The sequence below is a fragment of the Vibrio sp. RC2502 genome, assembly GCF_054850435.1.
The window spans coordinates 1,902,306-1,959,976 of sequence record NZ_CM141453.1 but is presented as its reverse complement, the minus strand read 5'-3'; the positions used below and the strand labels follow the sequence as shown (position 1 = coordinate 1,959,976).

Annotated in this window: 53 protein-coding genes (2 of these 53 cut by a window edge); 34 read left to right on the top strand and 19 right to left on the bottom strand. The window is 44.4% G+C overall.

The window, feature by feature from the left end; translation table 11 throughout:
• The 9 genes from ACYJZR_RS09230 to pheT all read left to right on the top strand — a co-directional run.
• On the top strand, positions 1-222 hold the 3' portion of the coding sequence (locus ACYJZR_RS09230) for a heavy metal-binding domain-containing protein (protein ID WP_005462608.1). 96 nt of this gene lie to the left of the window's left edge; only the last 222 of its 318 coding nucleotides appear in the window; the start codon falls outside the window, past its left edge; its stop codon occupies positions 220-222.
• 474 nt (positions 223-696) lie between these two features.
• Positions 697-1,506, top strand: a complete 810-nt coding sequence (locus ACYJZR_RS09225; protein WP_005462617.1) for a helix-turn-helix domain-containing protein — start codon at positions 697-699, stop codon at positions 1,504-1,506.
• A 323-nt stretch (positions 1,507-1,829) separates the two neighbouring features.
• Positions 1,830-2,618 (top strand): TetR/AcrR family transcriptional regulator, encoded by a 789-nt coding sequence (locus ACYJZR_RS09220; RefSeq protein ID WP_005462636.1) that lies wholly within the window; start codon positions 1,830-1,832, stop codon positions 2,616-2,618.
• 200 nt (positions 2,619-2,818) lie between these two features.
• Entirely contained in the window at positions 2,819-5,197 is a 2,379-nt protein-coding gene (locus tag ACYJZR_RS09215) for an efflux RND transporter permease subunit (protein ID WP_406964957.1), read from the top strand.
• A gap of 24 nt (positions 5,198-5,221) precedes the next feature.
• Positions 5,222-6,013, top strand: a complete 792-nt coding sequence (locus ACYJZR_RS09210; RefSeq protein WP_025525225.1) for an outer membrane lipoprotein-sorting protein — start codon at positions 5,222-5,224, stop codon at positions 6,011-6,013.
• 15 nt (positions 6,014-6,028) lie between these two features.
• Positions 6,029-7,201 carry a hypothetical protein gene (locus tag ACYJZR_RS09205; RefSeq protein WP_031858515.1) on the top strand — a complete coding sequence of 391 codons (1,173 nt, stop codon included), beginning with the start codon at positions 6,029-6,031 and terminating at the stop codon, positions 7,199-7,201.
• 174 nt (positions 7,202-7,375) lie between these two features.
• Entirely contained in the window at positions 7,376-8,521 is a 1,146-nt protein-coding gene (locus ACYJZR_RS09200) for a GGDEF domain-containing protein (RefSeq protein WP_023623955.1), read from the top strand.
• Positions 8,522-8,806: 285 nt separating this feature from the next.
• Positions 8,807-9,790, top strand: coding sequence for a phenylalanine--tRNA ligase subunit alpha (gene pheS / locus ACYJZR_RS09195; RefSeq protein WP_015296599.1), 984 nt, complete (start codon positions 8,807-8,809; stop codon positions 9,788-9,790).
• A gap of 18 nt (positions 9,791-9,808) precedes the next feature.
• Complete coding sequence (gene pheT, locus ACYJZR_RS09190; protein WP_406964959.1) at positions 9,809-12,214, top strand: phenylalanine--tRNA ligase subunit beta; 2,406 nt, start codon at positions 9,809-9,811, stop codon at positions 12,212-12,214.
• A 182-nt stretch (positions 12,215-12,396) separates the two neighbouring features.
• On the opposite strand, the gene ACYJZR_RS09185 is transcribed toward pheT, so the two are convergent.
• A complete protein-coding gene (locus tag ACYJZR_RS09185; RefSeq protein ID WP_025789224.1) occupies positions 12,397-13,275 on the bottom strand; it encodes an AEC family transporter in 879 nt (292 codons plus the stop codon).
• Positions 13,276-13,821: 546 nt separating this feature from the next.
• Between ACYJZR_RS09185 and ihfA the strand changes: the two genes are divergently transcribed.
• On the top strand, positions 13,822-14,118 hold the full coding sequence (gene ihfA, locus ACYJZR_RS09180; protein ID WP_005462650.1) for an integration host factor subunit alpha: 297 nt from the start codon (positions 13,822-13,824) through the stop codon (positions 14,116-14,118).
• Positions 14,119-14,239: 121 nt separating this feature from the next.
• On the opposite strand, the gene ACYJZR_RS09175 is transcribed toward ihfA, so the two are convergent.
• The gene (locus ACYJZR_RS09175; protein WP_025559096.1) at positions 14,240-15,013 is read right to left on the bottom strand and encodes a nucleotidyltransferase family protein; all 774 of its coding nucleotides are present in this window, start codon (positions 15,011-15,013) and stop codon (positions 14,240-14,242) included.
• Positions 15,014-15,330: 317 nt separating this feature from the next.
• On the opposite strand from ACYJZR_RS09175, the gene ACYJZR_RS09170 reads away from it, so the two are divergent.
• On the top strand, positions 15,331-15,981 hold the full coding sequence (locus ACYJZR_RS09170; RefSeq protein WP_005480776.1) for a thiopurine S-methyltransferase: 651 nt from the start codon (positions 15,331-15,333) through the stop codon (positions 15,979-15,981).
• Positions 15,982-16,083: 102 nt separating this feature from the next.
• Here the strand turns inward: ACYJZR_RS09170 and purT are convergent, their stop codons facing one another.
• The 7 genes from purT to ACYJZR_RS09135 form a co-directional block, all read right to left on the bottom strand.
• Positions 16,084-17,259: a formate-dependent phosphoribosylglycinamide formyltransferase gene (purT, locus tag ACYJZR_RS09165; RefSeq protein ID WP_140099466.1), complete on the bottom strand. Its 1,176-nt coding sequence runs from the start codon at positions 17,257-17,259 to the stop codon at positions 16,084-16,086.
• A 147-nt stretch (positions 17,260-17,406) separates the two neighbouring features.
• The gene (gene cdd / locus ACYJZR_RS09160; protein WP_015296604.1) at positions 17,407-18,294 is read right to left on the bottom strand and encodes a cytidine deaminase; all 888 of its coding nucleotides are present in this window, start codon (positions 18,292-18,294) and stop codon (positions 17,407-17,409) included.
• Positions 18,295-18,658: 364 nt separating this feature from the next.
• On the bottom strand, positions 18,659-19,336 hold the full coding sequence (locus ACYJZR_RS09155) for an LrgB family protein (protein ID WP_005454891.1): 678 nt from the start codon (positions 19,334-19,336) through the stop codon (positions 18,659-18,661).
• Position 19,337: 1 nt separating this feature from the next.
• On the bottom strand, positions 19,338-19,712 hold the full coding sequence (locus ACYJZR_RS09150; protein WP_005455074.1) for a CidA/LrgA family protein: 375 nt from the start codon (positions 19,710-19,712) through the stop codon (positions 19,338-19,340).
• Between the two features lie 55 nt (positions 19,713-19,767).
• Positions 19,768-21,189, bottom strand: a complete 1,422-nt coding sequence (gene sbcB / locus ACYJZR_RS09145) for an exodeoxyribonuclease I (protein WP_021449193.1) — start codon at positions 21,187-21,189, stop codon at positions 19,768-19,770.
• A 155-nt stretch (positions 21,190-21,344) separates the two neighbouring features.
• Positions 21,345-22,718, bottom strand: a complete 1,374-nt coding sequence (locus ACYJZR_RS09140; RefSeq protein WP_024701129.1) for an L-cystine transporter — start codon at positions 22,716-22,718, stop codon at positions 21,345-21,347.
• A gap of 192 nt (positions 22,719-22,910) precedes the next feature.
• A complete protein-coding gene (locus ACYJZR_RS09135) occupies positions 22,911-23,606 on the bottom strand; it encodes an NAD(P)H-binding protein (protein WP_218753734.1) in 696 nt (231 codons plus the stop codon).
• A 683-nt stretch (positions 23,607-24,289) separates the two neighbouring features.
• Between ACYJZR_RS09135 and cobT the strand changes: the two genes are divergently transcribed.
• The 8 genes from cobT to btuD all read left to right on the top strand — a co-directional run bounded on the left by cobT (position 24,290) and on the right by btuD (position 32,522).
• Positions 24,290-25,333 (top strand): nicotinate-nucleotide--dimethylbenzimidazole phosphoribosyltransferase, encoded by a 1,044-nt coding sequence (gene cobT / locus ACYJZR_RS09130; RefSeq protein WP_218753732.1) that lies wholly within the window; start codon positions 24,290-24,292, stop codon positions 25,331-25,333.
• A 44-nt stretch (positions 25,334-25,377) separates the two neighbouring features.
• Positions 25,378-26,130: an adenosylcobinamide-GDP ribazoletransferase gene (locus ACYJZR_RS09125; RefSeq protein WP_406965139.1), complete on the top strand. Its 753-nt coding sequence runs from the start codon at positions 25,378-25,380 to the stop codon at positions 26,128-26,130.
• Positions 26,127-26,660, top strand: a complete 534-nt coding sequence (cobU, locus tag ACYJZR_RS09120; RefSeq protein ID WP_218753730.1) for a bifunctional adenosylcobinamide kinase/adenosylcobinamide-phosphate guanylyltransferase — start codon at positions 26,127-26,129, stop codon at positions 26,658-26,660. Before ACYJZR_RS09125 ends, cobU begins: the two co-directional genes overlap by 4 nt.
• Before the next feature lie 12 nt (positions 26,661-26,672).
• Positions 26,673-27,287, top strand: a complete 615-nt coding sequence (gene cobC / locus ACYJZR_RS09115; RefSeq protein ID WP_140270891.1) for an alpha-ribazole phosphatase — start codon at positions 26,673-26,675, stop codon at positions 27,285-27,287.
• 144 nt (positions 27,288-27,431) lie between these two features.
• Entirely contained in the window at positions 27,432-29,231 is a 1,800-nt protein-coding gene (locus ACYJZR_RS09110) for a M3 family oligoendopeptidase (protein ID WP_461715816.1), read from the top strand.
• Between the two features lie 430 nt (positions 29,232-29,661).
• A complete protein-coding gene (locus ACYJZR_RS09105; RefSeq protein WP_140270893.1) occupies positions 29,662-30,690 on the top strand; it encodes a succinylglutamate desuccinylase in 1,029 nt (342 codons plus the stop codon).
• An 82-nt stretch (positions 30,691-30,772) separates the two neighbouring features.
• Positions 30,773-31,768, top strand: coding sequence for a vitamin B12 ABC transporter permease BtuC (gene btuC / locus ACYJZR_RS09100; protein ID WP_025612296.1), 996 nt, complete (start codon positions 30,773-30,775; stop codon positions 31,766-31,768).
• A complete protein-coding gene (gene btuD / locus ACYJZR_RS09095) occupies positions 31,755-32,522 on the top strand; it encodes a vitamin B12 ABC transporter ATP-binding protein BtuD (protein WP_029822879.1) in 768 nt (255 codons plus the stop codon). Before btuC ends, btuD begins: the two co-directional genes overlap by 14 nt.
• A 78-nt stretch (positions 32,523-32,600) precedes the next feature.
• Here btuD and ACYJZR_RS09090 read toward each other — a convergent pair whose 3' ends face one another.
• The 3 genes from ACYJZR_RS09090 to ACYJZR_RS09080 form a co-directional block, all read right to left on the bottom strand.
• Positions 32,601-33,176 carry a nucleoside triphosphate pyrophosphohydrolase family protein gene (locus tag ACYJZR_RS09090; protein WP_406964969.1) on the bottom strand — a complete coding sequence of 192 codons (576 nt, stop codon included), beginning with the start codon at positions 33,174-33,176 and terminating at the stop codon, positions 32,601-32,603.
• Positions 33,177-33,289: 113 nt separating this feature from the next.
• The gene (locus tag ACYJZR_RS09085) at positions 33,290-33,871 is read right to left on the bottom strand and encodes a DUF1415 domain-containing protein (RefSeq protein ID WP_025540300.1); all 582 of its coding nucleotides are present in this window, start codon (positions 33,869-33,871) and stop codon (positions 33,290-33,292) included.
• 50 nt (positions 33,872-33,921) lie between these two features.
• A complete protein-coding gene (locus ACYJZR_RS09080) occupies positions 33,922-35,145 on the bottom strand; it encodes an MFS transporter (protein ID WP_083135775.1) in 1,224 nt (407 codons plus the stop codon).
• Positions 35,146-35,251: 106 nt separating this feature from the next.
• Here ACYJZR_RS09080 and ACYJZR_RS09075 point away from each other — a divergent pair, with 106 nt between their 5' ends.
• Complete coding sequence (locus ACYJZR_RS09075; protein WP_029855844.1) at positions 35,252-36,121, top strand: LysR family transcriptional regulator; 870 nt, start codon at positions 35,252-35,254, stop codon at positions 36,119-36,121.
• A 54-nt stretch (positions 36,122-36,175) separates the two neighbouring features.
• Here the strand turns inward: ACYJZR_RS09075 and ACYJZR_RS09070 are convergent, their stop codons facing one another.
• A complete protein-coding gene (locus tag ACYJZR_RS09070; protein ID WP_005454961.1) occupies positions 36,176-36,406 on the bottom strand; it encodes a glutaredoxin family protein in 231 nt (76 codons plus the stop codon).
• 305 nt (positions 36,407-36,711) lie between these two features.
• Between ACYJZR_RS09070 and ACYJZR_RS09065 the strand changes: the two genes are divergently transcribed.
• The 7 genes from ACYJZR_RS09065 to rlmF all read left to right on the top strand — a co-directional run bounded on the left by ACYJZR_RS09065 (position 36,712) and on the right by rlmF (position 43,706).
• Positions 36,712-38,202, top strand: coding sequence for an MATE family efflux transporter (locus ACYJZR_RS09065; RefSeq protein ID WP_069538225.1), 1,491 nt, complete (start codon positions 36,712-36,714; stop codon positions 38,200-38,202).
• Positions 38,203-38,206: 4 nt separating this feature from the next.
• Positions 38,207-39,346 (top strand): polysaccharide pyruvyl transferase family protein, encoded by a 1,140-nt coding sequence (locus ACYJZR_RS09060; RefSeq protein ID WP_406964973.1) that lies wholly within the window; start codon positions 38,207-38,209, stop codon positions 39,344-39,346.
• A gap of 9 nt (positions 39,347-39,355) precedes the next feature.
• Complete coding sequence (locus tag ACYJZR_RS09055) at positions 39,356-40,072, top strand: IspD/TarI family cytidylyltransferase (protein WP_005454982.1); 717 nt, start codon at positions 39,356-39,358, stop codon at positions 40,070-40,072.
• Positions 40,065-41,111 (top strand): NAD-dependent epimerase/dehydratase family protein, encoded by a 1,047-nt coding sequence (locus ACYJZR_RS09050; RefSeq protein ID WP_075983934.1) that lies wholly within the window; start codon positions 40,065-40,067, stop codon positions 41,109-41,111. The genes ACYJZR_RS09055 and ACYJZR_RS09050 overlap by 8 nt, the downstream gene beginning before the upstream one ends.
• A gap of 6 nt (positions 41,112-41,117) precedes the next feature.
• Positions 41,118-41,927: a LicD family protein gene (locus ACYJZR_RS09045; RefSeq protein ID WP_005455037.1), complete on the top strand. Its 810-nt coding sequence runs from the start codon at positions 41,118-41,120 to the stop codon at positions 41,925-41,927.
• 149 nt (positions 41,928-42,076) lie between these two features.
• Positions 42,077-42,592: a M48 metallopeptidase family protein gene (locus ACYJZR_RS09040; protein WP_406964977.1), complete on the top strand. Its 516-nt coding sequence runs from the start codon at positions 42,077-42,079 to the stop codon at positions 42,590-42,592.
• The gene (rlmF, locus tag ACYJZR_RS09035; protein ID WP_140242913.1) at positions 42,579-43,706 is read left to right on the top strand and encodes a 23S rRNA (adenine(1618)-N(6))-methyltransferase RlmF; all 1,128 of its coding nucleotides are present in this window, start codon (positions 42,579-42,581) and stop codon (positions 43,704-43,706) included. The genes ACYJZR_RS09040 and rlmF overlap by 14 nt, the downstream gene beginning before the upstream one ends.
• A gap of 68 nt (positions 43,707-43,774) precedes the next feature.
• Here rlmF and ACYJZR_RS09030 read toward each other — a convergent pair whose 3' ends face one another.
• The 6 genes from ACYJZR_RS09030 to ACYJZR_RS09005 form a co-directional block, all read right to left on the bottom strand.
• Positions 43,775-44,095 (bottom strand): hypothetical protein, encoded by a 321-nt coding sequence (locus ACYJZR_RS09030; protein WP_461715815.1) that lies wholly within the window; start codon positions 44,093-44,095, stop codon positions 43,775-43,777.
• 73 nt (positions 44,096-44,168) lie between these two features.
• Entirely contained in the window at positions 44,169-45,752 is a 1,584-nt protein-coding gene (locus tag ACYJZR_RS09025) for a S41 family peptidase (protein WP_140271134.1), read from the bottom strand.
• A 294-nt stretch (positions 45,753-46,046) separates the two neighbouring features.
• Positions 46,047-46,811, bottom strand: a complete 765-nt coding sequence (locus tag ACYJZR_RS09020) for a hypothetical protein (protein WP_021822822.1) — start codon at positions 46,809-46,811, stop codon at positions 46,047-46,049.
• 24 nt (positions 46,812-46,835) lie between these two features.
• Entirely contained in the window at positions 46,836-47,510 is a 675-nt protein-coding gene (locus ACYJZR_RS09015; protein ID WP_025521730.1) for a GntR family transcriptional regulator, read from the bottom strand.
• A 167-nt stretch (positions 47,511-47,677) separates the two neighbouring features.
• Positions 47,678-49,204, bottom strand: a complete 1,527-nt coding sequence (locus ACYJZR_RS09010) for an aldehyde dehydrogenase (NADP(+)) (RefSeq protein ID WP_406964981.1) — start codon at positions 49,202-49,204, stop codon at positions 47,678-47,680.
• A gap of 18 nt (positions 49,205-49,222) precedes the next feature.
• A complete protein-coding gene (locus ACYJZR_RS09005) occupies positions 49,223-50,224 on the bottom strand; it encodes a 4-hydroxyproline epimerase (RefSeq protein WP_020903878.1) in 1,002 nt (333 codons plus the stop codon).
• A 110-nt stretch (positions 50,225-50,334) separates the two neighbouring features.
• On the opposite strand from ACYJZR_RS09005, the gene ACYJZR_RS09000 reads away from it, so the two are divergent.
• From ACYJZR_RS09000 to ACYJZR_RS08970, 7 genes are all read left to right on the top strand, one after another.
• Positions 50,335-51,591, top strand: coding sequence for an NAD(P)/FAD-dependent oxidoreductase (locus ACYJZR_RS09000; RefSeq protein ID WP_406964983.1), 1,257 nt, complete (start codon positions 50,335-50,337; stop codon positions 51,589-51,591).
• A gap of 122 nt (positions 51,592-51,713) precedes the next feature.
• The gene (locus tag ACYJZR_RS08995; protein WP_005486727.1) at positions 51,714-52,787 is read left to right on the top strand and encodes a polyamine ABC transporter substrate-binding protein; all 1,074 of its coding nucleotides are present in this window, start codon (positions 51,714-51,716) and stop codon (positions 52,785-52,787) included.
• Between the two features lie 80 nt (positions 52,788-52,867).
• Complete coding sequence (gene lhpI / locus ACYJZR_RS08990) at positions 52,868-53,842, top strand: bifunctional Delta(1)-pyrroline-2-carboxylate/Delta(1)-piperideine-2-carboxylate reductase (protein WP_005454854.1); 975 nt, start codon at positions 52,868-52,870, stop codon at positions 53,840-53,842.
• Between the two features lie 56 nt (positions 53,843-53,898).
• Entirely contained in the window at positions 53,899-54,813 is a 915-nt protein-coding gene (locus ACYJZR_RS08985) for a dihydrodipicolinate synthase family protein (protein ID WP_005454899.1), read from the top strand.
• A gap of 72 nt (positions 54,814-54,885) precedes the next feature.
• Positions 54,886-56,007 carry an ABC transporter ATP-binding protein gene (locus ACYJZR_RS08980; RefSeq protein ID WP_062853018.1) on the top strand — a complete coding sequence of 374 codons (1,122 nt, stop codon included), beginning with the start codon at positions 54,886-54,888 and terminating at the stop codon, positions 56,005-56,007.
• On the top strand, positions 56,004-57,284 hold the full coding sequence (locus ACYJZR_RS08975; protein WP_129146974.1) for an ABC transporter permease: 1,281 nt from the start codon (positions 56,004-56,006) through the stop codon (positions 57,282-57,284). Before ACYJZR_RS08980 ends, ACYJZR_RS08975 begins: the two co-directional genes overlap by 4 nt.
• Positions 57,285-57,286: 2 nt before the next feature.
• A protein-coding gene (locus ACYJZR_RS08970; RefSeq protein WP_005455010.1) for an ABC transporter permease crosses the window boundary here: on the top strand, positions 57,287-57,671 show its 5' end (the start). Its footprint extends 464 nt past the window's final position; 385 of the gene's 849 nt are visible here — the first part of the coding sequence; it begins with the start codon at positions 57,287-57,289; its stop codon lies beyond the right edge, outside the window.

Here is a 57,671-nt window from a genome sequence, read left to right as displayed (position 1 = left end):
AGAGACCTAATGGCTGGTCTAAAAAGCATTGTTGGTGGAGAGATCCGCGGATACACCGAAATGATGACCGAAGCACGTGACATTGCTATTCAACGTATGGTCGAGCAAGCGAACCAGAAAGGCGCTGATGCGATTGTAGGAATTCGCTTTACTACAAGCTCAATTGTCGATGGTTCATCTGAAATCCTTGCTTTTGGTACCGCTGTAAAGCTCGTGGAATAGAATTGCTTTTGATTGGCGAGGCAACATCGGTTCTTCGCCTTCTTTAGACTCTCCCTTAAGTGGTTTGAGTAAGCCATGGCTTCACTCCAAAATGTTAAAAAACTCAAATTCTAATCCTAGGGTTTTATTGGTATATTTTTTATGAATGTGAATTTTTATTCATTTTATTGGCTGGCTTTAAGTAGGGTAAATATTCTAAAACTAGTTATGTGATCTGGTGTTATCTTCTTGTTTTAATTATCTAAGCCATACAAATTGCGATCAGGTAAACTGATTTTATTTCTTTTATTATTAAATGACTTAGATATATAACTAAGTCCAATGTCTTTTGAGTTATGTCATTTGCGTGTTGAATGATGTTGTTGGTATATTAATTCAAGAATTTATTATAAAAATATGAACTTATAGCTTGCTAATAAGCTCTAAATTGTTACAAATACTATAAAGCTGTAACATTGCCAAAAGGAATAGTAGATGAGAGATCTGACTCCCGAATATTTGCTAGCCGCTCTACGACAAGCGATTAAAACAAAGGGGCTAACATATCGAGAGCTATCTGAAAAAATGGGCATGCCATTGTCCACTTTTAAGAGACATTTAACCAGTACCAACCTCGCGTTAGATAAACTGCTTGAATACTGTCGTGCGATTGACTGTACATTGGATGAATTGCAAAAGTTAGCCAATCAGTTGCAAGGTGAAGATGAAGATTATTTTAGTCGAACACAAGATGAAGTGTTTTTTCAGTTCCCACATCTTTACGATTTTTATCGTGAACTGAGGATGTTGCGCGGAAAAGATGGATACACAATTTTAAAGAAGAAATACGACTTATCAGAGCAAAGCATGTCTGATTATCTGGGTGCACTAGAGTTGCTAGACCTTGTTTACGTAGATGAAAACAAAAGTATTACGTTGCACGGCCCGCTGTACTACAGCTACGCAGAAAACTCGAAGTTAAACGATAAGTACACCGAGATAATCAAAGAGCAAACAACGACACATGATAAATGCGTTCGTGTTGCTTTGGCGCGAATGAAAATTACGGAAGAACAGTTGCTGGAGCTTGAAGATCAAGTAGCGAAAACGGTGATTGATTTTCACTCGAAGAATGTTGTCGCTGAAAACTTTAATGTTTCCGACTTCACAAACGTAGTTCTACTTGCTGGGCCACATCAACCAGTGACATTCTCTGATGGAATTGTAGAAACAGAATCTCGTTTTATTGACGATATTCGCTACGCAATTGCAGCAGCAGGGGATAAACCAAGCCTTTCAATTTAATCCATTCACTTATCTCTCAGAGCCAATGGCTTGCATCTTAGGTATTGGGAAATATCGAGTTTGTAAGCTCTTGGCTTAACGTCTATCTCTCGCCTAAATCTTCAGCACATCAGTTTGTCTAGCCTTTGTTTTTGCATTTTAATGATAAAACTATAGATTTTTGTAATTTTTCGTTATGGATAAATTCATACTTGTAATGTTTGTTTTTTGATCTATTATGACGAAGTGTCAATTATGACGGTTCGTCAAAAATGGTGACGTTCCTGTTTTACATAATCGTGTTACAATTATCAGGAGTGTGTGGGTATACGGATCAAAGGATTATGTTTAACTTTCGCTGTAAAAAGGATGGTAAGCGAGACGGGTGTCGTGTCTCGTCCGGGCTAACCAAAAAGCAACAAGCGATTGCGGATAGAGAAGTTGAGCTTATTCAACTGGCTAAGTCACTCGTCCAAGAGCAGGGGTTTGCGAACCTCACTATGGATAAGCTGACCTCGGCTAGCTCTTATTCTAAGGGCACCATCTACAATCATTTTTGCAGCAAAGAAGACGTAATACTTGCGCTTTGTATCCATTCGTTAAAAAGCGAAGCGATATTTTTCGAGCGCACGGCAAACTTCGATGGCAATACTCGAGAGAAAATTATTGCGATGCATGTAGGCTATCGTATTTACGCTCGAATGGAGCCAGTGCTGTCGACTTGCGCGATTGTAGCTAAAACGCCTTGGGTGTTGGAAAAAGCATCACCTGAACGTTTGAATGAGCTGAATCGGCTAGAAGAAGAAGTGATTTCCGGTGCAGATGCGTTGGTCAATAATGCCGTAGAGTGCGGAGATCTAAAGTTTTCTCCTGCTATAGGTGCGGATGCTATTGTGTTTGCTAACTGGTCTATCGCATTTGGTTCTAACGCGCTTGCGCAAAACGCATCGAATAGTCGCTGTATACAACGAATCCAAGACCCATTTTCTGTGTTGCACAATGCGAATATGTTATTAGACGGCTTAGGTTGGGCGCCACTTTCTACAGAGTGGGACTATCGGAAAACCTGGCGTCGAGTAGAACAGGAACTCTTTAGCGAAGAGATTGCTTACTTAGAAACAGTGAACCGCTAAATCGGTTACAGAAGCCAATCCAAACGATGATTGGCTTTTTTATCACACTAAAGTGACGAATCGTCAATATTTGACTTAAAAGATGATGCTTAAGGTGAAGAACCTAGAGAGGCATTTGAAAAGTTACGTAAAAACTAGAAAACAGCGCTGGCTGATTTTTTAGTTTTTAAATTTGACGAAACGTCACAAAGGAGAGTGTGATGCCACACCATAAAGCTCAGCAACACCAAGGAATTGGTTTGGGGAAGATACCCACCAAATACAGTTTGCTCGTTCTACTAGCAACTATTTTCTTGATTATTGTCGCTACAATAGGAGGTAAAAACCTGTATTTCAGAGGAGATTACGACATTTTCTTTGATGGTACTAACAAGCAACTGCTTGCGTTTGATGAAATCCAAACCACGTTCGCAAAAACGGACAACCTTGCCATCGTCATCGCGCCTGAAGATGGCGACATTTTTACCCCGCAGACCTTGTCTCTTATCCAGAAAATAACAGTCGACGCTTGGCAAGTCCCATACTCGAGCCGTGTTGACTCTATCGCTAACTATCAACACACAGAAGCCTTTGAAGATGATCTGTTGGTTGAAGATCTTCTATACAGTGAATACGAACTGACCCCAGAACGAATTTCCAAGGTCAAAAGCATTGCACTCAGTGAACCTGTTTTAAAAAGCGCATTGGTGTCAGAGAAAGGCGATGTCACCGTGGTGAATATTACCGTCCAGTTGCCCGAGATGGATAAGACCGCAGAAGTGGAGGAGGTGGTGTCGAGTATCAATGCCATGATTGACCGCTACCAACGCGCGTATCCTGACGTGACTTTTCATAAAGCGGGCATTATTGCTATGAACTACGCTTTTATGACTGCCGCGCAAGATGACAGCTCGACATTAGTGCCAACCATGCTCGTTGTGATTTTGGTCTTTTTGACTATCATGCTGTGTTCCATTCTAAGTGTGATAGCGACGCTGATTGTCATCATTGGTTCTGTGATGGCGACCATGGGCATTTCCGGTTGGGCTGGAATGTTCTTAAGCACTGCGACGGTAAACGTTCCAACGTTGATCATGACGCTTGCGGTTGCTGACTGTGTTCATGTGATTGCGACCATGCGTCAATCAATGAAAAACGGGTTCACGAAAGCGCAGTCAATCGAGCGCAGTATCGCTTTAAATTTCGTGCCTATTCTGATTACATCCGTAACAACCGCGATTGGCTTCTCGATGATGAACATGTCCGATTCTCCTGTCCTGCGAGACTTCGGTAACTTGTCTGCTTTAGGTGTTATGGTCGCCTGTCTTCTTTCCGTTACCTTGTTGCCGGCGTTGCTCAAGTTGCTGCCTATCCACGTAAAAATGGAAACGTCACAAGACCAAAAACATGTCATGGATCGCTTAGGTGACTTTGTGGTTTCGCAACGAAGAGCCTTGTTGCCACTTTCGGTTGTTGTCATTGTCGTGTGCGCGAGTCTTATCCCACTTAACAAGGTGAATGACGAATCGGTAGAGTATTTTGGTCAACGTAACGAGTTTCGTCAGGCTGCTGATTTTATGGAAGAGCGAATCAGCGGTATGACCAACATCAGCATTGCGATTAAAACCAACGAGTCTCAAGGTATTGCCGCTCCTGATTTTCTTAACACGATAGGTGAGTTTTCTAGTTGGCTACGAGACCAACCTGAAACAGACCATGTGGCGACATTGGCAGATGTTTATAAGCGTCTCAACAAGAACATGCATGGTGATGATGAGGCGTATTACTCGCTCCCTCAAGAGCGAGAGCTCGCAGCACAATATCTACTGCTTTACGAAATGTCTTTACCGTACGGCTTAGACCTCAATAATCAAATTAACGTCGATAAGTCCTCGATCAAAATGGTGTTGACCGTGGCAAACCTCGGCAGTGTGGAACTGGTCGATTTAGAAAACAGAATCTATCAATGGTTTACAGAGCATGCGCCTCAGTATCAAGTGGTTGCATCAAGCCCGTCATTAATGTTCGCCCATATTGGAGAGACGAATATGGCGAGCATGCTGTCCACTTTACCGATCACGCTTGTTTTAATTTCTGCCTTGCTGATTTTTGCACTTCGCTCCGTGAGATTAGGGCTAATTAGTTTGATGCCCAATATTGCGCCAGCGGTCATTGGCTTTGGTTTGTGGGCACTGATATCGGGTGAAATCAACCTCGGCTTATCCGTTGTTGTGACATTGACGCTGGGGATTGTGGTCGATGATGCCGTTCACTTCCTTTCCAAATATCAAAGAGCGCGCCGCGAGGGGCAAACAGCAGAGCAAGCCGTTCGTTACGCGTTTCATACCGTTGGTCGCGCACTGTGGATCACTACGGTGGTTTTAGTGGCAGGTTTTTCTGTATTGGCAATGTCTAGCTTCAGGCTGAATGCGGATATGGGGCAGCTCAGCGCCATTGTTATCTTCATTGCTTTGGTTGTGGACTTCTTATTCCTCCCAACCTTACTAATGCTATTCGATAAAAAAGCGTACTTACAAGAAAGTCCGTCTGATAACGCGCGCTTGAAAGCGTCGTCCACCATCACGGCAACTCAGTCATAACTCAGAATTAAAAGGAATTGAACCATGAAAAAAATGAACCACGTATTGCAAGTTTTGATGTTGTCGGCTTCGCTAGTTGCATCGCCATTCACTTATGCGAATGAAGAAAAAGGGCTAGAAATTGCTCAGGAGCGAAAAGCAAGAGATGAAGGTTGGGGCGACTCTATCGCAACCATGGAGATGATTTTAAAGAACGCACAAGGTGAAAGCAGTACGCGCCTTATGCGATTGAAATCTCTCGAAGTTGAAGGGGATGGCGACAAAGGGCTGACCATTTTTGACCAGCCTCGGGATGTCACGGGCACGGCTTTTCTCAACCATTCTCATACCATTGGTGCGGATGACCAATGGTTGTATTTACCTGCCTTAAAGCGAGTAAAGCGAATTTCGTCACGTAATAAGTCGGGCCCGTTTATGGGAAGCGAGTTTGCGTATGAAGATTTGAGTTCATTTGAAATCGAAAAATACCGCTTTAACCACCTCAAGGATGATAAGTTTAACGGGCAAGACGTATTCGTTCTAGAGCAAATTCCAACGGACAAGAACTCCGGTTATACCAAGCAGGTAGTATGGCTTGACAAGGCGCATTATCGCCCTCTCAAAGTCGAGTTTTACGACCGAAAAGGCGCGTTATTGAAAACTCTAACTTTCGCTAATTATAAGCAGTACCTCGATAAATATTGGCGTGCACATACCATGGCAATGACGAATCACCAAACTGGCAAAAGTACAGAATTGAACACTAGCGATTTGCGCTTTCAAACAGGGTTGGAAGAGAACGACTTCAACAAAAACGTGCTCAAGCGAGTTAAATAAGGGAGTGGTATGAATATGGGCAAAGGAGTCAACCAACTTGGCGGATTACTCGCGATGTTGGTAACGCCCTCGCTGTTCGCATTTGAGCTTGCGGGGCAATTGAATGTTGAGCATCGACAATTTCTCTCTCAAGGGCTGCAAGGGCAGAGTAAAGGCCAAAGCTCTGTTGTAGTTCAGCCTGAACTTTACTGGGACTTCCAAAGCGGAGAGAGTAGCTTCACCTTCACACCGTTTTTTCGAGTCGATAGCCTCGATGATGAAAGAACCCACGGTGACATTAGAGAAGCGCTTTTTCTCACGTATTGGGATGATTACGAGCTTAGAGTTGGGATCAGTAAAGTGTTTTGGGGCGTCACCGAGTCCGCGCATCTGGTTGATGTTGTGAACCAAACAGATGCCGTGGAAGCGGTTGATGGCGAAGATAAACTGGGTCAGCCAATGGTACATTTTACGGCGATTAAAGATTGGGGCGCTTTTCATGCCATGGTACTTCCTTATTTTCGGGAGCGTACTTTTGCTGGTCAAGACGGACGTTTACGTACGGAGCCTGTTATTTCTGACAACGCTATTTATGAATCGAGTAGGGAAGAGAAACACATTGATGTGGCATTTCGATATTCCAAAATGCTGGGTGATTGGGATATTGGTTTGAGCTATTTGTATGGGACCAATCGAGATCCCTATTTTCGATTCGAGCAAGGTGAACTCAAACCATATTATGCGCTGATGAGTCATTTCGGTATTGATGTTCAAGGCATTGTCGGAGATTGGTTATGGAAGCTTGAAAGTGTATATCGAGATAGTTATGACCATCATGTTGGCGTGGTGACGGGTTTCGAATATACCATCGTCGGCGCTTTTGATACGGTTTGGGATGTCGGCCTTATTGGAGAGTACCTCTATGATAGTCGGGGAAATAACGCACAGAACATCGGTCAAAATGATGTGTTTGCAGGTGTCCGCTTTGCCTTAAATGATGAGGATGGAACTGAAATTCTCACTGGGATTACACAAGATTTGGATAACTCAGATGTTTATAACGCAAAGTTAGAAGCCTCTAGCAGAATATCGAACCATCTGAAGTGGCAAGTTGATGCGTGGTTATTTAAAAATGATACGCCGACAGACTTACTTTATTTTGCTCGAGACGACGATTTTATTGAGCTCTCTATACAGTATTATTTTTAGATTTGCTGAATTGCTTAGCGAAAATAATCCATCATGGAGATCTTTGTCATTATTTTGACTACTCAGTGAGGCGTTAGAAAACTTTTATCGTTACTATTCCCTATATTTATTGTGGTATTTCAGGTTGCGGCATGGTGACTTGATATAGACTCGTTGATATTGGGAGTAGTAACGTTGAATTCATTTCGTTGGGACATCTATTTTGAAACAGGAATCGAAGATGTTGACGATCAACACCAGTATCTCGTTGAGTTTATTAATAAGTACGGCAAACTTTTGACGCGAAACACGATTTCTATAGCGGATATTCAGAGCGCGTTATTTGAACTCTCTCGTTACGCCGAATTTCACTTCAAAGAAGAGGAAAATTTAATGAGAGAAGTGGGGATTCATCACGAGCATCTCCAAAAGCATATTCAAGTACATCGCACTTTTATGGGCGATATTGTCAGCATGCAAAGTTTTATTAACGAAGATAATCGGCAATCAGCAGAGCAGTTGTTGGATTTTCTCATTCATTGGTTGGCGTACCACATTCTTGGCATCGATCAAAATATGGCGAAACAGATCAAAGCCATCGAACGAGGCGTTTCTCCTTTAGAAGCTTATCGCGAACAAGAGCAACAAGCTAACGCGTCTACCGAGCCATTACTAGAAGCACTCAATGCGCTGTTTTCTCAAGTGTCCGAACGTAATCGTGATCTCTTAAAACTCAATTTGGAATTAGAAGAAAAAGTAGAAGCAAGAACGAACCAGTTGTTAACGGCAAATAAGCAGCTGGAAGCGCTGTCATTAACGGACTCATTAACTCAACTTCCTAATCGACGCAGTGCAATCAAAACGTTGAAAAAGCTTTGGGATGACACGGAGCACAAAACACTGCCTTTGGTTTGTATCATGATTGATGCGGATTATTTTAAACAAGTCAATGATACGTGTGGGCATGAGGCCGGGGACTTGGTGTTAATCGAGCTTGCACAGGCACTTAAATATCATTTTCGTAGCGATGATATCGTGTGCAGATTGGGAGGTGATGAGTTCTTTGTTATTTGTCCAGACACAGGATTGGACGGCGGGTTATATGTTGCGGAAATGGTAAGAAAACAGGTGTCTCAAATGCTCGTTCCAACGTGTTATGAACCGTGGAGAGGGAGCATCAGTGTTGGTGTTGCAGAACGAACAGAAAACATGAGTACGTACACCGATTTGATTCGCGCAGCCGATGAATCCGTTTATTTAGCGAAGCAAGAAGGTAAAAATAAAGTTCGGGCTGTTCAAAAGTACGTAACGCAAGAGCCGGTTTCTGTCCGACAAAACTAATCAGTTCAGAATGATTTGAATGGTGAGATTCTGCTACCAAGTTAATGCATTTTCCCCTTCTATGTTTGTAAACTTATTTATGAAACTGGTGCTTGTTACACAAGCGCTCGCACACTGTTAAGTTCGATAACAGTGCTTTTTTTACGTTTTTGTGTTCTTTTTATTCAATAACCTCTTCTTTTCATAATTCAATTTGGCATTGGTGTCTGGTTTGGCTACTATGTACAGCTATCAAAAAACCAATCACTCCCTTATGGACACTACCAACAGGTAGATGAGGAAACGATGCAACATCTAGAAGAGATCATTGCTAGCGCGAGCACTGCAATTGAAGCTGCCGAATCGCTAGTCGCACTTGATGAAGTGCGTGTTCAGTATCTGGGTAAAAAAGGTGAGCTAACTGCTCAACTTCAAAGCCTAGGTAAACTACCACCAGAAGAGCGCCGTGAAGCTGGTCAAGAGATCAACAAAGCGAAAGGCGTAGTTCAGCAAGCTATCGCAGCTCGTAAAGACGCACTACAACGTGCAGAGCTTGAAGCGAAACTAGCAGAAGAAACAATCGACGTAACACTGCCAGGTCGTCGTATTGAAAACGGTGGTTTACACCCAGTAACTCGTACTGTAGAGCGTATTGAGAAGTTCTTTGGTGAACTTGGTTTTAACACCGAAGCTGGCCCAGAGATCGAAGATGCATTCCACAACTTCGATGCGCTAAACATCGCCGCTGATCACCCAGCGCGTACTGACCACGATACTTTCTTCTTCAATCCAGATTTGATGCTTCGTACTCATACGTCAGGCGTACAGATCCGTACGATGGAAAATGGTAAACCACCATTCCGTTTCATCGCACCGGGCCGTGTATACCGTAACGACTACGACCAAACTCATACCCCAATGTTCCACCAAGTGGAAGGTATGCTGGTTGATGAGAACGTAAACTTCGCTCAGCTGAAAGGCATTCTGCACGATTTCCTATGCAACTTCTTCGAAGAAGAAGTAGAAGTACGTTTCCGTCCATCTTACTTCCCATTCACTGAGCCTTCAGCAGAAGTAGATGTGAAAGGCAAAAACGGTAAATGGTTAGAAGTACTAGGCTGCGGTATGGTTCACCCGAACGTACTGCGTAGCGTAGGCATCGATCCTGAAAAATACTCTGGTTTCGCATTCGGTATGGGTGTTGAGCGTCTAACAATGCTTCGTTACGGCGTGAACGACCTACGTGCGTTCTTCGAGAACGACCTTCGTTTCCTAAAACAGTTCAAGTAATCCAGAGGGTTCATCAACATGAAATTCAGCGAATCATGGCTTCGTGAGTGGGTAAACCCTGCGGTTACTACTGACGAGCTAACTCACCAAATTACAATGGCCGGCCTAGAGGTAGACGACGTTCTTCCTGTTGCTGGTTCTTTTACTGGCGTTAAAGTCGGTCACGTTGTTGAATGTGGTCAACACCCAGATGCAGACAAACTGCGCGTAACTAAAGTTGATGTTGGCGAAGAAGAGCTTCTAGACATCGTTTGTGGCGCGCACAACTGTCGCCAAGGTCTGAAAGTAGCAGTAGCAACAGTTGGTGCTGTTCTTCCTGGTGATTTCAAAATCAAAAAAGCGAAACTACGTGGCCAACCATCTCACGGCATGCTTTGTTCATTCACGGAACTAGGCATCGACGTTGAGTCAGACGGCATCATGGAGCTAGCAGAAGACGCAGTAATCGGTACCGATTTCCGTGAATTCCTAGGTCTAGACGACGTAACTGTAGACGTTGACCTAACAGCAAACCGCGCTGACTGTTTCAGCATTCGTGGCCTAGCTCGTGAAGTCGGCGTACTTAACCGCGCTGACGTGACTGAGCCATCAGTAGAAGCAGTAGCGACTTCAATCGAAGACAAAGTGTCTATCGAAGTGAAAGCACCTGCTGCATGTCCCCGTTACCTAGGTCGTGTGGTTAAGAACGTAAACGTTCAAGCTGAAACGCCACTATGGATGCAAGAGAAATTGCGTCGTTGTGGTATCCGCTCTATCGACCCTGTAGTAGACATCACTAACTACGTGCTTCTAGAGCAAGGCCAACCAATGCACGCGTTCGATCTAGCGCAGATCGAAGGTGGCATCGTCGTTCGTATGGCGGAGCAAGGTGAGAAGCTAACACTTCTTGATGGCAGCGAAGCAGAACTAAACGCAGATACATTAGTTGTAGCTGACCACAGCAAAGCACTTGCAATCGCAGGTATCTTTGGTGGTGAAGAGTCTGGTGTAACAACTGAGACTAAAGACGTTCTACTTGAGTGTGCATTCTTCGCGCCTGACCACATCCGTGGTCGTGCACGTAGCTACGGTCTGCACACTGATTCTTCAATGCGTTTCGAGCGTGGTGTGGATTACGCACTACAAGTGAGCGCAATGGAGCGTGCAACTCAGCTTCTAGTTGAGATCTGTGGTGGTGAAGTAGCACCTGTTGTTGCAGTAGAGTCTGAAGCAGACCTACCTAAGCCAAACAAAGTTGCTCTACGTCGTACTAAACTAGACAACCTACTAGGTCACCACATCGCTGATGCTGACGTAGTAGAAATCCTAGAGCGCCTAGGTTTGACTGTTGAAGCTTCTGAAGAAGGTTGGGTGGCAGTAGCGCCAACATGGCGTTTCGATATCGCTATCGAGCAAGACCTGATTGAAGAAGTTGGCCGTATCTACGGTTACGACAACATTCCTAACCAAAACCCAGCAGCAGCACTTAAGATGCACAACCACGTTGAAGCGGATCTTCCACTGAAACGCGTTCGTGATCTTCTTGTTGACCGTGGTTATCACGAAGCAATCACATACAGCTTCGTTGAGCCTGAGCAGCAAAAGCTAGTAGTACCTGGTGTTGAGCCTCTAGTACTTCCAAACCCAATTTCTGCAGACATGTCAGCAATGCGTCTTGGTCTTATCCAAGGTCTACTGAACACGGTTGTTCACAACCAGAAGCGTCAACAGCCACGCGTTCGTCTATTCGAATACGGCCTACGTTTTATCCCATGTGAATCTGCAGAAAACGGCATGCGCCAAGAGCCTATGCTAGCGGGTGTTATCGCTGGTACTCGCGGTGAAGAACATTGGGATATCGAAACTAACACTGTTGATTTCTTCGACCTTAAAGGCGACTTAGAAGCAGTTCTAGAACTGTCTGCTAACGAAAAAGCGTACTCTTTCGCAGCACTGTCACCTGAAAGCAAAAAAGCTAACCCAGCTCTTCACCCAGGTCAATCTGCGGCAATCATCGTAGATGGCAAAGAAGTGGGCGTGATCGGTACTGTTCACCCTGAGCTTGAGCGTAAGTTCGGTCTAAACGGTCGCACTATCGTATTCGAAATCGAATGGTCTGCAATCAACAGCAAAGTGATCCCAGAAGCGGTAGCGCTTTCTAAGTTCCCTTCAAACCGTCGTGATATCGCGGTAGTCGTGGACGAAGCTGTTGCATCTGGTGACATCGTTAACGCTTGTCTAGAGCAAGGTGGCGAGTTCCTTAAAGATGCGAAGCTGTTCGACGTTTACGTAGGTAAAGGCGTTGAAGAAGGTAAGAAGAGCTTAGCTATCGCTCTGACTCTACAGTCACTTGAGCGTACGCTTGAAGATGCAGACATCGCTGGTGCGGTTGATGCTATCGTTGCTCACGTATCTGAGAAGTTTGGTGCAGCTCTGCGCGACTAATTAACGCAGCGTAACAAACTGTTTAAGATACTGAAAACCCTGCCAAGTTGGCAGGGTTTTTTTATGCCTATTCCACTCATGCAACCATAGATTATGAAACAAGATTACATAGAAAGATTGTGTCGAAAATCCAAACCTTCAGGTTTGCCTACCAACAGCAACGATGGACTTTCAAGGTTCACTTACGCCAACGACAGCGTGTAACTTAGGAGCAATGGCAACGTCAATACGCTAAAGAAGTTCCCAAACAACACCATGGATGCCACTGTCATCGGTTCGATATTCAGTCGCTCTGCAAATAGATAATTCATGACCGCCGGAGGTAGCATGGTGAACAGCACCATCATTTGTAGTTGCATGGTTGGTAAAGGAATAAACCAATAAATGATTGCAAACGCGATTGCGCCAGTCGTTAACGATTGAACGGTACACAAAACGCCAACTTTTAATCCATCCAGTCTTAGATGGCACATTTGTGAACCAAGAGAAAGCAGCATTACCGGAACAGCGGCTTGCCCTAGTAGTGCTGTTGCTTCATACAACGGTGTCCACGCGCCAATACCTGATAAGTTCAAACATAATGCGAGTGACGCTGATAAGAAAATTGGCATCTTCATGATTTGCTTCAATGGATTCCCGTTACTTAACAACATCACACCTACGCTGATATGTAAGCAAGCTGATACTACAAACAGCAGTACAGCAGAAGAAAGGGCAACTTCGCCAAATGTATAAGTGAACAACGGTATCGCAAGGTTCCCGCTATTTCGAAACATATGAGGTGGAGCCCAAGCTTTAAATGTTAGCCCAGTGATTTTACAAATCGGAATCATGAGTAACCCCGGAGTTAAAACCGCAATGATGGCGGCTAAGAGCAGGGGACCTTGTTCAGAGTCGAGCGGCATGCTCACTAATGAGGAAAACACTAGGGCTGGCGTGAATACATCGATATTAATTCGATTGATGGGGCGAAAATCAGGTTTGATATGGCGTCCGACTAGATAGCCCACACCGACAAGAGCGAACACAGGAAAAAGAATATTAATGATCTGATTAATCATGGTCGCCTTAGTGTATATGAGGTAGATGTGCGCTTAGTTGGTTAATCAACTAAGTGGTAATCACAGTATCAAACCTTTATGCATTGCGTCATGGTGAAACAATGAGAACCGTGGATTAAATCAAGCTTTCTCAAAGCACATTAGCTATATGGAGTGGTCGTACCTTTGAACTAATTGTTACGTATCAAGTTACATACAAATCACTGAAATACCGACAAGTTTTATGTCATGTGTCTGTAAAATAGCCAATCTCTGATATTTTTATTAAATAGTGATTAATGTCGTTTTGTTATTATTGTTTAGTCATATTGACTGGATATTTTTTGTAATTAAGCATTCACTAAACAAAAAATATTGAAATGTCGCTATTTAACAATAATTTATACATCGGCATTCCTTTTATTCGCAAAGAAAAAAGTTGGCGAAAATCATAAGCTTGTCATACACTTCCTGATGTAACCCCGATATGTTGTTGAATTGGTAGGGTAAAACTGCTCTGGCGCTACACTAGGTAGCATTGTTTAACATAGCTTTGAGGAAAGTTTTATGGCGCTCACAAAAGCCGAATTGGCAGAAAACCTGTTTGATAAATTAGGATTTAGTAAACGGGACGCCAAGGAAACGGTGGAAGTGTTCTTTGAAGAGATTCGTAAGGCACTGGAAAGTGGCGAACAGGTAAAACTGTCAGGTTTTGGTAACTTTGATCTTCGTGACAAGAATGAACGACCTGGTCGTAACCCGAAAACCGGTGAAGATATTCCAATTACTGCTCGACGTGTAGTTACGTTTCGCCCGGGCCAGAAGTTAAAAGCTCGTGTAGAAAATCTAAAAAAAGAACAGTAAAACCAATCAAATAGATCACGCTTAGTCGTGGTCTTTTGTTATGTATGAAATTTGATGTTTTCATACAAACGAAAACCACCGCATTGCGGTGGTTTTGTTGTTTCTCAAGCTGCGTTTTTGTTTATGCCGCTTCTAAATGCGTCGTTAAGTAAGGCTGCCATGCTTGTTGGTATAAGTTTTTCGCTTGGCTACGCATATTCTTAATGGAAGCCATTTCAATCTCGCTTAGATTTCGCTTTTCCATTGATGCTTGACGTTCAAGCTTTTGAATTTGCTCATACAGGTTGTGTTCAGGACCATTTTTTACATCCGCAATCGCTTTTAAGTGCAGCTGTACTTCTGCAATCAAATTCGTTTTTGGCAAACGGACTAACAAGTTAAGATCACGGTAGCCAGAAGGGCCAGGTTTCTTAAAGCGGTTTTTGACTTTAACGATAGTTGTTTCGCGCTCTAGCGTTTCGTAAATAGAGACCAAACTTGCCACATCTTCCGCCACAATAGTCGCACGAGCTAAGTCAGTAATGCGTTCTACTTGGCCATCCAGTTCATGTGCGATTTTTTCTTCGGCGCGATGTTTAGATTTTACGCCAGCGAAATATGGCTGAGCATCGTTGAGTAGGGCGGTACTTTTACAAATGGTTTCAAGCTCGAATTGGGCTTGATGCGCTTTGCTGTAAAGAATATCGAAATCTGAATAAGGCTGGGTTGGACGAGAGTCGATGGATTGGATTCCATACAAGCCGCTAAGGCTGTGTTTAAATAGTTTAGAACAAACCTCGTTTTGACTAGGGGAACGATTTTGTTCATTACTTGGGGCATTAGGAAGTGCGGCGAATGCCGGCGCACGGCTTAGTACCAAAAGCATCAATGCTGTAGTACGTAGAAATAAGCTCATTCACTCTCCTTAACTTGCTTGCACTTAGAAAATGGGAACGTAAAAGTCGCTAAGACTGGGCAAATTAGGTACTAACTTATTTATGGGGACTTTCCGAAAGATCCCAAGGCTAAAAATTAACCTTTTGGAGGAATCGTGCGTTAGATCACCATTTCTCTTTTCTTTATTCTGCTTAGAGAATAAAGAGTTTGTTCTCCAAGGAACGATGACATCCTATCATCGCCGTATTAACCAAAGATGAACGGCATAGACAAATTTAAAAAAATCATTAGTCTTACCCCACAAAACGAAAATCAGCCAACAAGTAGAAAGTAAGAATGAGAGATCAAGAATTTTGGCACAGTAAGTGGGCCAGTAATCAAATCGGTTTTCATTTGGAAGATGTGAACCCTCTATTGCCAGCGTACTGGCACCATGCGAATCCGAAACGTGAAGACAAAGTCTTGGTTCCTTTGTGTGGTAAGTCTGAAGATCTCGTTTGGTTAGCAACGAAACATGATTCTGTGGAAGGGGTTGAGCTGAGCCAAATAGCGGTGCGTTCTTTCTTTGCTGAACACTTTTATACACCAACTGTGACCCCAATTAGTGGTATGCACGAGTTGTATCAGTTTGATGAACTGTCGATTTATACTGGTGATTTCTTTACTGCTCCGGTTTCTCAAGCCGATATCGTTTATGATCGCGCTGCGTTGGTGGCTTTGCCGCAAGATATGCGAGAAGAGTACGTAGCGCGCTTGAAGCAGCTTTTGAATCCGGGCGGTCGTATTTTGCTTGTGACATTGAACTATCCGCAAGAGGAAATGGCAGGTCCTCCATTTAGTGTGCCATTGGAAGAAATTCAACAGTTGTTTGCAGGCTACAAGGTAACATGCTTAAACGTCGATCAAGCTGATGAACATCATCCAAAGATCGCGAAGAAGGGTTTAAGCCGCTTCTCTGAAGAAGTGTACTTAATTGAAGCTCAGTAAGACGATTTCCGTACTAGTGAGTTTATGAATAGAACTCGCAAATAAAAGAAAAGCGCAGCGATATAAAGCTGCGCTTTTTTTTGATTGTTGAGAACTCAAAGATTAGTAAACGATTTTTACTTTCTTTGCGTTTTCGACCGCGTCTTGAACCGACTCTTCAATAGTTTTACGGCGAGTTAACACGACACCCAAACGACGACGACCATCGATTTCTGGTTTGCCAAATAAGCGCACTTGAGTTTGAGGTTGCGCTAAAGCCTTCGCAAGGTTGTCGAAACGAATGTCCGTTGATGTGCCTTGACCTAGGATCACCGCTGATGCAGAAGGGCCATACTGAACGATTTTGTTAATCGGCATTCCAGTAAATGCGCGAACATGAAGAGCAAACTCGGACATTTCTTGAGAAATCATCGTAACCATGCCAGTGTCATGCGGGCGAGGAGAGACTTCATTGAAAATAACCTTATCACCTTTAACAAAGAGCTCTACGCCGAAAATACCGTACCCACCTAAAGCGTTTACGACTTTCTCAGCCGTGTACTCTGCTGCTTTGATTGCATTTTCCGACATTGCTTGTGGCTGCCATGATTCACGGTAATCACCATCTTCTTGACGGTGACCAATTGGCGCGCAGAAGTGAACACCGTCCACTGCTCTAACGGTCAACAAAGTAATCTCGTAATCAAAATCGATAAAGCCTTCAACGATGACTCGACCTGCGCCAGTTCGGCCGCCTTCTTGTGCGTAGTCCCATGCTTTTTCAATATCGTCTTCCGTTTTGATGACACTCTGTCCCTTGCCAGATGAACTCATGACAGGTTTGACCACACATGGGATACCTACGTGTTCTACTGCGGCTTTAAAGTCATCGTAGTTGTCTGCAAATCGGTAAGGGGACGTGGACAGGTCTAGCTCTTCTGCGGCTAGGCGACGAATACCTTCACGGTTCATTGTGAGCTTGGTCGCTTTCGCCGTTGGCACAACATTCAGGCCTTTCTCTTCAAGCTCGACAAGTGTATCGGTCGCGATAGCTTCTATTTCTGGAACAACGTAAGCTGGCTGCTCTTTGTTTATGATCTCTTCTAGTGCCTTACCATCCAACATATCAAGCACGTAGCTACGATGAGCGACTTGCATCGCAGGTGCGTCGGCATAACGGTCACAAGCAATCACTTCTAGACCTAGTCGTTGGCATTCAATTGCCACTTCTTTACCAAGCTCACCAGAGCCTAATAGTAATACACGGGTAGCATTTGCGCTGGTTGCAGTACCGAACATAGTGTTCCCTTACAAAATAAAGTGATGAGACAGAAATTGCAGGGGATCATACTGATTTTTCATTGCGAAGCAAACGTTTGCTTGTGGTTTTTTGCCAATAAAAAAGCTCTACATGTTGTAGAGCTTTTAATGACATATTAGTGAATTTTATACGTTAACAAAACTGACTGGAATATCTGGGTTTAGCGCTTCTAACGTAGACTGTGTGTCTGCTAGGTGACTGATTTTCCCCTTAGAGTTTTCCACTAGAGCGGCAGCCTTAATGCTGTCGAAGGTTTCGCCTGCCAACAACACTTGAATCAGTGCTACTTGTAGCGGTGGAAGGCTTGGGTTAAATGCGGCGTTTTCTGCATAAGCACCTTTAAACACACGACCGTTCGCGAGCTCTAATGCTAAACCACTGAGGTTATTGGTGTACGGCGCATGGCTCATGTTCATCGCTTCGACGGCTTGTTGAATCAATGCGTCTTCATCATCACACACAAATTGGTGTTTTACTTCGGCCATCAAACCAGACTCAATACCAAGGTCTGCTGGACCAAAAGCTTCTGGTAAGTATTCATGTAATGACTTTTCGTCGCGCTCAGGTAGCTGAACTTTCAACTCTTTAGCTGTCGACAGTTCGTTCATGAATTGGCGGCAGTGACCACAAGGGCTAAAGTTGATCGTGATGTCTTTGACACCGTGTTCGCCTTTCATCCAAGCGTGGCTAATTGCAGATTGTTCTGCGTGAACAGTTTGGCCTAACTGAACACCAAAGAACTCCATGTTTGCACCAAAGTACAGACGGCCAGACAAGCCTCGAACAATTGCACCAACATAGAACTCAGAAATAGGAGCGTAAGAATATGCAGCGGCAAAAGGAAGTAGAGCAACACGCAGCTCTTTATCTGATAGGCTGGTAGCTGAAAGCAATTGCTCAAACTGCTGCGCTGAAAGAGTAGCATCAAAATCGTCGGCTAGGACTATAGGAGCAAGTTGTTTTGAAAGTGCTTCAGGAGCGCTTGCTAGCGCCTGTTCAATGCGACTTTTCATGTTGAATCCTTGTTATTGCATGGACAGTTATTCTATGCAAAGGAGAGAAATGTTCCGTGCTTTAGATCACGTTAAATAATGCAATTGATATTTCTGTTACATAATTAGAGTGAGCTCACACATGTATTCGATTGCAATCGTGTTGAGCGTTAACTTCGTCTCATAAATAACTATATCAATGGATATTCATATACCCAAGTAATGAAAATATGCTAGCAGCGAAAGATAGCGTTTAGTTATGAATCTTGTTAGAGCACGTTAGATGGGAAGTGTGCTTTGTAGCGAAAAGCGTTTTCAACGGCGCACTACGATGAGAAAAGGAAAGTGACGGCCTGTCGGAAGGAGGACAGACCGTCACAATGACTTATTGATATAGCCAGACTGCTAAACCAAAAAAGCTCGGAGCGAGAATGGAGGTGATGATGCCGCATAGCACCAACGCTAACGATGAAAACGCTGCGTCGCCAGGTTGTTTCTCTGCGCAAGTCGCAGTACCAAGCGCGTGCGATACTGTGCCCATCGTCAAACCACGAGCAATTGGATGCTTAATGCCGATTAGGTTGTAGATTGGGTACGCCAAAATAGCGCCAAGAAGACCTACGATCAGTACTAAGATTGCAGCGACTGCCGCTTCGCCACCAAGGTGGCTTGAGATTTCCATTGCAATCGGAGTGGTCACTGACTTACCTACTAGGCTCGCGATTAAACTGATGTCAGCTTTAAATGCAACGGCGATGAGGGTTGTGGTTGCCATTGACATAATACTACCGAGCGTACAAGCAAACGTTATGATTCGCCAGTTGGCTTTGATTTGAGGGAGTTGCTCGTACAAAGGGTAAGCCAACGCTACAACAGCTGGTTGTAGTAAAAAGCTGATGCCTTCGTTGTCGGCGTAGTATGTCTCAAACGGTACATTGAGGTACGTTAATAAAGGAATCAGTACTGCAATACTTATCAACAAAGGGTTTGCAAGTGGGCTGTTGATCTTAATTGCGATTTGGCGAGCAATCAGGAAAACGACAATAGTGACAATTAACCACATATTAATGTTTCTCCTTTAGCAAGTAGTCCAGTAGCCAAGCAAGGCTGACCAAGACAATGAGTGAACCACCGACTGCACTAGCTATGATTGGCAATGCATTCGCTAGTAGCATATCGAAGTGCTGCATGAGTCCGACACTGATTGGGACAAAGAGTAAGATCATGTAGCGAATGAATAGCGTTGCGCCCGGTTTTACCCAATCCACTTTGACAAGGCCAAGTGTCATGGAGAAAAACAGTACAAGCATACCGATGACACTTCCGGGAACAGAAACGCCAGTGAATTTTTGAATAGTAATTCCGATTCCAAGTGCTCCCATGATGAGGAAGAGGGAGATGAGCAGTTGGATCAGTTGCAAGAATCGATCTTTTATCATTTTGACAGCATATAAACGACAAGCACACCATAAGGTGCGCTTGGATAAGTAGAAATTAGGAGGCTAGGCTCTCTACATAACGGTAAACGGATTTTAATATTGCAATCTTCTTTTCGTCACTTTCATGTTCGTGAACTAAGTTTTCTAAATTCAGCATATACTCTTCGATTTGGCTTTCAAATACCTCTCGGCAATGAAGTGCCCAGCGTCGTTGCTCTTGCTCATCGAGAGTGCTTGGGAAGTTACGAGCACGGTATCTGAATAGCAGCGGTTTGATGCGTTTATCGTCAAACTCGATATCTAAGGCAGCAAGATTGTTTGGATCGGTTTCGCGGATAATATCCATCGCTGCACGGTCAGCTGGAGAGAAGAACCCATCGTAAAGTTGAGTGTCCACATCATCGCTTTTTTCAAATTGACGTTCGATAGAGAACAAGCCGATTAGTTTTTCTCGAATCTCAGGGTGCTGGCGAAGTAGTGCCAAATTATCGAGACACTTCTGACGATCAATACCGATGTTTTCTGCGTTTTCCGCCGTCAACGTTTTCGCTGGTGCTAAAATAGGGCACTTATTGAGGTGAACCAGTTTCACCGGTACGGGTAGTAGGTCGCCGAGGTCTTCACGCTTGGTGTAGAGACGTTCGTGCAACTCTTCGGTTGAAAGTTCAAGAATTGGCTGCGGATCTTTGGCTAAATCAATCGTAATAACCGCGTTGTTATTCGTTGGATGCCACGCGACAGGCACAATCCAGCTGGTGTATTGGCATTCGCGACCTAACATGCCTGAGACATGCATCAGCGGTGTCATGTTTACAATATCAACCAGTTCATTCAGCTTACGTTTATGGCGCATAGAGAAGAAGTAATCGAACAGTTTTGGCTGCGCGGCTTTGACTTTCTTTGCCATCTCAATTGTTGCGATAACGTCAGCCATCGCGTCGTGCGCATTACTGTGCTCAATGCCATTTTTAACCGATAAATGTTCTAACTTGAAACTGGTGAAGCCGTCTTCATTCTCGGGCCATTCTACGCCTTCAGGACGCAACGCATGGCATGCACGCAATACATCGAGCAAGTCCCAACGCGAGTTGCCGTTTTGCCAGCTCCACGCGTATGGATCGATAAAGTTGCGGTAACAGGTGTAACGCGTCACTTCGTCATCAAAACGAATGCTGTTGTAGCCTAGGCTGGTGGTTTTGGGTTTCGATAACTCGGCGTGAATCTTAGCAATGAACTCAGGCTCGGATAGACCTTCTTGCATCGCCTTTTGCGGCGTAATACCCGTAATTAATGCAGCTTCCGGAGAAGGTAGATAATCAGCAGGAAGCTGGCAGTACATCACCAGAGGTTCGCCGATGATATTGAAGTTTTCATCTGTGCGAACACCAGCAAATTGGCTTGGACGATCTTTCGCGGGATTTGTACCCCAAGTCTCGTAGTCAAAGAAGAAAAAAGTGGGCTGATTATCTTGGTGCATTCTGCTTACCGTTTACGGAACCGATAAGAGTATTAGACCATTCAACGCTTTGACTAGCAACGAAAGATGCAAGGTGAAGTTGTGAAAATGAAAAAGCCGATGGCGAACCATCGGCTTGAAATTTTGCATTTGTCTGCTTAAGCAGCAAATAAGGATCAGGCTTTCGTTTCTTCAAGAGCCGTTTCAGCTTCTGAGGACTTCAACACTCGGCTTGCAATGGTGCCTGCCGTCATTGAGCCAGAAACGTTCAGCGCAGTACGAGCCATATCAATCAGAGGTTCAATTGAGATCAAAAGTGCAGCGATCGTTACAGGCAAGCCCATTGCTGGAAGAACAATCAATGCCGCAAATGTTGCGCCGCCACCAACGCCCGCAATACCAAACGAGCTGATAGTAATGATCGCAATCAGAGAAAGAATGAAGTTTACGTCTAGTGGGTTAATACCCATTGTTGGGGCTACCATCACAGCTAGCATCGCAGGGTAGATACCCGCACAACCATTCTGGCCAATTGTTGCACCGAAAGAAGCAGATAGGTTCGCGATTGCTGGTGGCACATTGAGCTTGGTCACTTGCGCCTCAATATTCAATGGGATGGTTGCCGCCGAACTACGAGATGTGAACGCAAACGTCAATACAGGCCAAATTTTCTTGAAGTATTCAACAGGGCTAACGCCAACGAATGAAACCAAAATGCCGTGCACAACAAACATCAAACCAATAGCGACGTATGACGCGACGATAAAACCAAGTAGGTTTAGGATGTCGGATGCGTTTGAGGTTGCAACCACTTTCGCCATCAATGCAGCAATACCGTAAGGTGTAAGTGCCATGATCATTTTTACTAAGCGCATAACGATAGATTGAGCCGCTTCAACAAACGTGCGAATTGGTGATTCCAATTCCTCTTTTTCTATCATTACTTTGCGAGCTGCAATACCAGTTAGTACACCAAAAATGACAACAGCAATGATTGAGGTTGAGCGTGCACCCGTTAAGTCTGCAAATGGGTTTGTCGGAATAAAGCTTACTAGCATTTGTGGAATGGTTAGATCGCTTACTGTACCCGCTCGGCTTTCAAGAACCGCAATTCGAGCCGTTTCACGAGCGCCTTCAGTTAGCCCTTCCGCTGACAGACCAAACGCAGAAGTAACAAGAATACCGATCAAAGCCGAAATTGCTGTGGTGACTAGCAACACAGAAATCGTCAGACCAGAGATTTTGCCAAGTGAGCCACCTTTCTCCAGTTTTACTACCGCAGAAATCATCGAAACCAACACAAGTGGCATGATCACCATTTTTAGCAAGCCGACATAGCCGCTACCAACAATACCAACCCATTCTAGTGTTTTCGAAATGACGTCGCTGCCTTCACCGTGAATAAGCTGAAGAGCCAAGCCAAAAAGAGAGCCAGTAACAAGACCAATTAAAACGAGACGAGAAAGGGTGTTCTGTTTTTGTTGCTGGGTAAAAAGAAAGAATAATATGCCTATAAACACGGCAAGAGAGGCTATCACTGCAAAATCCATAATCTGACCTTATCAATCTGGCGTGAAACGCCGACTGTTTTTTATACGGGGTTATATACTGATGCCGTAAGATAACGCTCAGGATATAACTTTAAAAATGACAAACAGGTATTAGATAGATCTAAAATGAATATAAAAATGAGAGATAAATCTCGTGAGCTTACTGTTTAGCGTGATTTTTAAGCAAAATGACTAGTCATAATGATGCAGTAGGTCGAGCATTTCTTTTCTTTGTAGATAAACAACCGAATTTTCCTGATAACTGTAAACTTGATAAATCATCGCTTTGGCCACTTCTTCGGCTTTAATCGGCAGAAAGTTAGACAATTTCCCTATCATAAGTGGGCGAATGACTTTGAATAAAGCTTGAACAAGCTTTTCATCACTTCGCGGGTGATCGCGTTCACCAACTAAAGGGCCTGGACGCACAAACACCACTTCATCAAATCCCATTTTTTCAATGTTCTGCTCCATTTGTCCTTTGCAAGCAAGATAGTGAGAAGGAGAGGAACGGTTGGCACCTAAACTAGACACCACCGCAAGGCGTTTTACGCCGACCATTTTCATTTGCTGTGCGACCGAAGTGACCAGTTCGACATCGACTTTACGTAGGTTTTCTTTACTGCCTGCTTGCTTGAGAGTCGTGCCCAAACAAATGAAACCTATATCGGGCGTTGTTTGATTTTCATTCCATTGATGAATAGTGAGCTCTGCATCAATGATTGGAATGATCTTGTTTGTTGGGTCATAAATGTCTTTAAGTGGGCGTCTGGAGAGGGAGTACAAATGAGAAATACCTGACTGAGCAATGAGGTTTTCGACCACTTTGCTGCCGATTAACCCAGTTGCGCCAGCGATGATTACGCAAGTGTTAACATCGTTTGTCATTGTATGCTTCCTCCCTAGAAAACAAGTGCTTAGGCATTAGTAGCTTATGCCAACACGCTGAAAGAGCAAGAATAAGCCGCAACTCACCATCAAATTTGTGCAGTGGCGAGCTCGATATCGCATGTTAAAAAAAGACCCGTTATTTACGGGTCTTAGGCTCAGGAGAGTGATAAGGGAATTGAGCGCCGGGTTTTGCGCTGCGGTTTGGGCTTGCTTCTCTTAGCAGGGCGACGACTTTGATTGGCAAACATAATTCTCTCTCCATTTTATTGGGACAAGTTAATTCAAGCATTTGTTGTGCCAATCGTTGAATTTATTAGGTGTTAGACATGTTATAAATGCTTGTTTTTAGTCACTTTGGTTTGTTTTTTGGTTATAGATTTCAATGGTTTGCTTGGTTGTATGGGCTTGGTTTTTTGTGCCGGATATCCAGGTGATATGTATTCGTATCACTTTTCTATTTATGTAAAAACAGCCACCTAGAATCATATTCTTGTCAATATGACAGTCAGAATGCTAAAAACATCAGCAAAAAGAGAAAATCAGATGAAATAGAATGAAAGAGGCGTACACTTATTCTCTCATTCGTCGTCAGCCTTTTATCTTGTCCCGTCGTAATGCATACGCAACTGTAGACAACGTTTCTATCGAACGAACACCAATTACTTGAAGGAATACCAAACATGGATTGCTCTTTTTCCGCAGATATTCAAACGCGCATTGATAACAAAACCAAACCCTTAGGTGCTCTAGGGTTGCTAGAAAAAGTCGCATTGCAGTTAGCGTTGATTCAAAGCCAAGATCAAGCACAAGCCGTTGAAGAGATTGTTATTCGCAAGCCAACGATGTTGGTGTTTGCTGGCGACCATGGTGTTGCGAAAGAAGGCATTAGCATCGCACCGAGTGAAGTTACCCAGCAAATGGTTGCAAACTTCCTTGCTGGAGGTGCGGCAATTAACTGCTTTTGCGATGTAAACCAAATCGAATTCAAAGTGATTGACTGCGGTATGCTTGCGCCAATCGAAGTCATGGTTCCTGAGTTTAAATCTCATCCGAATTTAATTGAGCAGCGTTTAGGAAATGGCACTGCCAATTTTTCAAAGCAAGCGGCGATGTCTTCTGAACAAGTAGCGCTTGGTTTGGAATATGGTGCAAGAGTGGCGCAAAGCACCATCTATTCAGGATCTAACTTACTGATGTTTGGCGAGATGGGCATTGGAAATACCAGCTCGGCTTCCGCATTATTGGCGGCACTCAGCCCGCTTGAGGTAAACCACTGTGTTGGTCTTGGTACGGGCATCAACTCAGAGCAGTTGAGCCGAAAGTTAAAGTTGGTTGCTCAAGGGGTAAGTCATTGTCGAGGTCTAGACGCCAAAGCTGTATTATCGCAAGTTGGTGGATTTGAAATCGTACAGATGGTTGGGGCGTTCCTTGAGGCGAAGCGTTTGAAAACGCCAGTGCTTGTCGATGGTTTTATTGTTTCTGTCGCGGCGTATGTTGCCACGTCACTAGATGAAGAAACACGTGACTACATGCTGTTTGCACATCGTTCAGAAGAAAACGGACACAAGTTTGTGTTGGAGTCATTAAAAGCTGAACCTTTGCTGGATTTAGGGCTCCGCCTCGGTGAAGGAACAGGTGCTGCGTTGGCATTGCCGCTATTGAAGGCCGCTGCGCAGTTCTATAATAAAATGGCCAGTTTTGAGAGTGCGGGAGTAACGGTTTAGTGTCTGAGTCAAAAAGTTCAAGACAAGCAACGCTACGCTATCAAATGGAGCTATTCCTCTTGGCTGTGAGCTTTTTTAGCCGCTTGCCTGTACCGAGTGACTTACCTTACAGCGAAGAGCGTATGAACCAAGCCGGGCGATATTTTGCCTTGGTTGGTGTGATTCTTGGTGTGCTTTGCGCGCTTGTGTTCTACTTCACCCAACTTATTTTCCCTGATTCCGTTGCTCTTGTATTAACGATGGCGTTCAGCCTGTTGCTCACCGGTGCTTTTCACGAAGATGGTTTGACTGATATGGCGGATGGCATTGGCGGCGGTATGACGGTTGAGCGTCGTCTTTCTATCATGAAGGACAGCCGCATCGGGACTTATGGCGCCGCAACATTAGTGATGGCGTTGTTGGCGAAGTTTGTCCTTTGGAGCGAGTTGGTGCATTTGCCTGATTTTTGGCTCGTTATTGTTGTGGCCTACACCACGAGTCGTGCCCTCGCTGCAACGCTAATTTACGACATGCCTTATGTGAGTGACAGTGACACCTCAAAAAGCAAGCCGCTTGCGAACAAGCAGTCCTCGTCTGAAGTTGCCATTTTGCTGTTTACTGCGGGCGTGGCTTCGCTCTTTCTCGGAGTAATGCAGACATCATTGATCGTCATCGTTTTGTTTGCATTTCGATTTGCATTCAAACGTTGGCTGACTAAGCGCATTGGCGGTTTTACTGGCGATTGCTTAGGTGCAGCGCAGCAGCTTTCTGAACTCTTGGTTTACCTTACTCTAATCGCGTTTTATCAAAATATATGAAGCAGTTAATTCTCGGTGGTGCTCGTTCAGGAAAATCGAAACTTGCTGAACAAACCGCAAGACAGTTGTCCGCAAAGCAGAACAAGTCATTACATTATGTCGCTACTGCGTTGCCATTTGATGATGAGATGCGAGAGCGGATTAAGCATCATCAAGCTCAACGTGGGGAAGGGTGGCATGAACACGAATGCCACCTTCGACTTCCTGATTTACTTGCTCATTTTGATGCTAATGACGTTGTATTGGTTGATTGCTTAACGTTGTGGCTGAGCAACTGGATTTTTGAGCTAGGTGAAGTCTGCAGTAACGAGTCATTAGAACAAGAGATAGAAAAGCTCATTCAAGCGGTTGAAAATTCTCGCGCGACACTGATTTTTGTCTCTAACGAGGTGGGAATGGGCATCGTGCCGCTGGGTGCTGTGAGCCGCTATTTTGTTGATAATGCAGGGCGCATGAATCAACAACTTGCTCAAGTATGCTCTCGAGTAACGTTTGTTGCGGCAGGGTTGCCATTGGTTCTTAAAGAATAGGATACGAAGGTAATGAAAACGCTCAATATCTATCTTATGCGTCATGGAAAAGTAGACGCCGCGCCTGGCTTACATGGTCAGACTGATCTCAAAGTGAAAGAGGCCGAGCAGCAGCGAATCGCCATGGCTTGGAAAACCAAAGGATACGACGTAGCGGGGATAATATCGTCGCCGCTTTCTCGTTGTCACGATTTGGCGCAAATATTAGCTGAGCAACAATTGTTGCCAATGACCACCGAAGACGATCTGCAAGAAATGGACTTTGGTGACTTCGACGGCATGCCATTTGATTCGCTTACTGAACATTGGAAAAAACTCGATGCCTTTTGGCAATCACCCGCTCACCATTCGTTGCCTAATGCCGAGAGCTTAAGCACATTTTCTCAGCGCGTTAGTCGCGCTTGGTCTCAAATCATTAACGATATCAATGACAACTTGTTAATTGTCACGCATGGTGGCGTAATTCGAATAATTCTCGCTCATGTTTTGGGCGTGGATTGGCGCAATCCTCAATGGTATTCGACATTGGCGATAGGAAATGCCTCAGTCACTCATATAACAATTACTATTGATGACCAAATTTACGCCTCAGTTCGTTCAATAGGCGTGCCTCTTGTAGAAGATTAAAATCAGGCGCTGTTGGCCTTCAACGTGAAACAAATCAAGGAAGAAAAGCAGCCCTAGTCATGGAAGAAATCGGCTTCCTAAATCCTATCTTGTTAGGAGGAAGAGGAAAGACCGATTCGATTACATCAAAAGGAACTCTAAAAAATGACCACTCCTAGTTGGGACTTATCCATCGTTTACAACGACCTTGCCGACCCTCGAATTCAAGACGATATCGCACTTGTTGAGCAATGTATTGACCTGCTGAATAAGCAATCGCAAGATTGTGAAAATGTTGAAGTGATGCAAAATGCCATTCTGACCAACGAAGCAGCAAGTCGCTTGGCGGGCACGGTCTACAACTTCGCCAATTGCTACTCCTCAGTGAACGCTACTAACGCCGAAGCGAAAGCGCTTTCTGGTCGTATGATGCGTATTTTCTCTGAATTGTCTCAAGCGTTTAGTGCTTTCGAACTTACCTTAACGCATGCAGATGATGAGTTCATTGCTCGCGTTCTCGATCACGAAAATCCAGACATCAGCGGTCAAGCTTTTCCTATTATGGAGTCGAGAAAACTGGCAGATACACGCTTGAGTATGGAAGAAGAGAAGCTTTTAGCTGCGATGAGTGTGGACGGCAAATCTGCGTGGGGCAATTTGTACGACAACTTGACGGGTTCGCTAAAAGTTACGTTAGACCATGCTGATGGCAGTACTGAAGAGCTCGGTTTCTCCCAAGCTGCAAGTATCCTTTACGGTTCAGAGTTTGACCGCCAAGAAGCGGCATGGCGTGGTGTCCAAAAAGCAATGGAAACGCACCAAGAGTCTTTCGCCGCGATTTTAAATGCACTTGCAGGCTGGCGTTTAACTGAAAACAAAAAGCGCTCGACTAAGCGAGAGGTACACTTTTTAGATCCAAGTTTGTACGGTAGCCGCATTCAATCTGAAACCTTGGCTGCCATGATGAAAGTGGCGAAGGACAGTCGTGATATTGGTCAAAAAGCCGGTAAATTGATGGCGCAAGTGCACGGTTTGGATGAGATGAAGCCGTGGAACCACCTTGCTGCAATGCCTGCATTAAGCGGTGATGCTAAAGTCTACGATTTCAATGAAGCAATCGATGTGATTTGCGAAGCGTTTGAAACCGTCAACCCAGAGATGTCTGAGTTTGTGCGTTTAATGGTTCAAAACGGTTGGATAGATGCGGCGCCAAATGCCAATAAACGTTTGGGGGCGTACTGCACTAAGCTACCAGCCACGCGCACACCGTTGGTATTCATGACGTGGAGTGGTAGCCGTTCTGATTTGATGACATTGGCTCACGAACTTGGTCATGCCTTCCATAACTGGGTTATTCGAGATCTGCCGCTTTGCCAAACTTACTACCCAATGACACTGGCAGAAACCGCTTCTATTTTTGCAGAGAATATCGTACGCGATCATTTGATCTCGAAAGCAGAAAGTGTGGACGACAAACTCGAAATGCTGTGGGAAGAGTTGTCTTCTGCGCTGGCGTTAATGATCAATATTCCTGTTCGATACGAGTTTGAAAAAGCATTCTACGAACGTCGTCAGGAGGGAGAATTAACCGCTCAGGATTTCTGTAATCTGATGTCAGAAACGTGGGAAGATTGGTACGGAGACGTGATGAGTGAAGCTGACCCCTATTTTTGGGCAAGCAAGCTGCACTTCTCGATTGCCGATGTGAGTTTCTATAACTATCCATATCTATTCGGCTTCTTGTTCAGTAAAGGCATTTATGCGCAACGTGAAGCTAAAGGTGAAAACTTCTACATTGATTACGTTAATTTACTGCGTGATACTGGCAACATGATGGCAGAAGAGGTGGTTGAAAAACATCTATCGATGGACTTAACCAAACCAGACTTCTGGCAACAAAGCGTGGAGCTTGTACGCGACAAAGTCGATGAGTTTGAACGCCTACTTGCGCAGCGTAGCCAATAGGAGGTTGAGTTCTGTTGACTCTAGTCGATGAATCTTGCGCGGATAGGGCTTCAGTTCGAACTATTTGGTGGTACTGGCGGTATCTTTGGTTCGCATAGCCGTTTGCTCATAGAAGCAGTGACAAAGCAAATGACCATGTGTTGTATAAAGAATCCGCACACCGCCGAAAAAATCGGCTCAAAAGGTTAACAGACACTCAAACTTGATCAAATCATAATGATCTTACAGAAGGCTGTGGTAAAGTTCACAGCCCTAACACTTTGTAATTGTTTAAAAAATAAACGCCTCAATGCTTGATTTGAGTGCATGGCGCAAATGGGTATCGGATTTTTGATAAATTTAGCGGTTTCTACTCATAAGTGAGATCGCAGCAACAAAAATTCTTTGTACAATTTATTAACATACCCGCCGTGCTATTAAGGAGTAACGCATGACGAAGTCTCTCTTTCGCCAATCGTTTTTAACTGACACGTTAGATGTTCATATTGATGTAGTGCCAGCGGAGCAGGTGCTATCAAACGGCGTACAACTCAAACTCTATCAGCGTGGTGTGCTAGAAGTCATTCCTGAAAACCCGACTCAGGACACGAAGAACATCATCATCTCTTGTGGTATTCATGGGGATGAAACCGCACCGATGGAGCTGGTGGATTCGATCATTAAAGACATCGAATCTGGATTCCAGAAAGTCGATGCACGTTGCCTATTCATTATTGCTCACCCTGAGTCAACTCTGGCGCATACACGATTCCTAGAAGAAAACCTCAATCGTCTATTCGATGAAAAAGAGCACGAACCAACGAAGGAACTGGCGATTGCTGACACGCTGAAACTGTTGGTGCGAGATTTCTATCAAGATACAGACCCAAAAACGCGTTGGCACCTAGATTTGCATTGTGCAATTCGTGGTTCGAAACATTATACGTTTGCGGTAAGCCCAAAAACGCGCCACCCAGTTCGCAGCAAAGCGTTGGTGGATTTTCTCGATAGTGCGCATATTGAAGCTGTGTTGTTATCCAATTCACCATCAAGTACGTTCAGTTGGTACAGTGCAGAGAATTACGGTGCACAAGCGCTAACGATGGAGCTTGGCCGCGTCGCCAGAATTGGTGAAAATGCTCTGGACAGATTAACGGCATTTGACTTGGCTCTGCGTAATTTGATTGCAGAAGCTCAGCCAGAGCACTTATCGAAACCGTGTATTAAATATCGCGTAAGTCGCACTATCGTCCGCTTGCATGATGATTTCGATTTCATGTTTGACGACAACGTGGAGAATTTTACTTCGTTTGTTCATGGTGAAGTCTTTGGTCATGATGGCGACAAGCCTCTGATGGCTAAAAATGATAACGAAGCGATTGTCTTCCCAAATCGTCATGTCGCTATTGGTCAACGTGCTGCGCTGATGGTTTGTGAAGTAAAAACACGTTTTGAAGAGGGTGAGTTGGTTTACGATTAATCCAACATTACTCTTAGAAGTTAATTGCAATCTACCGAGGCTTAACTGTAAGGTTAAGCCTCGTTTGTTTTTATCGGCCACTATGGATTTTCAACAACTTATCTTGAACAAGGAGCGACGCTGGCAGCGTAATCTCGTGATTATGTCAGTCGTACTCGTTTTACTCTCTACTATTCATTTGATGGTCGGGGAGGTTTTCCTTTCTCCTTTTCAATCCCTCTCTGTATTTGAGCAAAAGCTATTACTGGATTTGCGTCTGCCAAGATTGGTCGCAGCAGCAATGATAGGAGCTGCATTGGCCGTATCTGGTGCCACACTACAAGTTTTGTTGGGGAATGTGCTGGCAGAGCCGGGCGTGCTTGGCATTTCTGGGGGCGCAAGTTTGGCGATGGTTTTGGTGATGTTCGCGTTGCCTGTGCTGCCAACGCCTATGATCTTTATGCTGGCGGCGATAGCTGGCTCGATGCTGTTCACGCTGATATTGGTTGGTATTGCTCGGGTGATGCATCTCACGACATCGCGTTTACTGTTAGTCGGTGTCGCGTTGGGTATTTTATCCAGTGCCATCGTGACATGGGCTTTTTACTTCAGTGATGATTTAAGTCTACGCCAGCTAATGTACTGGCTTATGGGGAGCATTGGTGGTGCGAGTTGGTATCAGCACACGGTAACATTAGTCATGTTCCCTGTTCTAGTTTGGCTATGTTGCCAAGGTAAACCGCTCGATAAGTTAATGCTTGGAGAGATTCATGCCACTCAACTCGGTGTCGATGTTCATCAGATGCGCTGGAAGTTGATTTTAGCCATCTCAGTGTTGGTTGGTTGCTCCGTCGCATTGGGTGGCATCATTAGCTTTGTTGGCTTGGTGGTTCCGCATTTGCTGCGATTAGCGTTTGGCACAGAAAACCGTTACTTGTTGCCACTGTCGGCGATATCTGGCGCAGCTTTGCTTGTTTTTGCAGATATTGGTGCGCGACTATTGCTGGATTCCGCAGAACTGCCTTTAGGTGTGATGACGACTTCTATCGGTGCGCCTATTTTCATTTGGATGTTGGTGAAGAGTCATGATGCGCGTTAAGCATATAGCGGTTGGAAGTCGTTTGCTGCCACTTTCATTTGAATGCAAAGCTGGCGAAGTCGTCCACGTTGTCGGACCAAACGGCTCTGGTAAGAGTACGTTGCTCGCAGCGATTTCTGGCACATTAACTGGCAGGGACGGAGCGAGCGGTGAAGTTCATGTGGACGACAAAAACTTGCTTACGTTATCTTTGTCGGAACAAGCTTATGTTCGCGGTTACTTATGTCAGCAATCTAGACCTGCATTTAACGTCGATGTTTTTCAATATCTTGCGTTGTCGTTGCCAAGTGGCGCTGCGATCACTGATGGTAAAGTTCGTGATGCCGTTAATATGGTGGTCGAGCTCGTCCAACTGCAAGATAAGTTGCACCGCAGCATTCAAACGCTATCAGGCGGCGAGTGGCAACGCGTACGCTTAGCGGGTGTATGCCTACAAGTGTGGAGAACGATAAATCCATACTCGCAGTTGTTGATTTTAGATGAGCCAGCCGCTCCGCTCGACATCGCTCAAGAAGGTTTGTTGTATCAGTTAATCAATGCTATCGCGGCACAAGGTATTAGCGTGCTCGTGGCGAACCATGATTTGAATCGCACCCTTAAACATGCCGATAAAGTGTTATTGCTCAGTAATGGTGTGTTGCATGCGTCGGGCAGGGCGGATGACGTGCTCTCCGAGACTGGTCTCGCTGAAGTGTTCAAAACTCAGGTCAGAAAAGTGATGATAGACGAGAGATCGTATTTGATCTTCGATTAGAGCCTAGGTTTGTGCTGATAAAATAAAAACGACCCGTATAAGGTCGTTTTTTTGTTTCTTGAATACTTAACCAAGTATTTATTGAGTTAGCGGTTTTAAGTCCGCAGGACGGTAGTAAACCGACTTGAGCACTTTGCCTTTACGTACGGTTTTGCCTTCAGACACGAAGTCTTGTGCACATTTTGCGATGATGTATTCGCCTTTTTGTACAGCCATCAACTTGATACCTTGCTCTGCGTAGAAGGCTTCGGTCTCAGTATACTCTTGCGCGTTGCGGCATACTTTGCTCATGTTGCTTGAATGAACTTCGTCCCAACAAGGAATAAAGTCGATTCCGCGGTTTACTGCAACGTTCAGTAAAAGATCAATGAGGTAGCTGATCGCTAGGTTATCTTCTACTTTGCTGTGACCAAGGTGAACTAGACGACCCATTAGAACGTAAACGCTGTCTACAATCGCATCGGCTTGTTCAGTTTTACAATCTGCTTCTGCTAGCTCTGTTAGCTCTTCGATCGCCAAAGAGGTGTGTAGTGTGTCTGCTTGTGCATCTAGGCTTGCAGCGTCTGCGACTGGTAGGTCGAACGTACTACGGAACTCGGTGATGTCACGGTATAAGTGATCAAAAATCTCTTGGGTTAGCTTTGACAGTTGCATTCTAATGTCCATTGAATCGATTGAAGGGGCAATGATACCAAACCGCACTTTAATCCCCAAGAGATCAGAATCTAACTGATTAGAAATCGTCTCTTGAGGTTCTAAACTGTGGGTTAACGAAATAGATAAGGGAAGAGCTTTTTACGTTCTTCTTCTGAAAGAGCAGAAACTCGCGCGATGTTTGTGTCGGGAATAGACTCAGGGTCAGGGTAGTGCTTCAACACCTTTTCCATACTCTCTTCTCGAATAAGATGGAAGATTGGGTATGGTGAACGATTGGTTAAGTTCTCGTCATCTTCTGGCGCTGCACCACCGAAGCAATAGTCGGGATGGAAAGTCGCCACTTGGAATATACCTTCCCAATCCTGTTGTTTGATCAGCCCTTCAACCCAATCGATGCAGAAGTTGTAGTCCCAGAAATCTTGCAGCATGTTAGGTACGACGACCAATGTTGTTTCCAGCTTTTCTGGTTCGGTGGTGCTGAGTTCAATAAGTTGCAGCAGAATATCCTCAAGCAGCGCTTCTTCTCGTGTTGCTTCGCTGACAAAAATCTTAATTTGTTTGTTACGCTGCGGCTTTGCAGCGAAAGGACACAAATTCAGACCAATCACGACATCATTAAGCCATTGATCGACTTGTTGCGTGATCGCATTAATATCTGTATTCGGTGTTTCTTGTGTTGAGCGCGTTGGCATACGACTTTCTTGCTTTTATGAATTTGGCGCAAGCATAGCAGAGAAGTCGATTAACTTCTTCCCAAGCTTGCTACATCAGTGTTGCTGTCGGTATCTACGCTTTCACAAATGTGTTTTAAGTAGGCAATGGCAGCAAACATCACGGCATACAAAACGCTTCCGCCAAGCAGTACGGTTGACCAACCGCCATGTTGCCAACAGTAGAGCAATAAAAACCCACCTAAACTTCCGCCAACATAGTAGTGCACCAAGTACAAAGCTGTTGCGGTTGCTTTTGCTTGTGTTGCGTTTTGGCCTACCCAGCCGTAAGCCAAAGTATGGGTAAAAAACGCGCCAAAACTAATCAGCAGAAGACCGATAAGCATAGCGGCGAGGCTCTCAAAAGCCGCAATCCACATGCCTGCCATGCTAACCACAGCGCCTAAGAACATACCTAGAATAGAAGAGCAACGTTTGCTCCAATGCCCTGCGCATCGAGAAGAAAAAGTTCCTCCCAAATAACAGATGAATATCAACGATGCCAGACCGACCGGAACGTTGTGCGGCGCGCTAACCAAACGAAAGCCCATCACTGAGTAAAGATTGACGAACAACGCAAAGTTAAGGCCGCCGATGAGCATTGCAAACCAAACCCGCTTATTTCGGAAGTGGCCAATAATGGCGCGATTTTGGTGTCTTAAGCTGCTGGATGAAGGTGTGAAGTTGCGCTGCTTTGGCAATAAGTAGTGCACGCAGATTACGCCAATCAGTGTTACAACCATCATGACTTCGATGGCGACATCGACACTAAAGTTATCCGCCAACAAACCGCCGCTAATACGTCCTGCGATACCACCTAATGAGTTTGCTGCAATGTAAGTACCAATGGCCATTGAAAATGCGTGCTTATCAAGTTCTTCTGCCATGTATGCGACGGCAACAGCGGCAAATGCGGCCAAAGCGATTCCGATTAATGCTCGGCATGCCACCAAAAATATAAATGAGTCTCCGAGTAGCATCAACGCAGAAATGGCAGGAATAGAGAACAAGCCAACCATCATCACTGGCTTACGACCGATGGATTCGGACAAGACCGCCATTGGCACCAAACTGAATGAAAGCGCTAACGTTGAGGCGGCAAACAACCAGTTAACCTGCGTTTCTGAAATGGAAAACAGCGTTGCGAAGGTCGGCAGCATAGGTTGTAAAAGGTATAGGTTAGAAAAAACCAAAAAAGAGCCAAGCGCCAGAGATAGCGTAATGCGTTTGTATTCCGGAGTACCAAAGCTGACCATGTTTCCTGCCTGATAGGAGCAATAAAGGAGATTGTGATCAATCTATCAGTTGGATATGGATTAAAAAAATATATTAAAAATATGGATACGATATATTTTTGATCTTATGGAATCGAAACAACTGAAACATTTTCTAGCTGTCGCTGAGCATGGCAATATCACCCACGCAGCTAAGGCACTTCATATCGCGCAACCAGCGTTAAGCATTTCGATAAAAAAATTCGAACAGTCACTCGGCGTGACGTTGTTTCGTCGTGAAGATAAGAAAATCAGCCTAACGAAAGAGGGGGAAACCTTACTCATTCACGCGCAGCGAGTGATTCAACAACTGCACGATGCGCAATTAGCGATTGATGAGCTAAAAGGTTTAGCGAAAGGAGAAGTTCGCCTCGGCACGCCTTCTATGATGGGGAGTTACTTCTTCCCGAGAATCGTGATGGCGTTTAAGAGCCAGTTTCCTGATCTGAAATTGACGCTCGTTGAGGCTGGCACGCAATCTATTCGTCGAATGTTGCTCAATGGACAACTCGATATCGGCGTGATCAGCTGTGACGATGTACCCGAAGATCTAGAAACGGACCATTTGTTCAGCAGCCAAATGGTGGCCGTTGTTGCTCCCGAGCATGAGCTAGCGCAGCGTGAAGCCATAACGTTTGATGAATTTTTCGAGCATGAATTGGTGATGTTTCAGCACGGATATTTTCATCGAGAATTCTTAGACCATGTCAGTGAAGAGCACGGTTTCAGCATGAAGTCTTCCTTTGAAACCAACTTGCTGCCGCTGATATTGAGCATCGTCAGGCAGGAGTTTGCCATTACGGCCCTGCTTGAGCTTGTTACTCAAAACGAGAAGGGGGTTGTTGGCATTCCGTTTTATCCACCAGTAACGCTCGATTTGGCACTAGCTTGGCGGAAAGAAGGGTATTTATCTATCGCAGATCGGACGTTTATTGATTTTGTGAAACGTTACGTCTGATACAAAAAGAGCTTCTTAATTCAGAAGCTCTTGTCACTATCCATTTATAGGCGATTAACTGCCACTGTACATCTTTTCGAAGTTCTTCGGATTCCAACCGATCATTACTCGGTCACCAATCTTCAATACAGGTACAGAGCGAGCACCAAGTGCATCAAGCTCTTTACGACCACGTTGCATTTTCGCGTTACAAAGGCGGTAATTAATGTTTTTCGAATCAAGATAACGTTGAGCATCTTTGCAGTGAGGGCATTTGTCTTTGACGTAAAGAACGACACGTTTCATTGAATTTCTCTCCATTATCATTGGGAGGCGAAGTCTACTATATGCTTCTTCAACTCTCCAGAACTTGATTTGTTGAGTAAAAGAATGAGGTTTGGAAAGTGAAAGTCATAAAAATGTAATGCCAATAAAGAACGTAAGGTTGGGAAAAAGTACCAAACGCTTTGATTGGTACCTGTAGCAATAGAACTTAAATATCCTTTTATCTACTATCTGAATGCTAATTGTTGTATTGATATGACGTTTTTATGAATTGTTGTAACTAATTCACTTAAACGTCGAGTTTTACTTTAAATTCGGAAGAGAAAATGTCAGGGAAGCGGGTCGCGAAAAATACTCTTTTTCAGATCGTCAAAATGCTAATTACGACCGTAGTTAACCTGTATATGGTACGTGTTTTACTCCATCAACTTGGTGTTGAAGGCTATGGTGTTTTCAACCTTATTGCCGGCGTTTTGGCGTTAATGCTGTTTTTAAATGGAGCAATGACAACATCAAGTCAGCGTTATTTGTCTTTTTACAGTACCCAACAGTTAGAAAAAAGAACTAGCGTCTTTGCTACCACAAAATCGCTACATATTGTTGTTGCTATGATTATTTTTTTACTGTTATTTTCACTTCAAACTTTTATTTTTGAAGATTTAATTAACATACCAGTATCAGTTGTTTCTTCCGCTCAATCGTTATACCAGATTATGGCTGTCGGCGTATTAGCATCTGTAGTAACCGTGCCATTTAATGCGCAAATTAATGCCAATGAAGATTTAGGTATTGATGCTGTGTTTAGTGTTTTTGAATCACTGCTTAAGTTGATTTCGGCATTTTTGATTATCCTCTTTGAAAATCAACTAGTCGCTCTGGGAACGTTGTTTGTCTCAGTTTCTTGGACAATGCTTATTGTGAAGGTGGTTTACTGTCGGATTAAATATGAAGAATGTAACCTTCTAAACTTCAAATTAGATATTGCCTTATTTAAAGAAATGATTGGCTTCACTAGTTGGAACTCGTTTGGCGCCATTTGTGGCGTTGCTAGAGTTCAAGGCTTAGCTGTTGTGCTTAATCATTTCTTTGGCGTTTATATCAATGCTGTTTATGCCATTGCTGTTCAAGTAAATGGAAAGCTAAAGGAATTTAGCATTAACATCATGAAAGCATTCAATCCACGAATCGTAAAGGCAGAAAGCAAGGGTAATAGGGAGGAAATGCTCCACTTATCCATGTTAGCAAGCCGTTTTAGCTTGTTGCTTTACTCAGTCATCGCGCTGCCGATCTTTTTTGAAACAGATTTTATGTTGTCGATATGGTTGGGAGATTATCCTGATGGTGTACTGACTTTTATCAAGCTATTTTTAGTACTTGCGTTTGTAAACCTTACGACGGTTGGTCTTCAAACGGCTATACAAGCAACCGGAGACGTAAAGGCTTACCAGTCAACAATTGGGTCAGTGCTGCTGCTAACTGTGCCATTGGCCTATATTTTCCTATCGTTAGGTTATCCCCCTTACACCGTTATCGTTGTTTCCATTTTTATGGAGGTAGTTTCTTGTGGAATGAGGCTCGCTTTTCTCAAGCTCAAAGCCGGGTTATCCATTAAGAAATATATATTGTTTGTCATCAACAAAGCGCTTCAAGTACTAATACCAACGATAGCCGTATTGTTTTCATTAACGATAAGTTTCGAGCAAAGTATTTTAAGGTTTATTTCTACCACTTTGGTTTCATTCGGGATGATTAGCTTTTTAACGTATTGGCTGGTGTTAGGTGTAGAAGAAAAGAAAATGATAAGACTAAAGGTATAAGAGCATGACAGCGAAAAAGTTGGTGATGGTTGGCTATACACATGACACAAACCTTGGTGATCAAGTGATAGCAGATAGTGCAGAATATCTTATAAAGAAGAATATTATAGATAATGAATTCTCTGTTGAAAGGTTTAACCTAAATTATTCAAACGAATTTAATAGTTTTAAAAAATTAAAAAGAAAAGTAATAAATAAAATTTTAAGCAGACTATCTTCTTGCTCATCGTTTGATTATAAAGTTGGCTGTTATAAACGAGATTACAAAAATAAATTTAATGATGCGTCTGCAATTGTATTTGCAGGCGGAGGAATGATTAAGTTTAAGTACCAAGATTGTTGGGCGCATATTTCTGCTTTAGTTGACACGGTTGCGAATAAGCCATGCCCGATTTTTTTCAACGCTGTGGGCGTCGAAGGTTATGACCAAAGCAACTACAAATGTCGATTGTTAAAAGAAAGTCTGAATCATAGTGCTATAAAAATGGTTACGACACGTGATGATTTGAGCTTGCTCAATGATGGCTACATAGAAAACGGGTACATCAAAACCGCTCAAGTAGCAGATTCAGCAGTTTTCAGCTCAGAAGTTTATGGGATACAGAAAAAATCGCGAGATGTTGTCGGGCTTGGATTGGTGCGTGCAAGGATCTTCAAAGATAACGGTATTGATCTGGATAGAACGCAAGTTATCGAGCTATATGCCTCGCTTATTTCAGAACTGGAAGCTCGAGGGCAATCTTATCAGCTGTTTACTAATGGCTTGAAAAGCGACGTAGATATTCTAGAAGATCTGGAGACCTATCTAGGGAAGCAACTAAACGTTATTGAGCCACAAACGCCAAGAGAGCTGGTTGAGCTTATTTCAACATTTAAATGCACAATCGCCGCTCGACTTCATGCCTGCATTATTTCTTATTCTTTGACTGTTCCTGTTGTAGGGCTTGTTTGGAACAACAAAGTCAAAATGTTCGGTGAGTGTATAGGCTATCCAGAACGTTTCTTTTCCCATCAAGATTTTGATGCAAATGAGATCATTGATCGCTTAACTCTGTCTGTCGCGGAAGGTTACGAACCTAATCACTATGAACGATATAGAGAGACGGTGAACACTAGCATTAACAAAATGATATCTATGATTTAGGAGTGAATTATGAATGTTGCCTTGATTTTTGCTGGTGGTGTCGGAACCCGAATGCAAAACAGCACTAAACCGAAGCAGTTTTTAGAGCTATATAACAAGCCAGTAATTATATACACACTTGAGAAGTTTGAAGAGAACAAAAACATTGATGCCATTGTTGTAGTTTGCGTTGAACCGTGGATCGATTATTTACGCAAACTGTTGTTCAAATTTGATATTCAGAAAGTGAAGTTTGTTATTCCCGGTGGTGAAACTGGTCAGGAGTCGATATTTAACGGCTTATGTAAGATAGAAGAAGAGTTTGATCATAACTCTGTTGTATTGATTCATGATGGCGTTCGACCTTTAATCAATGACGAAATTATCAACCGAAATATCGAAGCGGTCAAAAGTCACGGTAGTGCGATCACTACTTGTCCTCCAGTAGAGACCTTTGTCCTTGTCGACAATGAAGACGTCGTGAAAGACGTTCACGATCGTTCGTTATCTCGATTAGCGAAAGCGCCACAAAGCTTTTATTTGCGCGATATTCTTAAAGTACATCGTCAAGCGCGTGAGGACTGTTACACCGAAGCGATCGATTCATGTTCGTTGATGACAAAGTACGGATACGATGTCCGCCTAGTCTCTGGCATTTCTGAAAACATTAAAATCACGTCACCCATCGATTTCTTTATTTTTAAGGCAATAATCGATACGCAGGAAAATCTACAGGTTTTTGGTTAATTATATGAAAAATAATCGGATTAATATCATCAGTGATGATAACGAGCAATTGTACTTGAGCCAGAAGTCATGGGATTTGTTGCGAAATAAAACTGTACTTGTTACGGGTGCGACAGGAATGCTTGCAGCTTGTATGGTTCGCTTTTTTGTTTATCTCAATAGAAAAGATCAACTGAACATCAGAGTTTTGCTGTTAGCCCGTAGTGAACAGAAAGTTCAAAACTTATTTGGTGAGCTGACCGGTGAATTTGAATGTTTTTACCAAGATGTTTGCCAGCCGATTGAGTTTGATGACGAAGTCGATTTCGTTATTCATGCGGCGAGTAATGCAAGCCCACATCACATCAAACATGATCCTGTTGGGATTATTCAGGCCAACGTTGTTGGAACCATGAATTTGCTTGAGCTCGTTAAAAACAAACGAGTAAAAAACTTTTTGTTCATGTCCACTCGTGAAGTGTATGGAAACTTAGAGAGTCAAGAGCTGATCCGCGAAAGGGACTTTGGCAGCTTTGACCCATTGGACTCAAGATCTTGCTACCCAGAGAGTAAAAGAATGGCTGAGACATTGTTACAAAGCTACGCCATTCAGCATGACGTTCCTTTCACTGCAGTGCGAATCGCTCATTCTTACGGGCCAGGTATGTTCCTAAATGATGGACGCGTGATGTCAGATTTAGTTGGTTGCGTGATAGATAATCAACCAATAGTGCTGAAAAGCGATGGAAGTGCGCTGCGCTCATTTTGCTATGTCACAGATGCTGTATCAGCAATGCTTTTGGTGTTGTTAAAAGGTGAGGTAAATACCGCGTACAACATTGCCAATGAAACGGAAGAAGTTTCTATATTGCAACTGGCAAACCTTCTTTCGGACCTAGGCGGTGGCATTTCTTCTGTTAAGCATGAAATATCTAACGACAATGCGTATTGTCAATATAAAAGAACCAAGTTGTGTACGGAGAAAATTGAAGCTCTGAGCTGGAAGCCAAGGGTTGATCTGAAATCTGGTCTAGAGAAAACCATCGAGTTTATTAGGTAAGTTAAATTGAAAAAACTAACATTTGAGCAGCTCAGAAGCGTACAGATGTCTATTTTAGATAGAGTGCATCTGTTTTGTGAGCGTCACGATTTGGAGTACTCGCTGGCGGGTGGAACGCTGTTAGGGGCGATACGTCACAAAGGTTACATTCCTTGGGATGATGACATCGATATTATGATGCCAAGGGAAGATTACGAATACCTGTTGCAAAATTTTGCCAAAGAGTATCCTGATTTCACGTTTTTCAATTTGGACACCAAGCACAATCCTTATCCGTTTTTGTTCAGCAAGCTATCTCTGAATGATTCTGTTATTTCGAACGGGCGAATTAAAGGCGTCGGGATCAATATTGATATATTTCCTATTGATAGCCTTGGTAAAGAGAAGGGGGCAGCAAAGTTACGCTTTTCATTAATGAAAGCGATCAACTTTTTCGCTCGTATTCAACGTTCGAGACATGATAGGGCAAACCCAATAGTAAATATCGCATTCCGGTTGTTTCAAAAGTGCTTAAAGCTTTTGCCTAAAAAATGGTTTCTATCAGCAATCAAAGGGTTGTGTTCAACATGCTCAGTTAATGATGATGGTTATGCCGTGAGCATTGGCAGCAGTTACCTTGCTAAAGAGTTTACGGAGTCATCGCTTTATCATGATTATACTTCGTGCCCATTTGAAGATCGTCAATATAAATGCATCGCTAGATACGATGATTACCTATCCATGATTTATGGTGACTACATGCAGTTGCCAAAAGAACAGGATAGAGAAAACCACGATAACGTAGGTTTTATCAAAGAGCACTTGCTTCCTATGTAGTCCCGTTATGCCTAGCTTCTCTACAAGGTTAGGCAATAACACAACAATTTATCCTTGTTAAAGTTGCGTACGGTCGACTGTTATTGGTATTACAGATTGATAAAAGCTAGAATTGGCGCCTTTATTTTGTCATAGCAGACTTAACACTCATGCATCCGTCACTTCGATACATTCAAGGCTATCCTCAGAACATCGTTGAGCAGGTGAGCTCATTGGTCGACAATGGAAAACTGATCCCTTGGTTCGAAAAGCGCTATCCAGATAGACACCAAATCAAAAGCGAGAAGGCTCTCTACGAGTATGCAATAGCGATTAAAAACCGCTATATGAAGAAAGCCTCACCAATCAGTAAAATAGTCTACGATAAGAAAATTCATGCGGTGAACAACGCGCTGGGGCTTCATAGTGTGATCAGCCGAAATCATGGCGGGAAGCTAAAGTCAAAAAACGAAATTCGCATTGCGAACGTTTTTAAAGATGCGCCAGAGGCACTGTTGCGAATGTTAGTGGTGCATGAGCTGGCTCATACTCGCGAGAAGAATCACGATAAAGCGTTTTACCAACTGTGTTGTTACATGGAGCCTGAGTATCACCAACTCGAATTTGATGCTCGTCTGTTTATGATTTACCTCGATTTAAAAGCGAACTCGAATGAAGAACAATAGCCACAACGCGAAACAGGCTCCGTCTAAAGCAGCTAAGCCAAAGCATGATAACGACGTTAACAAGGCCAAGCCGAAGCGTGTAAAAAAGAAAGCAGCAGTGAAAGCGAAACTATCGGCAGAAAAGAGCGATGTGGATTTTATCAAGATTGCTAAAAGTGGCTTGCATGAAAGTAATGCGCATCGTGGTCGCTATAATTTCAAAAAGCTAATCGCCAGTGAGCCATCGCTGGCATCGTTTGTTATCAAGAATCCTAAAGGCGAAGATTCAATCAACTTCTCTGACCCGAATGCAGTGAAAATGCTTAACAAAGCACTTCTCACGGCGTATTACGACATTGATTTTTGGGATATTCCTGAGCACTATTTATGTCCACCAATTCCTGGTCGAGCGGACTACATTCACCGGCTGGCAGAACTGCTTGATGGTGAAGTCAAAGGAAAGTACCGCCATCAGAATGTACGCGCGCTGGATGTGGGTGTTGGAGCAAACTGTATTTATCCGATCGTCGGTGTTACTCAATACGGCTGGCACTATACGGGCAGCGATGTTGATCCGAAATCCATAGACTCCGCAGCCAATATCGTTGAGCGCAACGTCGCGTTAAACGGAAAAATTGAACTCGTACAACAAATGAGCGAGTTACACATCTATCGCGGTGTAATTCAGCCAAATGATCGCTTTGATGTGACGACCTGTAACCCGCCGTTTCATCGTTCAGCAGAAGATGCTGCGATGGGCAGTCAGCGTAAACTAGACAACCTAAAAGCAAACCAGCGCAAAAAAGGGGTCAAGCAGCAAAATAGCCCAGTGAAGCAGGGCAAGCCAACGTTGAACTTTGGTGGTCAAAACGCCGAGCTTTGGTGTGAAGGTGGAGAAGCGGCGTTTATTCGTCGAATGGCCGATGAAAGCCAAGCATTCAGCTCTCAAGTGCTGTGGTTTACGACGTTGATTTCGAAAAAAGACAACGTGCGTCCGATGCGTAAGCAGCTAGAAAAGCTGGGAGTTAAAGCGATTCGTGTGGTGGAAATGAGCCAAGGCCAAAAAATCAGTCGTTTTATGGCTTGGTCATTCATGGACAAGCAGCAAAGAAAGACTTGGATTGAGCTGAAATAATTTTATCTACTTGTATTTGTTCAGCAGAATAGATAAGAAAAGCCCGCAATTTTCAGCGGGCTTTTTGATCAACGTTTGGTGACTGGTTCACAATTCAGTGCTGTTAGTGGCACAAACTGGTCTGTTTTCGCGTAGAACAGTCCGCAGGTTGTACCGCGAATCTGCAATGTGTACTGGTCAGGAAAATCGGTATAGCTACCGTCTAGTAGCACGTTATCCTTGCCTTTAACTCTGCCTTTCTCAATCAACAAGTGCGGAGACGATTCAAATACGTTGCTTGCGATTCTCGGTGCTGGCGTACCTTGAATTTGTGCAATCACAGCTTGTACTTCCGTTACGGCCTCCGGTGTGGTTTTAGTGCTTAAGGCTTCAACAGGTTCTCGTGACATTGCTTCACACCCCAAAATCGGTAGTGTTAGTCCAAGACAAGCACAAAGTCTTATAGCTGTTGCGCGCTTTGATCTAGTTGATCTCAACATGTATAGCCTCTGTTCTTAGTGGTGAACGGTGATCCTTAAGTGCTGGAGAGTCGCTGTTAAGTGGCATTGTGTTGAAACTCGCAGGCGACACTTGTGGACAAGTTCCTGTATCCATGTAGTTGAGTGCGGCAGATAGCATGCGCTCGGATGTATCGCCTAGCGGCTTCGTTAAGTCGTCATCTACCCAACAACCTTCAACTCGATTATCTAAACCAAGGTTGTTGCTAATTTGGCTCTTAGGTGTTGGAACAAAACCGTCGGCAAAGTCGCCAAATTGTTTTTCGTTCGCAGATTTAAACTGAATGGTGTAGTACATGGTGCCACAGTTCTGCTCGGGTGCGAATCCATAAGGTTTACCCATTGTGGTTGAGCCAATTTGGATAACATTAACATCAATACCGCGCAGTGCATTCATCAGTAATTCACTTGAAGAGGCCGTACCGCCAGAGGTCAGCACATAAACTTGCTGCTTGCCTAGAGTAGGCAACATTTGGTCTGAGAACTTGCCTGCTGCCCAGTCGATGGCTACGTTAGTAAATGGGTATACATTGTCGCCATTAGGTATGGTTTTCATGATCTTATCGTTGTGAATAAGCTCACTAAAGACACGATTTTTATCCGCGCCGCTGAGCATGTATCCCACTTGAGAAGATTGCAGCACTAAACCGCCGCCGTTGTATCGTAAATCGATAACAATTTCATCAACCTGAGCTTCTGCCAATTTATTAAAGGCGTTAATGAGCGGTGTTTGTGCACTTGGCTCGAACGAGTTGTATTGCAGGTAACCGACTTTTTTACCGTTGTGCTCAATGACTTTCGCATTACGAACCGGAGAAGTCGCAACATCTGCGGCTTTCAGTATTACAGACTTTCTGTATCCATCTACGGTTTCAAATGTAAACGAATACTCTTTATTTATTTCTGGACTAAATAGCGTGGTATTAATCGTGTTAATTTCTGCGTTGTTTGAAGTATTCACCACATCGATTGAGCCAATCTTTATTAACTTATCTCCACGAACAATACCGTTTAATGCGGCTGGAGAGTTGTCTTCCGTATAAGAAATACGAACGTCTCGAGGCTCTGTCGCTTGAATGAACGACCAATTAAATCCAAACCCAGCAACCAATCCCGATTGTGAGGATTTCATTTCATCATCATAAGGAATAGCGAAGTGAAAGCGATCTTTCGTTTTTCCAGTTGCAGTTGTTTCAGAAGTCACGAGTGAGTGGAAATAAGCAATGACACTGCTGTAAAAGCTTGGGTTTCTATCCGGTACTTCATCGTACCAAAGGTAGGTTTCATTGGTAAAAGCACGTAAAAAGAGTTTTTCTTGCAACGCTGAACCTGCTTTGTCTGGGTATGGTTGGTAACCCGCGTACGGATCTAAGCCCGTTCTTAGCGTTTCACATCGGTTGGCAAATTCGTTAGAGGTTTTACTGTAATCGCCTTGCGTCCATGCCGAATTGGTTGACGTATTGATGGATGGAGAAGCGCCGTCGCCACCACCACAGCCTTGTAATAACGCTAGAGTAACTGCCGTTGCAATAGAATACTGAAATTTCATATTTGTATGTCCCTACAAGTGATGATTTTATAATTATTTAATCTGCTTATTTTTATTTCCTTAGCATTGATGAATGTATAAATTTCAACTGTTTATGCGCAAATTTATATTTAAATATTGTGATAGGTTTAACGGAAGGTAGGTTAGTGTTTTAGCAGTATATTTATATGTGGATATTTAAATGACGTGTTTTAACAGAATTTAATGTCAATTAAATGGATTGGTTTGAACAAGTATACTGACTTGTTCAATTTATTTTAAGTTTGGAATTAATATTGGTATGTGCGATTTAATTTAAATACGTTGATTGAGCTGAGAAACATACTTTAATAAATCCCCATCAATATTAGGTAATCCGTCAGAGAAAAATATTTGTGTTCCTGGAGTGCAACGCATTAAAACGTTAGTTAACTCGCCATCTTGGTTGGAGGTATTGAGCGCATTGAACTTGACCAGTTTATTGTAAACATCATCTTCTAACTGCAATCGCTGCGCTTCGGTCAGACGAATACGACCAATACAAATACCGGGGCTGACTTCATGCGAAAGTGATTCTTTCTGAAAACGTTCACGAAATAGAGAGTCGAGATCTGAGCCTTCTTCCATCAAAAATCGGCGGCCGGAGCGATAAAACAAACCATCACCAAAATCTTCCACATAACCGAGAATCTCTGCAATGCGGAGGTAAAAACGCAAGCTTGTCTCTGTTAGGTTGTACATTTCAGCAATCTTTTTCGGCTCAAGATTTCGAGATGTCACCATATAGATGAAGTCGAGGAGGTAAGGGTGTTCGAGAAAGAGTGCACTTTGTTCATCCGTCAGCATTTGTTCGTTTTCATGCTGGAGTTGGTTGGCTAAATTGGCTAGCTCGATCAGGTCAGTATTTAGGTAGTTTAGGTAGAGGAGAATTTTATCCAATCCGAGAGAGGGATTGTGAAGGTGTCGTTTAATACTCGAGAGAGGAATGCCACTTTTCTCTGATAAAGAGCTGTAACACAGCCCTTCGTCTTTTATTTTTTGTCGCAGCGCCGCCAACAGAAATTTAGGTCCAACATTCATCCGTGATTCCGCTAAGTTATCTGTTTAGTTATTTGGGCTCTGTCTTTCTAACAGCAAGTTACGAATAGCTGTACCTGCTTCTAGAATGTGTTTTTTCAGCAGATATTTTGCGCCATCAATATCTCTGTTCTGGCACATTTCAAACAAGGTCAAATGTTCTTGTTCCGCTTTTTTAATGCCTGTGGTGAATAACAACTGCATACGAATGTAGCGATCGCATTTGGTATTTAAGCTGTAAATCACATCCATGGTTTCTGGCATGTTGGCAGGTGCGTATAACGCTTTGTGGAATTCGTAGTTATAGTTACTCCATTCTTCCACTTCGTCGCCACTATTTACCACCGCTTCGAAACGTTCACGAACTTCACGAGCGCGTTCTAGATCTTCATCCGTCATGTTTTGAATCGCACGTTCCAGGATGTGGCATTCCACAACCGCACGCAGTTCAAATAGCTCATCGATTTTATCTGGAGACAGCTCAGTCACTGTCGCGCCTTTATGTGGCTCGAAACTGACTAAACCCTGCGCTTCCAATTGTACTAGTGCTTCACGCACAGGAATTCGGCTGACATTGAACTCTTTTGCTAACGCATCCTGACGTAAAGGCTGACCAGTTTTTAACTCGCCCTTCAGGATCTGAGTTCGAATTGCTTCTTCAACGAGCTGAGTACGCGTCTTAAAAACAGGTTTTTGTGACATTGAAGGCTCCCCTCAAAAATAAATATTGTATCCAATCCATTTAACTCTAGTAGTTTATTGTTTTTCCGGCTTAAGCCAACTACGAAATAAGGTTTTGAGAAGTAGAGTGAATTAAAAGGCACCAACTGGTGCCTTTTTGAACCATTTAGCTAAGAGTATGTTGCCTGTTATGACGTTTTACCGTCGATAGCGCGTTGGATGTTTAACGGGTTAGACGTTTTTAACGAATCGGGCAACAAGCTTTCTGGTAACGCTTGGTAAGCGACCGGGCGTAACCAACGGTGAATGGCTTCTGCTCCGACAGAGGTTGATGCCACATGGGTCGACGCAGGATACGGCCCACCATGAACCATCGCATAACCAACCTCTACGCCAGTTGGCCAGCCATTGAACACTAGGCGTCCGGCAATTTCTTCCAGGTATGGAATCAACTGCTCAGCGAGTGATGCATCTGCTTCAGTCGCGTGGATGGTAGCGGTCAGGGTGCCGCTCAGTGTTTCACTTAGATCGAGTAAGTCCTCGAAGTCCTTACAGACAACAATCACTGATTGAGGGCCGAAAATCTCTTCTTCCCATTCTGGGTTTGTGCGCCAGTTTTGGCTGTCGGTGACAAACAGCGCAGAGGCGACATTTGGAGAGTCAGCCTGAGAGTAAGTCACGTTAATACCCTGATCAGCGGCCCGCTTGACGACTTCGTTCTCATAGGTTTCTCGGATACCTTGAGTGAGAAGCGTAGAAGGGGACTGTTGACGAATCAAAGCCTGAGCGGTTTCGATAAAGGCTTGTGTTTCTGGAGTATTCAACGCGAACACTACTCCCGGTTTTGTACAAAACTGGCCGCAACCCATGGTCATTGATGCGACAAACTGCTCTGCAAGTGAAGCGTTGTTCTTCATCGCTTCTGGGAGAATAAAGGTTGGGTTAATGGCGCCGAGTTCTCCATAAAAAGGGATCGGCTCCGGTCTCTGTTGAGCAAGGTTGAATAAGGCGCGCCCTCCACTAACTGAGCCTGTGAACCCAACGGCTTTAATCTTTGGATGTGTCACTAACGCTTGGCCAAGTTCACGTTTGTTACCTTGAAGCAAAGTAAAAATAGCTGAAGGCAGGTCTTCTTTATTCAGTGCGTTTTCAATACATTCGGCGACGATTTGGCTCGTTCCCGGGTGCGCGGTATGACCTTTAACAATAACCGGACATCCAGCCGCAAGTGCAGATGCGGTATCGCCACCCGCGGCTGAGAATGCCAGCGGAAAGTTCGAAGCACCAAAGACGGCAACAGGGCCAATGGCAATTTGTTGGCGACGAATGTCAGGCTTTGGTAGAGGTTGGCGTTCAGGATTTGGCGTATCGAAGATGGCTTGATGATAACTGCCAGATTTTACAACCTCTGCGAACAATCGTAGCTGGTTAGCCGTTCTGCCGACTTCCCCCTCTAAACGTGCCTGTGGAAGCGCTGTTTCTAAATGCGCACACGCGACAATATCTTCACGTCTTGCTTCTAACTCTGACGCAATAGAGCAGAGTAGGTTGGCGCGCTTTTCGTTGCTGAGTCGGCGAAAGCTGCGTGCAACTTTGGCTGCAGCTTCTGCAGCTTGGTTAACTTCTATCTCGCCATGAACGGGAAACGCCGTCGTTAATAGTTCACCGGTAAAGGCGTTAGTGGCGTAAAACACCTGTGAGTTTTGCGAATTCATTGTTCTTCCTTACTGTCCTTATTTCACTTCAAATCCGTACGCGTACGGGTCTTCGTCATCGACCCAAATGGTGTTGTGTCCATACACTTGTGCCCAACCTTCAATGCTCGGCAAAATCGCCGTTTGCCCGTTTACTTCGGTGATGCCCTCAATACGGCCGTTAAATAGGCTGCCGATGATGCTTTCATGCACGAAATCTTCGCCTGATTTGAGTTTTCCTTTCGCGTGCCATTGCGCCATACGTGCGCTCGTGCCGGTTCCACATGGCGAACGGTCGAGCGCTTTATCGCCATAAAAAACGGCATTGCGAGCCGTTGCGCCGTCTTGCGTTGGTTTCCCTGTCCAAAGTACATGGGAAACGCCGCAAACCGTGGGATCATTTGGATGGATGCATTCCACTGCATTAGAAACGGCGGTGCGCACTTTGGGGGAGAGCATTAAAATCTCATCAGGGGAGTAGTGCTCGAGTCCCGCATAATTTTCTTGTGGATCAACAATGACGTAGTAGTTGCCGCCGTAAGCGACATCTACGGTGATTTCTCCCAAACCTTCGATTTCAACCGTGACATCTTGATGCGCAAGATAAGCTGGAACATTAAAAATCTTTACTGACGTGACCTTGTCACCTTTGGTTTGGTAGTGGACTTCTATTTGGCCGGCTGGCACGTCGAGGATCAAACGGCCTTCTTCTTTCGGCGTAATCAAACGATTTTCGATGGCGGTGGTCACGGTACCAATGGTGCCGTGTCCACACATAGGCAGGCAGCCACTAGTTTCAATAAAAAGGATGGAAGCATCTGCATTGTCACTGCAAGGCGGTAAAACAACGGAGCCCGACATCATTGAATGGCCACGCGGTTCAAACATCAGTGCTTGTCGAATCCAATCATAATGCTCTAAGAAATACTGACGCTTTTCACTCATCGTGTTGCCCTCAAGTGGTGGAACACCACCAGCCACCAATCTCACTGGGTTTCCACAGGTATGGGCATCGATACAGAAAAAGGTTCCTTGTCTCATTTTTCTCTCCTTGCTGAAGAAATGGGTTGAATCGAACGAGCTTGATGTTATCGTAATGTAAAATATATTGTATACAATCTGCTTTTTCAAATGTGACTTGGAGCATATTCATGTTGGGTAAGGAAGAACTCAGAAATCAAAGCATCGCGGTTATAGGGGCGGGAATCATCGGTTTGTCGATTGGCTTAAAACTGCAACAGCAGGGGTATCGCGTCACCATTTTTGATCCGAATGGAGTGGGCAATGGGTGCTCGAAAGGTAATGCCGGGCACATCGCGACCGAGCAAGTTTTTCCTCTTGCCACGCCGGCCTTGATCCCTCAATTACCTAAGATGTTATTGAGTTCGACAAGTCCAGTTTCTATTCGTTGGCAAGACTTGCCCAATACCGTCGGTTGGATGATACGTTTTTTATTGAAAGCGAAACCTTCAGCGGCAGAAGCTTCCACGCAGGCGATAACAAGCCTTAACACGCGAGCCGTTCAGAGTTGGAATCTGCTATTAGATTCGATCGGAAAAAGTGGGCTGATTAAGATGGATGGTTCACTGCTGACGTTTGAAAGCGAAAGCTTGTTTGAAGGTTATCAAAGTTCGCTTGATGCGTTAGCGGAACAAGGTGTTCGGTACGAGCTTTGGACGCAAAACGAAATCCGACGTCGGCTTCCTGAACTCAGTAAAAAGGTTCGGTTTGGCGTCTTTTTTCCAGAAACAGGACATACAATAAACCCTTATGCACTCTGCGTTGAGCTAAGTAATGCATTTGAAAAACTCGGAGGTTCACTTGTCCATGAAGAAGTAAACGCAGTAAGTAAAAACGGCGATGTCTTGGTCAATACTCAGCGAATGTCTTTTGACAAAATTGTGGTCGCAGCGGGTGTTCATTCTAAAGCTTTGGTTCGCCAGTTAACCGGTGTGAATGTCCCGATACAAGCTGAGCGAGGTTACCATCTCATGATGAATGACAAGCGTGAGTCATTGCCGTTTCCTATCAGTTCTGCCGACAGAAAGTTCATTATGACGCCCATGTCTGAAGGCTTACGTTTGGCGGGAACAGTCGAGTATGCCGATGTGAAATCGCCACCAAACATGAAGCGCGCAGAGATGTTGTATCAGCAGGGGAACGCGATGTTTGAGTCCGGTTTAAATCCGTTGAAACAGCAGGAAAAGTGGATGGGAAATCGACCTTCAACAATCGACTCGTTGCCGGTAATCGACCAGTGTTTTAATGGCAAGGTATTACTGGCATTTGGTCATCAGCACTTGGGATTGACTCAAGCGGCGATCACTGCAGACCTAATCTCTGAGCTCGTTGCAGATAAGCCAACATCGGTGAATATTACGCCGTTCACACTACAGCGATTTGCCTAAAAAAATTTAAAATTAAATATTGTATAAAATATATTTAATGCTAATGTTAACGAAAATTTAACAAATGTGGTATCCAACAGCCGTAACGGATACCTCCAGAAAAACAACCAAAGGAGTAAACCATGTCACGAATGACGAAAACACCACTGGTGATGTTGATTTCAGGAATGCTGTTGGGTACCTCGGCATACGCTGAAGATAAACTAACGGTCGTCTCATGGGGTGGCGCGTTCACCAAAAGCCAAGTAGAGGCTTACCACAAACCATTCATCCAAAAGACTGGTGTTGAGATCGTATCGGAGGATTTCAGTGGCGGTTTGGCGGAGATTAAAGCGCAAGTAGAAGCAAACAACGTGCGTTGGGATTTGGTCTCGCTGGATAAACCAGACATTGTTCGAGGCTGCGCGGAAGGGCTTTTGGAACCCGTCAACCCGAGTATTCTGCCTCCCGGCGCTGACGGGACACCAGCAAAAGAGGATTTCATCGATGGGGCGATCCACGAGTGTGCGATTAACACCATCGTCGTATCGACCGTCTTGGCGGTGAACGAGGATGCTTTCAAAGGTAAAGCGGCTCCAACCAAGTTGACGGACCTTTTTGATTTAACAAACTTTCCCGGTCGACGAGCACTACAAAAGCAACCTCAAGGTAACCTTGAATGGGCATTATTGGCCGATGGCGTTAAACCTGACGAAGTTTACCGCCTACTAGAAACTGAAGAGGGGCGAGCACGCGCCTTTGCCAAACTCGACACCATCAAACCGCAAGTGCTTTGGTGGACGACAGGTGCGCAGCCACCACAAATGTTGGCAGATAAAGAAGTGGTAATCGCGTCTGCTTTCAATGGCCGGATACACAACGCGCGTAAAGATGAAGGCCAACCATTTCGCATCATTTGGGATCACCAAATGGGTTACATGAACGGCTGGGCTATTCCTAAAGGAAGCGCGAATACCAAACTTGCCCTCGATTTCATTGCTTTTTCTTCGGGTACTAAGCCTTTGGCAGATCAAGCTAAATACGTCGCGTATGGCCCAACTCGTAAGTCTTCTTCCGCAGAAGTAAGCCCAGAGATTCTGGCGAACCTGCCGACCGCGCCTCAGAACTTTAAAACGGCGTTTTTGATTAACGACGAATGGTGGTCTGATTATGCCGATGAGTTGAATGAAGAGTTCAATACTTGGCTGCTTAATTAGGCGTTAACTGTAGGGGTTTATTTCTCGATTGATGAGTTAAACCCCAAATTGGAACTCAACGTACCTATTTTGGAGAAGTGATGAAAGTCATCGATGCACAACAAGTCGCGCAAAGTTTGAGTATGCACTCTTTGATTGAAACCATGCGAGACATCTATGCGCAGCCTGCCACGATTCCGCAGCGCAGAGTGATGTCATTAGAAGAGGGGAAGTATGAAGCTTTTGCTTTACTGCCCGCATGGAACCAAGAACTGATTGCCGTTAAGGCATTTACTTACTTTCCTGAGAATCCTCTGCAAGGCAAAGATACTTTGGCATCTAAGTTGTTGGTCTTCAAACGCGGAGATGGTGAACCTATCGCGCTGGTGGACGGTAAAGTCTTAACTTTTTGGCGCACAGCTGCCGCATCTGCTTTAGCCGCCGATTACTTAGCGCGAAAAAATGCCTCCCGCTTGTTGATTTGTGGTACTGGCAACTTAGCCCCTTATTTTGCGTGGGCTTACGCGGCGATTCGACCACTCAAACAAGTTTATGTTTGGGGACGAAACCCAGAAAAGGCTGCCGCAACGGTGGATCAGATTCTGTCTTCCTCTGAATATCAATCACTTCCAGAAGCGCGCCAGTTCTCTGTGTCTGTGGTCGAAAACGTTGAGCAAGTGATTGATCAAGTCGACATCATCAGTTGCATTACTGCGTCTGCTCAGCCTTTGTTTAATGGCTCTGATGTGCCGTCAGGAACACACATTGATCTGGTGGGTAATCACGACTTAGACAAGCGTGAATGCGATTCTGTCTCGGTGCAAAGAGCGAATGTGTATGTCGACAGTCGCATTAATGTGTTGGCGGAAGCGGGAGATTTGCTGATCCCAATACAAGAGGGTGTATTCACACCTGAAGACATTTATGGGGAGTTGCCTGAGCTTTGCGCTCAGCAAGTGCAAGGGCGTCAAAGTGACGAGGTGATTACCTTATATAAATCGGTTGGCAGTGCCTTGGCTGATTTAGCCGCAGTAAAAGCGGTGTTGTTAAAACATGGCGTTGAAAGCCAAATTTGAGCATTTTCGCTCGTCTTTATAAATTGCATACAATATACATAAAGGAAAGGAAGTTCATGAAAGTAGATTGGAAAGGTGTTTATCCGGCGGTCAGTACGCAGTTTCGTCAAGATCAGTCCATTGACCTAGACGCAACACAAACCGTTATCGATAACCAAATTAAAGATGGTGTGAACGGCATTATTTGCCTTGGTACGGTAGGTGAGAACTGCGCGCTATATCCGGAAGAAAAGCGTCAGGTGCTACAAGCTGCCAAAGAAGTGGTTAATGGTCGTGTTCCTCTTATTGCTGGTACGGCAGAGTCAATTACCACAGCGGCTATCGATTACATGCAAGACGCGCACAAAATTGGTATCGACGGGTGTATGGTGATGCCTGCGATGGTCTACCGCACGTCTGAAAGCGAAACATATGATTACTACCGCACGCTGGCAGAAGCGACGCCAGAGATGCCTATCATGATTTACAACAACCCTGTTGCGTACGGCGTCGATGTAAATCTCGATATCATGGCGAAGCTGGCTGAGTTTGACAGCATTGTTGCAATCAAAGAGTCGACTACCGACACGCGTCGTATCACTGAGCTTTACAACAAGTTCGATGATCGTTTTACCGTGTTCAGCGGTGTTGATGATATTGCGCTTGAGTCGCTGATGTTAGGAGCGACAGGCTGGATTTCTGGCTTAACCAATGCGTTCCCAGAAGAATCCGTTGCAATTTACAAGCTGGCGAGCCAAGGCCGTTATGCAGAAGCGTTAGAAATTTACCGTTGGTTCTTACCGCTGCTGCGTCTCGACACCATTCCTACGCTGGTTCAATGCATTAAGCTTGCTGAACAAGTGTGTGGCCGTGGTTCAGAGCAAGTTCGTGCACCGCGCCAACTGCTTAAAGGTGAGGAGCGTCAACAAGTGATCCAGATGGTGGAGCACGCGCTTGCTACCCGCTTAGACCTATCAAAATACAATCTGTAATTGAGCTAGTGAGTAGGGCGCTTTGTGGCGCTCTACTTATTTTCGCTATACAAAAATGAACGGAGGGATGCCATGAGCACAGCAAACAAGGATTATGTGAGCTTTCAACATGTTAAGAAAACCTACGACGGTGCAAACTTGGTGGTTAAAGACTTCAACTTAGACATCGCACCCGGAGAGTTTGTCACCATGTTGGGGCCTTCTGGATCAGGCAAAACAACATGTCTGATGATGCTAGCGGGTTTCGAAACGGCAACAGGCGGGGAGATTTACATTGATGGCGTTCCGGTAAACAATCTAGCGCCACATAAACGCGACATCGGAATGGTATTTCAAAACTACGCGCTGTTTCCTCACATGACGATTGCGGAGAACCTCGCTTTTCCTCTAAAAGTGCGCAAGCTCGATAATCAAACCATTCAAAATAAAGTACAGAGAGCACTGGACATGGTCGAGTTGGGGCACGTTGCCAGTCGTTATCCAAAGCAGTTATCTGGCGGGCAGCAACAACGTGTCGCGTTAGCGAGGGCACTTGTGTTTGAACCGAAACTCGTCCTGATGGATGAGCCTTTGGGCGCGTTGGACAAGCAACTTCGTGAGCAAATGCAGATGGAGATTAAACACCTGCACGAAAAGCTCGGCATTACGATTTTATATGTCACGCATGACCAAGATGAAGCGCTCACTATGTCTGACCGAATCGCAGTTTTTAATCAAGGCGAAGTGCAGCAACTTGCCCCGCCAACGGAACTGTATGAATCTCCGAGTAACGCGTTCGTCGCTCAGTTTATTGGTGAAAATAATCAGCTTTCTGGTGTGGTAAAAGAGTGGCAATCAGAGCGATGCCAAGTCCAGGTCGGCCCCGCTCACTTCGTTGCCAAACCGGTTCGAGTGACCCAAAACAGCGAGCGCACCACCTTGTCTATTCGACCAGAGAAAATTTCCATCCAGCCTGATGACGAGTCTTGTGATAACCAAATTGAAGGCGTGCTGCGTGAGCTAATTTATCACGGTGATCATTATCGGTTAGTGGTTGACGTTGAACTGGTTGGTCAGTTTGTTGTGAAAGTGCCGAACGACAACCGAACGCATCTGAACCTTATTCCGGGAACGGTGTGTCGAATTGGGTGGCAAAGTACAGATTGCCATGCGCTAGATGCGATTCAACCAGAAACCGAAGAGGTGGCGGCATGAGTCGAGAGCTAACCTCGTTAGATTCGGTGCTGGAAGTCGAACGACATGTGAATTACCAACAGAGCGATCTCAGAGCCCAACTACAAAAAGCGGAGCGCAATAAAAACCTACGCTCAATCATGCTGACGTTGCCGTTGGTATGCTTTATTTTGCTCACATTTGCGTTTCCTATTTTAGAAATGCTTTATCGCAGTATCGACAACCGAGATATTCCGCAGGCCTTGCCGAAAACAATCCAAGCGTTAGCGCATTGGGATTATCAAGGATTGCCAGATTCCGAAGTGGTAGAGGCATTTTCGGTTGAGCTGCTGGCACTGTATGAGACCAAAGCCCTGCCTAAAATCGCCAATCGCATGAACATAGAAGTCTCTGGCATGCGCAGTTTGATGATGAAAACGGGACGAAAATTGTCTCGTTTAGAAGTGCTTCCTACGTCAATAAAAGAACTGAGTAGGCTTGATAAACGCTGGGCGGATGCAAAACACTGGGTTGCTTTTAAGAACCTGAGCGGTGCGATAACCGTCAACCATTACCTTGCGGCATTGGATGTGCAGGTGAACGAAATGGGCGAGATTGAAGCGCAACCAGAAAAACGGCAGATCTACGTTGACCTTTTCTTTAAAACCTTTTGGATGTCGATCTTAATTACCGTGATTTGTTTGTTGATGGCTTATCCCGTGGCGTATCTGTTAGCAAACTTGCCAGACAAACGCGCCAACTTGCTGTTGATTGTGGTGCTACTGCCTTTTTGGACATCACTATTGGTTCGTACGACCTCTTGGATTGTGTTGTTGCAAAATCAGGGGGTGATTAATGATTTACTGATGTGGTCTGGTTTAACGTCTGAGCGAATTCAGATGATACACAATACCTTTGGTACGGTTGTTTCTATGGTACACATCTTATTGCCTTTTATGATTCTGCCGCTCTACAGTGTGATGAAAGGCATCAGTCCAACGTATTTCCGCGCCGCTCGTTCCTTAGGGGCGTCCCCTCTTGTTGCATTCGTCAAAGTCTACATGCCGCTTACTTTACCGGGTATTGGCGCTGGAGCGTTGCTCACGTTCATTCTTTCGATTGGTTTTTACATTACGCCGGCACTCGTGGGAGGAAGGAGTGGGCAAATGATCTCCAATATGATTGCATACCACATGCAAACCTCGCTCAACTGGGGAATGGCGGGGGCGTTAGGTGGGCTGCTTTTGTTTGTCGTGCTCGCGCTGTTTTATGTGTTTAACCGTGTGGTTGGCATAAATAACATTAAGGTAGGAGGATAACCATGGCACTACCAAACTACGCTTCAAAAAGTGAGAGAATGGCTTACGCAGGCTACTTGGTATTTTGTGGACTGGTGCTGTTCTTTCTCATTGCGCCTATTCTGACAATCATCCCCTTGTCGTTTAATGCCACCCCTTATTTTACGTTTACAGAAGGTATGCTGAACTTGGACGCAGACGCCTATTCTGTACGCTGGTATCAAGAAATGTTCACCAATGAGCAGTGGTTATTAGCACTCAAAAACAGCACGTTTATTGCGCTCATGGCTACTTTGATCGCGACGGGTCTGGGTACGTTAGCCGCATTGGGACTAGCCAACAGCAATTTGCCGTTTAGAAATGCCATTATGGCGTTGCTGATCTCTCCAATGATTGTGCCTGTGATTA

Coding starts and splice junctions, on each gene's coding strand:
- ACYJZR_RS09225 (WP_005462617.1), top strand. CDS start 697: ATGAGAGATCTGACTCCCGAATATTTGCTAGCCGCTCTACGACAAGCG.
- ACYJZR_RS09220 (WP_005462636.1), top strand. CDS start 1,830: ATGTTTAACTTTCGCTGTAAAAAGGATGGTAAGCGAGACGGGTGTCGT.
- ACYJZR_RS09215 (WP_406964957.1), top strand. CDS start 2,819: ATGCCACACCATAAAGCTCAGCAACACCAAGGAATTGGTTTGGGGAAG.
- ACYJZR_RS09210 (WP_025525225.1), top strand. CDS start 5,222: ATGAAAAAAATGAACCACGTATTGCAAGTTTTGATGTTGTCGGCTTCG.
- ACYJZR_RS09205 (WP_031858515.1), top strand. CDS start 6,029: ATGGGCAAAGGAGTCAACCAACTTGGCGGATTACTCGCGATGTTGGTA.
- pheS (WP_015296599.1), top strand. CDS start 8,807: ATGCAACATCTAGAAGAGATCATTGCTAGCGCGAGCACTGCAATTGAA.
- pheT (WP_406964959.1), top strand. CDS start 9,809: ATGAAATTCAGCGAATCATGGCTTCGTGAGTGGGTAAACCCTGCGGTT.
- ACYJZR_RS09185 (WP_025789224.1), bottom strand. CDS start 13,275: ATGATTAATCAGATCATTAATATTCTTTTTCCTGTGTTCGCTCTTGTC.
- ihfA (WP_005462650.1), top strand. CDS start 13,822: ATGGCGCTCACAAAAGCCGAATTGGCAGAAAACCTGTTTGATAAATTA.
- ACYJZR_RS09175 (WP_025559096.1), bottom strand. CDS start 15,013: ATGAGCTTATTTCTACGTACTACAGCATTGATGCTTTTGGTACTAAGC.
- ACYJZR_RS09170 (WP_005480776.1), top strand. CDS start 15,331: ATGAGAGATCAAGAATTTTGGCACAGTAAGTGGGCCAGTAATCAAATC.
- purT (WP_140099466.1), bottom strand. CDS start 17,259: ATGTTCGGTACTGCAACCAGCGCAAATGCTACCCGTGTATTACTATTA.
- cdd (WP_015296604.1), bottom strand. CDS start 18,294: ATGAAAAGTCGCATTGAACAGGCGCTAGCAAGCGCTCCTGAAGCACTT.
- ACYJZR_RS09155 (WP_005454891.1), bottom strand. CDS start 19,336: ATGTGGTTAATTGTCACTATTGTCGTTTTCCTGATTGCTCGCCAAATC.
- ACYJZR_RS09150 (WP_005455074.1), bottom strand. CDS start 19,712: ATGATAAAAGATCGATTCTTGCAACTGATCCAACTGCTCATCTCCCTC.
- sbcB (WP_021449193.1), bottom strand. CDS start 21,189: ATGCACCAAGATAATCAGCCCACTTTTTTCTTCTTTGACTACGAGACT.
- ACYJZR_RS09140 (WP_024701129.1), bottom strand. CDS start 22,718: ATGGATTTTGCAGTGATAGCCTCTCTTGCCGTGTTTATAGGCATATTA.
- ACYJZR_RS09135 (WP_218753734.1), bottom strand. CDS start 23,606: ATGACAAACGATGTTAACACTTGCGTAATCATCGCTGGCGCAACTGGG.
- cobT (WP_218753732.1), top strand. CDS start 24,290: ATGGATTGCTCTTTTTCCGCAGATATTCAAACGCGCATTGATAACAAA.
- ACYJZR_RS09125 (WP_406965139.1), top strand. CDS start 25,378: ATGGAGCTATTCCTCTTGGCTGTGAGCTTTTTTAGCCGCTTGCCTGTA.
- cobU (WP_218753730.1), top strand. CDS start 26,127: ATGAAGCAGTTAATTCTCGGTGGTGCTCGTTCAGGAAAATCGAAACTT.
- cobC (WP_140270891.1), top strand. CDS start 26,673: ATGAAAACGCTCAATATCTATCTTATGCGTCATGGAAAAGTAGACGCC.
- ACYJZR_RS09110 (WP_461715816.1), top strand. CDS start 27,432: ATGACCACTCCTAGTTGGGACTTATCCATCGTTTACAACGACCTTGCC.
- ACYJZR_RS09105 (WP_140270893.1), top strand. CDS start 29,662: ATGACGAAGTCTCTCTTTCGCCAATCGTTTTTAACTGACACGTTAGAT.
- btuC (WP_025612296.1), top strand. CDS start 30,773: ATGGATTTTCAACAACTTATCTTGAACAAGGAGCGACGCTGGCAGCGT.
- btuD (WP_029822879.1), top strand. CDS start 31,755: ATGATGCGCGTTAAGCATATAGCGGTTGGAAGTCGTTTGCTGCCACTT.
- ACYJZR_RS09090 (WP_406964969.1), bottom strand. CDS start 33,176: ATGCAACTGTCAAAGCTAACCCAAGAGATTTTTGATCACTTATACCGT.
- ACYJZR_RS09085 (WP_025540300.1), bottom strand. CDS start 33,871: ATGCCAACGCGCTCAACACAAGAAACACCGAATACAGATATTAATGCG.
- ACYJZR_RS09080 (WP_083135775.1), bottom strand. CDS start 35,145: ATGGTCAGCTTTGGTACTCCGGAATACAAACGCATTACGCTATCTCTG.
- ACYJZR_RS09075 (WP_029855844.1), top strand. CDS start 35,252: ATGGAATCGAAACAACTGAAACATTTTCTAGCTGTCGCTGAGCATGGC.
- ACYJZR_RS09070 (WP_005454961.1), bottom strand. CDS start 36,406: ATGAAACGTGTCGTTCTTTACGTCAAAGACAAATGCCCTCACTGCAAA.
- ACYJZR_RS09065 (WP_069538225.1), top strand. CDS start 36,712: ATGTCAGGGAAGCGGGTCGCGAAAAATACTCTTTTTCAGATCGTCAAA.
- ACYJZR_RS09060 (WP_406964973.1), top strand. CDS start 38,207: ATGACAGCGAAAAAGTTGGTGATGGTTGGCTATACACATGACACAAAC.
- ACYJZR_RS09055 (WP_005454982.1), top strand. CDS start 39,356: ATGAATGTTGCCTTGATTTTTGCTGGTGGTGTCGGAACCCGAATGCAA.
- ACYJZR_RS09040 (WP_406964977.1), top strand. CDS start 42,077: ATGCATCCGTCACTTCGATACATTCAAGGCTATCCTCAGAACATCGTT.
- rlmF (WP_140242913.1), top strand. CDS start 42,579: ATGAAGAACAATAGCCACAACGCGAAACAGGCTCCGTCTAAAGCAGCT.
- ACYJZR_RS09030 (WP_461715815.1), bottom strand. CDS start 44,095: ATGTCACGAGAACCTGTTGAAGCCTTAAGCACTAAAACCACACCGGAG.
- ACYJZR_RS09025 (WP_140271134.1), bottom strand. CDS start 45,752: ATGAAATTTCAGTATTCTATTGCAACGGCAGTTACTCTAGCGTTATTA.
- ACYJZR_RS09020 (WP_021822822.1), bottom strand. CDS start 46,811: ATGAATGTTGGACCTAAATTTCTGTTGGCGGCGCTGCGACAAAAAATA.
- ACYJZR_RS09015 (WP_025521730.1), bottom strand. CDS start 47,510: ATGTCACAAAAACCTGTTTTTAAGACGCGTACTCAGCTCGTTGAAGAA.
- ACYJZR_RS09010 (WP_406964981.1), bottom strand. CDS start 49,204: ATGAATTCGCAAAACTCACAGGTGTTTTACGCCACTAACGCCTTTACC.
- ACYJZR_RS09005 (WP_020903878.1), bottom strand. CDS start 50,224: ATGAGACAAGGAACCTTTTTCTGTATCGATGCCCATACCTGTGGAAAC.
- ACYJZR_RS09000 (WP_406964983.1), top strand. CDS start 50,335: ATGTTGGGTAAGGAAGAACTCAGAAATCAAAGCATCGCGGTTATAGGG.
- ACYJZR_RS08995 (WP_005486727.1), top strand. CDS start 51,714: ATGTCACGAATGACGAAAACACCACTGGTGATGTTGATTTCAGGAATG.
- lhpI (WP_005454854.1), top strand. CDS start 52,868: ATGAAAGTCATCGATGCACAACAAGTCGCGCAAAGTTTGAGTATGCAC.
- ACYJZR_RS08985 (WP_005454899.1), top strand. CDS start 53,899: ATGAAAGTAGATTGGAAAGGTGTTTATCCGGCGGTCAGTACGCAGTTT.
- ACYJZR_RS08980 (WP_062853018.1), top strand. CDS start 54,886: ATGAGCACAGCAAACAAGGATTATGTGAGCTTTCAACATGTTAAGAAA.
- ACYJZR_RS08975 (WP_129146974.1), top strand. CDS start 56,004: ATGAGTCGAGAGCTAACCTCGTTAGATTCGGTGCTGGAAGTCGAACGA.